The sequence below is a fragment of the Mycobacterium sp. NPDC050551 genome, from assembly GCF_040674075.1.
In the GTDB taxonomy this organism is placed as follows: domain Bacteria; phylum Actinomycetota; class Actinomycetes; order Mycobacteriales; family Mycobacteriaceae; genus Mycobacterium.
The window spans coordinates 282,378-340,048 of the sequence record NZ_JBFARC010000005.1 but is presented as its reverse complement, the minus strand read 5'-3'; the positions used below and the strand labels follow the sequence as shown (position 1 = coordinate 340,048).

49 protein-coding genes (2 of these 49 cut by a window edge) are annotated in these 57,671 nt (G+C 69.2%); 21 read left to right on the top strand and 28 right to left on the bottom strand.

The window, feature by feature from the left end; all coding sequences use genetic code 11:
- On the top strand, positions 1-3,885 hold the 3' end of the coding sequence (locus AB0K11_RS21485) for an amino acid adenylation domain-containing protein (RefSeq protein WP_364981885.1). It extends 5,202 nt beyond the left edge of the window; 3,885 of the gene's 9,087 nt are visible here — the last part of the coding sequence; its start codon lies off the left edge, out of view; the stop codon is at positions 3,883-3,885.
- A 36-nt stretch (positions 3,886-3,921) separates the two neighbouring features.
- Complete coding sequence (locus AB0K11_RS21480; protein WP_364981442.1) at positions 3,922-4,851, top strand: methyltransferase domain-containing protein; 930 nt, start codon at positions 3,922-3,924, stop codon at positions 4,849-4,851.
- Here AB0K11_RS21480 and AB0K11_RS21475 read toward each other — a convergent pair.
- Positions 4,845-6,209 carry a bifunctional o-acetylhomoserine/o-acetylserine sulfhydrylase gene (locus tag AB0K11_RS21475; protein ID WP_364981439.1) on the bottom strand — a complete coding sequence of 455 codons (1,365 nt, stop codon included), beginning with the start codon at positions 6,207-6,209 and terminating at the stop codon, positions 4,845-4,847. The genes AB0K11_RS21480 and AB0K11_RS21475 overlap by 7 nt on opposite strands.
- A gap of 19 nt (positions 6,210-6,228) precedes the next feature.
- Positions 6,229-7,512: an argininosuccinate synthase-related protein gene (locus AB0K11_RS21470; protein ID WP_364981436.1), complete on the bottom strand. Its 1,284-nt coding sequence runs from the start codon at positions 7,510-7,512 to the stop codon at positions 6,229-6,231.
- A gap of 733 nt (positions 7,513-8,245) precedes the next feature.
- Between AB0K11_RS21470 and AB0K11_RS21465 the strand changes: the two genes are divergently transcribed.
- Positions 8,246-9,013, top strand: coding sequence for a class I SAM-dependent methyltransferase (locus AB0K11_RS21465; RefSeq protein WP_364981882.1), 768 nt, complete (start codon positions 8,246-8,248; stop codon positions 9,011-9,013).
- 26 nt (positions 9,014-9,039) lie between these two features.
- Here AB0K11_RS21465 and AB0K11_RS21460 read toward each other — a convergent pair whose 3' ends face one another.
- The 5 genes from AB0K11_RS21460 to AB0K11_RS21440 all read right to left on the bottom strand — a co-directional run bounded on the left by AB0K11_RS21460 (position 9,040) and on the right by AB0K11_RS21440 (position 12,475).
- Positions 9,040-9,747 (bottom strand): Type 1 glutamine amidotransferase-like domain-containing protein, encoded by a 708-nt coding sequence (locus tag AB0K11_RS21460; RefSeq protein ID WP_364981433.1) that lies wholly within the window; start codon positions 9,745-9,747, stop codon positions 9,040-9,042.
- 3 nt (positions 9,748-9,750) lie between these two features.
- The gene (locus AB0K11_RS21455; protein ID WP_364981430.1) at positions 9,751-10,575 is read right to left on the bottom strand and encodes a universal stress protein; all 825 of its coding nucleotides are present in this window, start codon (positions 10,573-10,575) and stop codon (positions 9,751-9,753) included.
- Positions 10,576-10,594: 19 nt separating this feature from the next.
- Positions 10,595-11,839 carry an arginine deiminase gene (gene arcA / locus AB0K11_RS21450; protein WP_364981427.1) on the bottom strand — a complete coding sequence of 415 codons (1,245 nt, stop codon included), beginning with the start codon at positions 11,837-11,839 and terminating at the stop codon, positions 10,595-10,597.
- Positions 11,836-12,027, bottom strand: a complete 192-nt coding sequence (locus AB0K11_RS21445; RefSeq protein ID WP_364981424.1) for a hypothetical protein — start codon at positions 12,025-12,027, stop codon at positions 11,836-11,838. Before AB0K11_RS21445 ends, arcA begins: the two co-directional genes overlap by 4 nt.
- An 88-nt stretch (positions 12,028-12,115) precedes the next feature.
- Positions 12,116-12,475, bottom strand: coding sequence for a hypothetical protein (locus AB0K11_RS21440; protein ID WP_364981421.1), 360 nt, complete (start codon positions 12,473-12,475; stop codon positions 12,116-12,118).
- 76 nt (positions 12,476-12,551) lie between these two features.
- Here AB0K11_RS21440 and AB0K11_RS21435 point away from each other — a divergent pair, with 76 nt between their 5' ends.
- Both AB0K11_RS21435 and AB0K11_RS21430 read left to right on the top strand, forming a co-directional pair.
- Entirely contained in the window at positions 12,552-13,193 is a 642-nt protein-coding gene (locus tag AB0K11_RS21435) for a helix-turn-helix domain-containing protein (RefSeq protein WP_364981418.1), read from the top strand.
- Positions 13,187-13,885 carry an RES domain-containing protein gene (locus AB0K11_RS21430; RefSeq protein ID WP_364981415.1) on the top strand — a complete coding sequence of 233 codons (699 nt, stop codon included), beginning with the start codon at positions 13,187-13,189 and terminating at the stop codon, positions 13,883-13,885. Before AB0K11_RS21435 ends, AB0K11_RS21430 begins: the two co-directional genes overlap by 7 nt.
- Positions 13,886-13,901: 16 nt before the next feature.
- Here the strand turns inward: AB0K11_RS21430 and AB0K11_RS21425 are convergent, their stop codons facing one another.
- Entirely contained in the window at positions 13,902-16,742 is a 2,841-nt protein-coding gene (locus AB0K11_RS21425; protein WP_364981879.1) for an MMPL family transporter, read from the bottom strand.
- 183 nt (positions 16,743-16,925) lie between these two features.
- Positions 16,926-17,696 (bottom strand): GAF and ANTAR domain-containing protein, encoded by a 771-nt coding sequence (locus AB0K11_RS21420; protein WP_364981412.1) that lies wholly within the window; start codon positions 17,694-17,696, stop codon positions 16,926-16,928.
- A 246-nt stretch (positions 17,697-17,942) separates the two neighbouring features.
- On the opposite strand from AB0K11_RS21420, the gene AB0K11_RS21415 reads away from it, so the two are divergent.
- The 4 genes from AB0K11_RS21415 to AB0K11_RS21400 all read left to right on the top strand — a co-directional run bounded on the left by AB0K11_RS21415 (position 17,943) and on the right by AB0K11_RS21400 (position 24,568).
- The gene (locus AB0K11_RS21415) at positions 17,943-19,505 is read left to right on the top strand and encodes a protein kinase (protein ID WP_364981409.1); all 1,563 of its coding nucleotides are present in this window, start codon (positions 17,943-17,945) and stop codon (positions 19,503-19,505) included.
- Between the two features lie 153 nt (positions 19,506-19,658).
- Positions 19,659-21,386 (top strand): hypothetical protein, encoded by a 1,728-nt coding sequence (locus tag AB0K11_RS21410; RefSeq protein ID WP_364981406.1) that lies wholly within the window; start codon positions 19,659-19,661, stop codon positions 21,384-21,386.
- A 141-nt stretch (positions 21,387-21,527) separates the two neighbouring features.
- Positions 21,528-23,138 carry an alkaline phosphatase D family protein gene (locus tag AB0K11_RS21405; RefSeq protein ID WP_364981403.1) on the top strand — a complete coding sequence of 537 codons (1,611 nt, stop codon included), beginning with the start codon at positions 21,528-21,530 and terminating at the stop codon, positions 23,136-23,138.
- A 146-nt stretch (positions 23,139-23,284) separates the two neighbouring features.
- Positions 23,285-24,568, top strand: coding sequence for a DUF4185 domain-containing protein (locus tag AB0K11_RS21400; RefSeq protein WP_364981400.1), 1,284 nt, complete (start codon positions 23,285-23,287; stop codon positions 24,566-24,568).
- Here the strand turns inward: AB0K11_RS21400 and AB0K11_RS21395 are convergent.
- From AB0K11_RS21395 to AB0K11_RS21370, 6 genes are read right to left on the bottom strand one after another with little or no spacing between them, the layout of a single operon-like run.
- Entirely contained in the window at positions 24,565-24,993 is a 429-nt protein-coding gene (locus AB0K11_RS21395; RefSeq protein WP_364981397.1) for a hypothetical protein, read from the bottom strand. The genes AB0K11_RS21400 and AB0K11_RS21395 overlap by 4 nt on opposite strands.
- 18 nt (positions 24,994-25,011) lie before the next feature.
- A complete protein-coding gene (locus tag AB0K11_RS21390; RefSeq protein ID WP_364981394.1) occupies positions 25,012-25,752 on the bottom strand; it encodes an SDR family oxidoreductase in 741 nt (246 codons plus the stop codon).
- 13 nt (positions 25,753-25,765) lie between these two features.
- Positions 25,766-27,379 carry an ABC transporter ATP-binding protein gene (locus tag AB0K11_RS21385; RefSeq protein ID WP_364981391.1) on the bottom strand — a complete coding sequence of 538 codons (1,614 nt, stop codon included), beginning with the start codon at positions 27,377-27,379 and terminating at the stop codon, positions 25,766-25,768.
- Positions 27,376-28,266 carry an ABC transporter permease gene (locus AB0K11_RS21380; protein ID WP_364981387.1) on the bottom strand — a complete coding sequence of 297 codons (891 nt, stop codon included), beginning with the start codon at positions 28,264-28,266 and terminating at the stop codon, positions 27,376-27,378. Before AB0K11_RS21380 ends, AB0K11_RS21385 begins: the two co-directional genes overlap by 4 nt.
- Positions 28,263-29,231 (bottom strand): ABC transporter permease, encoded by a 969-nt coding sequence (locus AB0K11_RS21375; RefSeq protein ID WP_364981384.1) that lies wholly within the window; start codon positions 29,229-29,231, stop codon positions 28,263-28,265. Before AB0K11_RS21375 ends, AB0K11_RS21380 begins: the two co-directional genes overlap by 4 nt.
- Positions 29,228-30,751: an ABC transporter substrate-binding protein gene (locus tag AB0K11_RS21370; RefSeq protein WP_364981876.1), complete on the bottom strand. Its 1,524-nt coding sequence runs from the start codon at positions 30,749-30,751 to the stop codon at positions 29,228-29,230. Before AB0K11_RS21370 ends, AB0K11_RS21375 begins: the two co-directional genes overlap by 4 nt.
- Positions 30,752-30,903: 152 nt before the next feature.
- On the opposite strand from AB0K11_RS21370, the gene AB0K11_RS21365 reads away from it, so the two are divergent.
- A complete protein-coding gene (locus AB0K11_RS21365; protein WP_364981381.1) occupies positions 30,904-31,440 on the top strand; it encodes a hypothetical protein in 537 nt (178 codons plus the stop codon).
- 7 nt (positions 31,441-31,447) lie between these two features.
- On the opposite strand, the gene AB0K11_RS21360 is transcribed toward AB0K11_RS21365, so the two are convergent.
- Positions 31,448-32,203, bottom strand: coding sequence for a 3-oxoacyl-ACP reductase family protein (locus AB0K11_RS21360; RefSeq protein ID WP_264010523.1), 756 nt, complete (start codon positions 32,201-32,203; stop codon positions 31,448-31,450).
- Positions 32,204-32,309: 106 nt separating this feature from the next.
- On the opposite strand from AB0K11_RS21360, the gene AB0K11_RS21355 reads away from it, so the two are divergent.
- Positions 32,310-33,383 (top strand): dihydrodipicolinate reductase, encoded by a 1,074-nt coding sequence (locus AB0K11_RS21355; RefSeq protein WP_364981378.1) that lies wholly within the window; start codon positions 32,310-32,312, stop codon positions 33,381-33,383.
- 61 nt (positions 33,384-33,444) lie between these two features.
- Positions 33,445-35,193, top strand: a complete 1,749-nt coding sequence (locus AB0K11_RS21350; RefSeq protein ID WP_364981375.1) for an Hsp70 family protein — start codon at positions 33,445-33,447, stop codon at positions 35,191-35,193.
- 13 nt (positions 35,194-35,206) lie between these two features.
- Here AB0K11_RS21350 and AB0K11_RS21345 read toward each other — a convergent pair whose 3' ends face one another.
- On the bottom strand, positions 35,207-36,286 hold the full coding sequence (locus AB0K11_RS21345; protein ID WP_364981372.1) for an SAM-dependent methyltransferase: 1,080 nt from the start codon (positions 36,284-36,286) through the stop codon (positions 35,207-35,209).
- A 105-nt stretch (positions 36,287-36,391) separates the two neighbouring features.
- Between AB0K11_RS21345 and AB0K11_RS21340 the strand changes: the two genes are divergently transcribed.
- The gene (locus AB0K11_RS21340) at positions 36,392-37,129 is read left to right on the top strand and encodes an SHOCT domain-containing protein (protein WP_364981369.1); all 738 of its coding nucleotides are present in this window, start codon (positions 36,392-36,394) and stop codon (positions 37,127-37,129) included.
- Here AB0K11_RS21340 and AB0K11_RS21335 read toward each other — a convergent pair.
- Together AB0K11_RS21335 and AB0K11_RS21330 are read right to left on the bottom strand one after the other, a co-directional pair.
- Positions 37,126-37,749 (bottom strand): MBL fold metallo-hydrolase, encoded by a 624-nt coding sequence (locus AB0K11_RS21335; protein ID WP_364981367.1) that lies wholly within the window; start codon positions 37,747-37,749, stop codon positions 37,126-37,128. The two genes, AB0K11_RS21340 and AB0K11_RS21335, sit on opposite strands and share 4 nt — an antisense overlap.
- Positions 37,749-38,834: an S-(hydroxymethyl)mycothiol dehydrogenase gene (locus AB0K11_RS21330; RefSeq protein WP_364981364.1), complete on the bottom strand. Its 1,086-nt coding sequence runs from the start codon at positions 38,832-38,834 to the stop codon at positions 37,749-37,751. Before AB0K11_RS21330 ends, AB0K11_RS21335 begins: the two co-directional genes overlap by 1 nt.
- A gap of 139 nt (positions 38,835-38,973) precedes the next feature.
- Between AB0K11_RS21330 and AB0K11_RS21325 the strand changes: the two genes are divergently transcribed.
- From AB0K11_RS21325 to AB0K11_RS21305, 5 genes are all read left to right on the top strand, one after another.
- Positions 38,974-39,384: a VOC family protein gene (locus tag AB0K11_RS21325; RefSeq protein ID WP_364981361.1), complete on the top strand. Its 411-nt coding sequence runs from the start codon at positions 38,974-38,976 to the stop codon at positions 39,382-39,384.
- Positions 39,385-39,450: 66 nt separating this feature from the next.
- Entirely contained in the window at positions 39,451-40,527 is a 1,077-nt protein-coding gene (locus tag AB0K11_RS21320) for a class I SAM-dependent methyltransferase (RefSeq protein WP_364981358.1), read from the top strand.
- Positions 40,528-40,531: 4 nt separating this feature from the next.
- Positions 40,532-41,497 carry a homocysteine S-methyltransferase family protein gene (locus tag AB0K11_RS21315; protein WP_364981355.1) on the top strand — a complete coding sequence of 322 codons (966 nt, stop codon included), beginning with the start codon at positions 40,532-40,534 and terminating at the stop codon, positions 41,495-41,497.
- Positions 41,498-41,507: 10 nt separating this feature from the next.
- A complete protein-coding gene (locus AB0K11_RS21310) occupies positions 41,508-42,332 on the top strand; it encodes a serine hydrolase domain-containing protein (protein WP_364981352.1) in 825 nt (274 codons plus the stop codon).
- A 106-nt stretch (positions 42,333-42,438) separates the two neighbouring features.
- Positions 42,439-42,951: a DUF3145 domain-containing protein gene (locus tag AB0K11_RS21305; RefSeq protein ID WP_264010535.1), complete on the top strand. Its 513-nt coding sequence runs from the start codon at positions 42,439-42,441 to the stop codon at positions 42,949-42,951.
- On the opposite strand, the gene AB0K11_RS21300 is transcribed toward AB0K11_RS21305, so the two are convergent.
- Positions 42,948-43,856: a diacylglycerol kinase gene (locus AB0K11_RS21300; protein WP_364981348.1), complete on the bottom strand. Its 909-nt coding sequence runs from the start codon at positions 43,854-43,856 to the stop codon at positions 42,948-42,950. The two genes, AB0K11_RS21305 and AB0K11_RS21300, sit on opposite strands and share 4 nt — an antisense overlap.
- Positions 43,853-45,433 carry an FAD-binding oxidoreductase gene (locus AB0K11_RS21295; protein ID WP_364981873.1) on the bottom strand — a complete coding sequence of 527 codons (1,581 nt, stop codon included), beginning with the start codon at positions 45,431-45,433 and terminating at the stop codon, positions 43,853-43,855. Before AB0K11_RS21295 ends, AB0K11_RS21300 begins: the two co-directional genes overlap by 4 nt.
- Positions 45,434-45,474: 41 nt before the next feature.
- Here AB0K11_RS21295 and AB0K11_RS21290 point away from each other — a divergent pair, with 41 nt between their 5' ends.
- Together AB0K11_RS21290 and AB0K11_RS21285 are read left to right on the top strand one after the other, a co-directional pair.
- Complete coding sequence (locus AB0K11_RS21290) at positions 45,475-46,056, top strand: helix-turn-helix domain-containing protein (RefSeq protein WP_364981345.1); 582 nt, start codon at positions 45,475-45,477, stop codon at positions 46,054-46,056.
- Entirely contained in the window at positions 46,053-47,594 is a 1,542-nt protein-coding gene (locus AB0K11_RS21285) for a glycerol-3-phosphate dehydrogenase/oxidase (protein ID WP_364981342.1), read from the top strand. Before AB0K11_RS21290 ends, AB0K11_RS21285 begins: the two co-directional genes overlap by 4 nt.
- An 83-nt stretch (positions 47,595-47,677) precedes the next feature.
- Here the strand turns inward: AB0K11_RS21285 and AB0K11_RS21280 are convergent, their stop codons facing one another.
- The 7 genes from AB0K11_RS21280 to aceE all read right to left on the bottom strand — a co-directional run bounded on the left by AB0K11_RS21280 (position 47,678) and on the right by aceE (position 57,259).
- Positions 47,678-49,099 carry a carboxyl transferase domain-containing protein gene (locus AB0K11_RS21280; RefSeq protein WP_364981339.1) on the bottom strand — a complete coding sequence of 474 codons (1,422 nt, stop codon included), beginning with the start codon at positions 49,097-49,099 and terminating at the stop codon, positions 47,678-47,680.
- A 56-nt stretch (positions 49,100-49,155) separates the two neighbouring features.
- Complete coding sequence (gene kasB, locus AB0K11_RS21275) at positions 49,156-50,409, bottom strand: 3-oxoacyl-ACP synthase KasB (RefSeq protein WP_364981336.1); 1,254 nt, start codon at positions 50,407-50,409, stop codon at positions 49,156-49,158.
- Between the two features lie 38 nt (positions 50,410-50,447).
- Positions 50,448-51,698: a 3-oxoacyl-ACP synthase KasA gene (kasA, locus tag AB0K11_RS21270; RefSeq protein WP_364981333.1), complete on the bottom strand. Its 1,251-nt coding sequence runs from the start codon at positions 51,696-51,698 to the stop codon at positions 50,448-50,450.
- A complete protein-coding gene (gene acpM, locus AB0K11_RS21265; RefSeq protein WP_264010542.1) occupies positions 51,695-51,994 on the bottom strand; it encodes a meromycolate extension acyl carrier protein AcpM in 300 nt (99 codons plus the stop codon). The genes kasA and acpM overlap by 4 nt, the downstream gene beginning before the upstream one ends.
- Positions 51,995-52,092: 98 nt before the next feature.
- Positions 52,093-52,998, bottom strand: a complete 906-nt coding sequence (locus AB0K11_RS21260) for an ACP S-malonyltransferase (RefSeq protein WP_364981870.1) — start codon at positions 52,996-52,998, stop codon at positions 52,093-52,095.
- A 143-nt stretch (positions 52,999-53,141) separates the two neighbouring features.
- Positions 53,142-54,428: a helix-turn-helix domain-containing protein gene (locus AB0K11_RS21255; protein WP_364981328.1), complete on the bottom strand. Its 1,287-nt coding sequence runs from the start codon at positions 54,426-54,428 to the stop codon at positions 53,142-53,144.
- Positions 54,429-54,469: 41 nt separating this feature from the next.
- On the bottom strand, positions 54,470-57,259 hold the full coding sequence (gene aceE / locus AB0K11_RS21250; protein WP_364981325.1) for a pyruvate dehydrogenase (acetyl-transferring), homodimeric type: 2,790 nt from the start codon (positions 57,257-57,259) through the stop codon (positions 54,470-54,472).
- Positions 57,260-57,524: 265 nt separating this feature from the next.
- Between aceE and AB0K11_RS21245 the strand changes: the two genes are divergently transcribed.
- On the top strand, positions 57,525-57,671 hold the start of the coding sequence (locus AB0K11_RS21245; RefSeq protein WP_364981323.1) for a DUF3052 domain-containing protein. Its footprint extends 279 nt past the window's final position; 147 of the gene's 426 nt are visible here — the first part of the coding sequence; it begins with the start codon at positions 57,525-57,527; the stop codon falls past the right edge of the window.

Genomic DNA, 57,671 nt, shown 5'->3' with positions numbered 1-57,671 from the left:
ACATGGCTGGCCGATCGGGACATCGATGCCGCCGAGGAGGCATGGCGTGGGGTGTTGGCCGGATTCGACACCCCGACGCTCGTCGGGCCGGCGCAACCGCGGGGGCTCAGCGGCAGGGGGGTCGAGGCGTTCCGGGTGCCCGCGGAGACCACACGGGCGCTCGGCGAACTGGCACGCTCGTGCCACACCACCGTCAACACGGTGCTTCAAGCTGCGTGGGCGCAGCTTCTGACGTGGCTGACCGGTCAGAACGACGTCGCCTTCGGCACCGCGGTGTCGGGCAGGCCGGCCGACGTGGTGGGCGCCGACGCGATGGTGGGGCTGCTGATCAACACCGTGCCGGTGCGCGCGCACATCACGCCGACGACCACCACCGCAGACCTGCTCGGCCAGTTGCAGACCGCGTACAACGACACACTCGAGCACCAGCACCTGGCGCTCACCGAGATCCACCGGATCTCCGGCCAGGAACAACTCTTCGACACCCTCTTCGTGTACGAGAACTACCCGATCGACGCCGCCGCCCTGGCCGGCGACCACGAACTGACCGTCACGGACTTCTCCATCAGCGAGTTCAACCACTACCCGCTGACCGTGCAAGCGACGCCGGGACCCGAACTGGGTCTCCGCGTCGAATTCGACACCGACGTGTTCGACGCGGCAGGCGTCGCAGCCTTGGTGAAGCGGCTGCGGCGGGTGCTGGTGGCCATGACCGACGACGCGACCCGTCGGCTGTCGTCGGTGGACGTGCTCGACGAGGGCGAACATGCCCGGTTGGACGAGATCGGCCACCGCGCCGTCTTGACCCTGCCGGCGCCGCCTGCGATGTCGGTTCCGGCGTTGTTCGCCGCGCACGTGGCCCGCACGCCGGACGCGGTGGCGGTGACCTTCGAGGGCCGCTCGCTGACCTACCGGGAACTGGACGAGGCCGCCAACCGGCTCGCGCACCTGCTGGCCGGACTCGGCGCCGGCGCGGGTGAGTATGTGGCGCTGCTGCTCGAGCGTTCGGCAGAGGCGGTCGTGGCGATCTTGGCGGTGCTCAAGACCGGTGCGGCGTATCTGCCGATCGACCCAGCGCTGCCGGCGGCGCGGATCGGGTTCATGCTCGCCGACGCCACGCCGATCGCCGCGATCACCACTACCGATCTGGCCGAACGGCTGGACGAGTTCGACGTGGTGGTCGTCGACGTCGACGATCCTGACATCGACCGCCAGCCCAGCACCGGGCTGCCGGCGCCGGGCCCGGACGACATCGTCTTCCTCATCTACACCTCCGGCACCACCGGTGTCCCGAAGGGTGTCGCCCTCACCCACCACAATCTGACTCAGTTACTGGGATCGATCGACACTTGGCTGGAACCGGATCAGACTTGGGCGCAATGGCATTCGCTGGCCTTCGACGTCTCGGTGTGGGAGATGTGGGGTGCGCTGTTGCGCGGTGGGCGGCTGGCGGTGGTGCCCGAATCGGTGGGCCGCTCACCGGAAGACCTACGCGCCCTGCTGATCCGCGAACACGTCACCATGCTCATCCAAACCCCGTCGGCGGTCGGAATGCTGTCATCGGAGGGGCTGGACGGGGTGACGCTGGTGGCGGCAAGTGAGGTGTGCCCGGCCGAGGTGGTGGATCGGTGGGCGCCCGGGCGAGCGATGTGGCACGCCTACGGCCCCACCGAGACCACGGTGTACACGTCCATGAGCGGACCGCTGACGGTGGGGTCGGGGGTGCCGCCGGTCGGCGTTCCGGCAGCGGGGAACGCCTTCTTCGTGCTGGATGGATGGTTGCGGGCCGTGCCGGCGGGAGTGGTCGGTGAGTTGTACATCGCCGGTGCCGGGGTGGGCGTCGGGTATTGGCGCCGGGCGGGGCTGACCGGGTCGCGTTTCGTGGCATGCCCGTTCGGGGTGCCCGGAACGAGGATGTACCGCACCGGGGATCTGGTGCGCTGGCGCGCCGACGGGCAGCTGCAGTTCATGGGCCGCGCCGACGAGCAGGTCAAGATTCGCGGCTACCGCATCGAACTCGGCGAGATCCAGGCCGCCCTGATGCGGCTGGACGGTGTGGAGCAGGCGGTGGTCGTCGCCCGTGAGGACCGCCCCGGCGACAAGCGCCTGGTCGGTTACGTCACCGGCACCGCAGACCCGACCGAGCTCCGCGCCGCGTTGGCCGAGCGGCTCCCGCAGTACATGGTGCCTGCCGCGGTGGTCGTGCTGGAGCGGCTGCCGTTGGCGGTCAACGGCAAGCTCGACGCGCGCGCCCTCCCGGCACCCGACTACCAGGATGCCCACCCGTACCGCGCTCCGACCGGCCTCACCGAGGAGGTCGTGGCCGACATCTACGCCGAGGTGCTCGGTGTCGAGCGCGTCGGAGTCGACACCTCGTTCTTCGACCTGGGCGGGGATTCGCTGTCCGCGATGCGGGTGATCGGCAAGATCAACATGACCCTGGACATCGACCTGTCGGTGCGCGCCATCTTCGACGCGCCATCGGTGAGCGGACTGAGCCTGCGGGTGGACAGGCACGAGGACGAGGCGGAGGCCGGCCACGGGCCCCGCTTCTCGTCCGTGCACGGCCGCGACAGCTCGGAGGTGCACGCCCGCGACCTCACACTGGACAAGTTCATCGATGCTGCGACGCTGACCGCCGCCACGACCCTGCCCCGCCCGGGCGCCGAGGTGCGGACGGTTCTGCTGACCGGGGCTACCGGCTACCTCGGGCGTTACCTCGCCCTGGAATGGCTGAAGAGGATGGACCTGGTCGACGGCATGGTGATCTGCCTGGTGCGGGCCGAGTCCGACGAGGACGCGCGGGTCCGTCTGGACAAGACCTTCGACAGTGGCGACCCGGGGCTGCTGAGGCATTTCCGGGAACTCGCCGCCGATCATCTGGAGGTCATCGCGGGCGACAAGGGCGAGGCGAATCTCGGACTGGACGAGGAACTCTGGCAGTGTCTGGCCGAGACCGTCGATCTGATCGTCGATCCCGCGGCGATGGTCAACGGCGTCTTCCCCTACAGCGAGCTGTTCGGTCCCAACGTCGTGGGCACGGCCGAGCTGCTCCGGTTCGCGCTCACCGCGAAACTCAAGCCCTACGGTTACGTCTCGAGCGGCGACGTGCGGAACCAGATCGACCCGTCCGAGTTCACTGAGGATGCGGACATCCGGGTCATCAGCCCCACCCGCACGAACGACGGTGGCTTCGGCAATGGATACGCGAACAGCAAGTGGGCCGGCGAGGTGCTGCTGCGTGAGGCCCACGACCTGTGCGCGCTGCCCGTCGCGGTGTTCCGGTGCGACGTGATCCTGGCCGAGCCGACGTACGCGGGCCAGCTCAACGTGTCCGACATCGTCAGCCGGATGGTGCTGAGCATGGTGGCCACCGGCCTCGCGCCCGGCTCGTTCTTCGCGCGCGACGCCGCGGGCAACCGGCAACGCGCCCATTTCGACGGGCTGCCCGTCGATTTCGTCGCGGAGTCCATCGCCACCCTGTGTGCCCGGATGGGCGATGGGTTCGCGACCTATCACGTGATGAACCCGCACGACGACGGCATCGGGCCCGACGAGTACGTCGACTGGCTGGTGGATGCCGGTCTGCCGATCAAGCGCATCGACGACTTCGGCGAGTGGTTGCACCGGTTCGAGACGGCCCTCGGCGCTCTGCCGGAGAAGCAGCGTGAGCACTCGGTGCTGCAGATGTTGCAGTTGCGTCCTTCCGGGCAGTTCCAGCTTCCCGAGCCGACGCAGGGATCATTCGCGCCGACCGACAGATTCCGTGCTGCGTTCAAAGATGCGAAATTCGCCCTGGACCGTGACATCTCGGACATCCCGCACGTCACGGCGCCCGTCATCATGAAATACGTCACCGATCTGCGACGGTTCGGACTGCTCTGACCCGCGGCTCACACCGACAACTCCCGGAGGAACACCATGCGCCGAATCGCCCTCTCGATCTACTGGGGGTTCCTGACCGTTGTCCGCTCCTTCACTCTGGTGCGACAAAAGGATGCCGCGGCCTACTACACCACCCTCGGCGACGATGTCATCGACTTCCTGGACGAGGGCTTCGTCGACGATGACAAGCCGCTGTGGCTCAACCTCGGTTATTGGAAAGAGGCTCGCACCTACCCCGACGCCTGCGTCGCGATGGTGGAACTGCTGGGAACGCGGGCCGGACTGCAACCGGGCGACGAGGTCCTCGACGTCGGCGTGGGTTTCGCCGAGCAGGACTTCGTTCTCCTCGACCGCTTCAAGCTGTCCCGCGTCACGGGCATCGACATCACCCCCGTTCACATCGAGAAGGGCAGGGAACGGGTCGCCAAGCGCGGACTGCAGGATCACATCGATCTGCGGCTCGGTTCGGCGACCGCAATGGAATTCCCCGACGCGACGTTCGACAGAGTCCTGGCCCTGGAGTGCGCGTTCCACTTCGACACGCGTGAACAGTTCCTGCGCGAGGCATTTCGGGTCCTCAAACCCGGAGGGTCCATCGCGATCGCCGACATGCTCCCGGTTCCGGGCAAGAAGACGAGCCGCGCCACCGCCTTCGCACGCAAGTACGGCCACGTCCCGGAGGCCAACCTGTACGACCGCGACGAATACCCCCGGCGGCTGTCAGCCGCCGGATTCGGCGATGTCCGCGTGGAATCGATCAGGCAGGACGTCTTCCCCGGCATGGCCAAGTACAGCCGCCAACGCGTCGAGGGGAAGAAGATGGACGAGGTGGTCGTCGAGGTATCGGACGACGACCGCGCCCAGTGCCGCGGCGTCGAGATCTGGGAACGCGGGGTCGGCTTGACCGACTATGTGATCGCCTCGGCGCGGAAGCCAATGGAGACTGGGGCTTCCGGCGCTCAGTGAGCCGGTGTCCGCACGATCACCGCTGCTTCGGCCATCGCGGCGGGTTCGTGCCGCCGCGACGCGGCGAAGCCGATTTCGAGATCGGCCAGGATGTCGTCGATGCCCTCGATGCCGACGGACAATCGGACCAGCCCCGGGCTCACGCCGCAGGCCAGCTGTTCCTCGGGGCTCAACTGGCCATGTGTGGTCGACGCCGGGTGGATCACCAGCGATCGCACGTCGCCGATGTTGGCGACATGGCTGTGCAGTCTCAGCGCGTTGACGAAGGCCTTGCCCGCCTCGATGCCGCCGGCCAGTTCGAACGCGAGAACAGCACCGGTTCCCCTGGGTGCCAACCTCTTCGCCCGCTCGTACCACGGTGACGTCGGCAGCCCCGCATAGTTGACGGACAGCACGCCGTCGTGGCCCGCCAGGAATTCGGCGACCCGTTGCGCGTTGGCGACGTGGCGTTCGATGCGCAGACTCAGCGTCTCCAGGCCGAGCGCCACCAGGAACGCGTTGAACGGTGACGCCGACGCCCCGATGTCGCGCACCAATTGCAGCCGGGCCTTGGTCACGAACGGTGCGGGACCCATGTCGGCGTAGACGATGCCGTGGTAGCTCGGGTCCGGCGTCGTGAAGCCGGGGAAGCGGCCCTGCGTCCAGTCGAAGGTGCCGCCGTCGACGATAACGCCCGCGATCGCGGTGCCGTGCCCGCCGAGGTACTTGGTGGCCGAGTGCACCACGATGTCGGCGCCCTGGCTGATCGGCTGGATGAGGTAGGGGGTGGCGATGGTGTTGTCCACGATCAACGGCACGCCGTTCTCGTGTGCGACGCCGGCGACCCGCGGGGTGTCCAGCACGTCGCTCTTCGGGTTCGAGATGGTCTCGGCGAAGAGCGCCTTGGTGTTCGGCCGTATCGCCGCCTGCCACGAATCCGGATCGTCGGGATCGACGAAGGTGACCTCGATGCCGAGCCGGGAAAGCGTGTAGTGAAACAGGTTGTACGTGCTGCCGAACAGGCGCGGGCTCGACACGATGTGGTCGCCGGTACCGGCGAGGTTCAGGATGGCAAAGGTTCCGGCGGCCTGCCCGGAGGCCAGGAACAGCGCGGCCGTGCCACCCTCCAGCGCGGCAATGCGCTGCTCGACGACATCGGTGGTCGGGTTGCCGATGCGGGTGTAGATGTTGCCCGGCATCTCGAGGCCGAACAGCGCGGCGGCGTGTCCAGCGTCGTCGAAGGTGAAGGAGGCGGTCTGGTAGATCGGCAGCGCACGGGCGTGGGTGGCCGAGTCCGGCCGCTGTCCCGCGTGCACCTGTTTCGTTTCGAAGGACCATCGGGCGGTGGGATCGGGCTCGGTGTCGGCGACGTCGCTCATGACTGCCTTCTGCTGGACGCTAGGTCTTTTCGCCGTTGCTCAGGTGCTCCACGCCGGCGTCGACCCAATCGACAGGCCGACCGGCACCGTTGCCGTGCCTGTTGCGCGTCGGCACGGCGGCCTCCGCGAGCCGACTCGTCGTCACGGACCTGGCGGCGGCGGCCTTCCGGTACTCCCATTGCTCGCGGTCACGGATGTAAAGCGGTGATACCGCCTTCAAACCCTCGAGTTCGAACGCCCCGTTCCGGAGGGTGAATCGCACGGTGCCGCTGACGCGCTGAGAACTCTCTTCGAGGAAGGATTGCAGTGCCCTGCGGAGGCCGCGGAACCACCGGCCCTCGACAGCCTCCATGATCAGGGCGTCGCCGAGTGTGCGCATCCACCGCAGCGTCTCGACGTCGACCGTCGCCGATGCGAGCTGTGTGAATCCCTCGAGGATGAGAGCCGCGGCGGGGGCCTCGCGAACTTCGAGTACCTTCTCGCCGCCTTCCAGATGCTCGAGGCTGGAGAATCGTCCGATGCCGTAACGACCGACCTTCGCGTTGATGCTCGCGATCAGATCGACGAGGTCGGTGAGGGGCTCGGCGTCCACCGAGACGAGACGTCCCCCGTCGAAGCCGAGCTCGATCACCCGGCTCGCGGTTTCCGATGCCACCGACCATTGATAGAGGTCCTGGCCGATGTCGAACGCTTCGGGATCGTCGAGGCTTCCGCTTTCGAATTCTCGGCACCACAGGTTGGTGTCGGTGCTCAGTAGTCGATTCGCGAAACCGGAGATGCCGAAGTTCTCCTGGAGTTCCAGGCGCTTGAAGTCGCGGGACAGGGCGTCGAACTCGTAGGGTGATCCGAAGTAGCCCTCGAATCCGAGATCACTGATGGCGCCGTTGAGCCTTCGCAAACTGTTCTGCGACTGATTGGCCGTGTGGAGCAGGCACTTGGCGCCGACCGATCGCGCGAGCTCCACGCCCACGCGGGCGATCAACGGTCGTGACAGCGATGCGCTGATCGGGTGCTGTCCGAGATATCTGCCGCCGGCGAGAATCGATGCGTGCACGAACTCCTCGGCGAATTCCTTGCGGTAGTCGAGGCGGGTGATGTGGACATCGAACCTGTCCGCGATGTCGGCGAACTGATCGATGTCGAAGTCGTCGCCGAGGTCGACGGACAGCGCGATGACGCGCACGTCGAACTTCGCCAGCTGCGCCAGGAGATACGCGCTGTCCAAGCCGCCCCCACACAGCGTCACGATGGTGTCGTTGGGGCGGCACAGTTCTTCGATGTCCGAGAATGAGCGGATCTTCATCTGTTTCATGTGGCCGGATCCCATGTTTCAGACTCGCGCGGTCGGGTCAGGGGTCACTGGTGTCAACCTCCCGTTGCCCGTGGGGTGTCGATCGTTCGACCGGAGCGTCCGAACAGTGGCTGATCGCGCCGGCCAGGACTGGGAGGGTTCGAATGCGACCATGGATTCGCATCCTCCCAACTCGGTCAGGCTAACACCCGGTCGCGGCGGCAGCAAAGAAAACCGCAATCAATTGCCCTTTCGCGCGATAAAGGTCGTGGGGTCCGGGGGACGGTGCCGCGCAGCGCCGCAGCGCCTCGGCGGGGCGCCCGTATCCGAGCCGCGGCCGAGCAGGCGGTTCTCGCCACGCGGAGGACCGGGCCGCGGTGTCCGGCCGCCCGGGCCGCGCACCGTCCGATACCGTCCTTTTCAAGTATTGCAGCGGTATTCGGGTGCCCCACCGGGTCGCGGACATCCGCCCGCAGCAGCTGTGCGGACATCATTGTTCAACCCTCAAGCATCCGCTCGTGACTACTCTGCGCCGGGCGCACGGACCGGTGCAGCGATCCCTCCTGCGCGCCGAAGCCGCCGAATTGCGCACGGGACAGCCATTCTGGTCACAGGCGATCCAGGTTCGGTCGTGGCAAATAACGCCGGATCGCTCGCCAGGCGGTCGCCCACGCGGAATTCTGGCCGCGAACCGGCACTGCTATTGCCGTTGTTTTGTGTCGAAGGACGGCAGCGGCGATCCATGATGGAGCACATGGATGCGACACACCACGACATCGTGAGCATGCCGAGAGGCGGGCCGGACGCCTCGTGGCTGGACCGGCGGCTGCAGACCGACCGGTTGGAGTATCTGGATCGCGACGACGTCGACGATCGGAAACGCAAGGTCATCGAGTCGCTCGACCGCACCGGACGGCGCCGCTTCAAGGGCAACTACGAGATGTGTGCCCAGGCGGTCCTGACCGAGGTGGCCACGATCGAATCGCCGAAGATCCTCGAACTCGGGTGCGGTCTCGGTGGGCTGTCGCGCAAGCTGCTGGAGATGCACCCGTCCGCCCAGCTGACGGTCACCGACGTCGATCCTGAATTCGTCACCGCCGTCGCCGCCGGAGACCTCGGCAGTCACCCCCGCGCCACTGTGCGGCAGATGGACGCCACCGCGATCGACGCTCCCGACGGGTCCTACGACCTCGCGGTGTTCGCGCTGTCCCTGCACCACCTACCGCCCGAACGGGCCGCCCAGGTCATCGCCGAGGGCACCCGGGCAGCGGACAAGTTGCTGATCATCGACCTCCGCAGATGGCGGGCACCGTTCCAACTGGCGCTGTTGGGGTTCACCGTCCCGCTCACCGGGCTGGTCCCGCCGCTACACGATGCGGTCATCAGCTCGCTGCGTGCCTACAGCCCGTCCGCGCTGCGTGCGCTCGCCGGGCATGCCGACCCGGCGATCACCGTCGAATTCCGCACCCGACCGCGGGGTGCGACGGCGATGGTCGCCGCCCGCGCCCGGTAGACCGCCGCACGGACCCACGGGTGACGTCAGCCGTCCGTCTCGGGGTGCAAGACGGAGTGCGTGACGTGTCCGCCCTCGTAGCGGAATTCATGTGCGGGCCGGCGCAGCGGTTCGACGGTGGTATCCGGGTGCACGAGCACCCCGCCGCCGGAGGGGATTCCGAGTCCAGGAGCGGCTCCCTCCAGCGACCGGACCGCGCGCGACAGTCGACGCCACCCGGTGTGCTCGTCATGTGTGTCGACGACGGCGGGAACGAGCGCGAACACATCGAGCAGGTCACCGGCGAGAGGATCGGATGTCTCGAGGAGACCGTAGCGCCCCAGTTGGACCGCCCCGGCTGAGATACCCACCAGGACGGCGCCTTTCGCATACCGGTGCAGGATCACGTCCTTCATTCCGGTTTTCTCGAAGGTGTTCCAGCCGAGACGCACGTCGCCGCCTGCGAGGACGATCAACTGGGCGCGTTGCAGAAACGCCCGGTCGTCCGGGGGGAACGACGCACCGATCATGCGGCGATCGGTGATCCCGATCGCGTCCACTGCCGCTTCGAAGATCTCGTAGAACTCCACGAGATCCCCATTGGAGGCGCCGATGTATGCGGCGCCGACCGTTGCGCCACAGCCGGATACGTCGAGGGCGGTGTCGACGAGCAGCCGGCCCCGCCGCTTCCAGAAAAGCAGCTGACTGTCCGCCAGCAGGTAGAGCGGCTGCCGTCGTGACGCCGGATCGGCCACCTGCTAAGCGCTGGGTACCACGAGTACCGGGCGGTGCGACGCCTGCAGTGCCGCCCGCGCGACGCTGCCGAGCAGCACCTGCCGGAAACCCGACCGGCCGCGCGAGCCGACCACCAGCACCGCGGCGTGACGGCGCGCCGCGACGTCGACGAGGACCTCCGCCGTCGCTCTGGCCGAGCCACCGCCCGGCTCGATCACCACACCGTCGGCCGCCGCGGTCTCGGCGTGGCCGTCCCCGACTACGACCGGGACGACCTCGCGGTCGGCGAAGATCCGCTGCGCGGCAACGACAGCGCTCTGCGCGCCGGTCGAGCCGTCCGTTCCGACGATCACCGGTCCGGCGGCCAGCGCCTCGTATTCGTCGGACAGCATGGGCGCCTGCGCGACCAGAGTGGGTCGCGACGCGTACTGCACCGCGATGTCCGACACCGAACCGAGGAGAGCCTGTGCGCCGCCGAGCCCACGGGAGCCGACCAGCACCACGTCGGCCGACACCTGCTCGGCGAGTTGCGCGAGCACCAGACCCTCGCCGCCCCAGGACCGTTTCACCAACGGCTCGGCGTCCAGGCCCGCGGCTCTCGCCAGCGTGGTGCCTGTGGCGGCCACCCGCTGCGCTTCGCGCTCGCCCTCGACCTCGGTGAGCTCGACGAGTTCACTCGCACTGCGTGCGCTGGCCCGCAGCCGTCGCCTGAGCGCATCGCTGGTGAACGGGGGAGTCCACAGGTGCGCCACCCAGGCGTGCGCGCCCGGGAGCAGCAGCCTCCCCACGTCGATCGCCGCCGTCGCAGCGGGTGAACCGTCGAATCCGATGATCACGCTGATCGGCATGCCAACCCCTTCCTCTTCGTCAGTCGAGTGGATCGCGAATGATGGGGCATGTCATACAGTGTCCACTGCCCCGGCCGCGCCCGAGTTCGGCGCCGACGATCGTGATCACCTCGATACCCTCCTGGCGCAGCAGCGAATTCGTGCGGGTGTTGCGGTCGTAGGCCACCACCACACCCGGTTCCATCGCCACCAGGTTGTTGCCACTGTCCCATTGCTGGCGCTCGGATTCGTAAGCGTTGCCGCCCGTTTCGACGACCCGTAACGTGCCGACGCCGAGGGCGTTCGCGACCACCTCCACGAACGGTTTCGATTCCTGGGTGACTTCGACACCGGGCGCGCGATCGCTCGGCCGGAGGGTGAACGGGTTGATCGCGTCGACGATGTGGGGGTAGACGGTCACCACATCGCGGTCGGCGAAGGTGAACACGGTGTCGAGGTGCATGGCCGCGCGCAGTTTGGGCATCCCGGCGACGATCACCTCGGTCACCGCCTCGTTCTCGAACAACGTGATGGCCACCTGGGTGATGGCCTGGCGCGATGTCCGTTCACTCATACCGATGAGCACCACGCCGTTCCCGGCGATCAACACGTCACCGCCCTCGATGGTGGCTTGGCCCCATGACTTCTCGGGATCGCCCCACCAGACCTTCGAGCCGACGAAGTCGGGGTGGAACCGGTAGATGGCCTTCATCAGCAGGGTCTCGTCATGGCGTGCCGGCCAGTAGAGCGGGTTGAGTGTCAGGCCGCCATAAATCCAGCAGGTGGTGTCGCGGGTGTATAGCGTGTTGGGCAGCGGAGGCATGAGGTACTCGTTCACACCGAGCGAGTCCCGGGCCAGCGCAAGGTATCCGGGCCGGAAATCGCCCGGGAGGTCAGCGGTCGACATTCCGCCGATCAGCAGTTCGGCCAGTCGGCGCGGCGGCAACGAGTCCAGGAACGCTCGCGTGTCGGCGACCAGGCCCGGGCCCACCTCGTTGGCCACGATCTTGCGGTCCAGCAGCCATTCCTTGGCCTCGGGGATCTGCACGGTCTCGGTGAGCAGGTTGTGCAGTTCCACCACCTCGATTCCCCGCGCCCGCATCTTGGCGACGAAGTCGAAGTGATCGCGCTGGGCGTTCTGGACCCACATCACGTCGTCGAACAGCAGATCGTCGCTGTTGGTCGGTGTGAGACGCTCGTGCGCCAGGCCCGGCGCACACACCAGAACCTTTCGCAGCGTACCCACTTCGGAATGGACGCCATAGGCGGCCGACGGCTGGGTCATGGACACGTGCCCTTCGTGGTCACAGGGCGATCGCCCCTGTCGCAAGCCCGACCGACGTAGTTGCCGAAATCCGCTTTGGCGTAGGCGAAGACGCCCGCGCCGATCATCGAGCCGACCACCATCGCGGTGAGCGTCGGCAGACTCACCTTCTTCTCGGACTGCTCCGAGGCGACGTCCGCTGTGGTCATGCCGAGGAACCCCCTCGTGCCCGACCCTAATCCGCGCAGCGTGGTGTGTCGTCGAATTCACGTGATCGGCAACGCGCCGCGCGTGAGCCTATTCGCCGAGCAGGAGCCGGCGGTGGCGGCGCCGTCCGTCGGCGTACTCCGGGCGGTCGCGGTAGATGATCGTGAGGGTGCCGGGCGTCTCCCGGTTGGGCTCCGGGTAGACGGCGAACACGTCCTCGGGCTGCAGGCCGACGATGCCGATGTAGTCGGCCACGAACCGGTCGAGATCCGCCTTCCACGCCTTGGGGGGCACCACCTCGACGTACGGCTTGACCGCGCCCGGCGCGTAATCGCCGTGGTGGGCCTGCCGCTTCTCGTCCTCGAGCAGTTGTTGGAGCTCCTGGCGGGAAAGCTGCGGATTCTCCTGCTGAAGTTGTTTCAATCGGCGGACGTCGTCGAGGAACCCCATGATCGCGACCGTAACACCGCCGATGCGGCGACCAAGATGGTTTACTTGTTTATCTTGCTTTGAGTACACTGAGCAGATGACCGTGAGAACCACACCGATCGACACTGCGGCGGCGAAAGCCCGCCGCAGGCGAGAGACGTCGTCATCGGTGAAGGTGCGCAAGCGTGCGGCGCCGTCCGTCGACGACGTCACCTCGGCGGTGCACACCGCGCTGGAGTCGGCGCCCGCCTCGGTGCGCACCGACTTCGTCGACGCCGTCGCCGATCGTGACGACGCCGGCCTCGACGACGCGCTCTGGGGCGCCGCCCCGTCGACCGACGACGTGCGGGCAGCGGCGCTGCAGGGGTTGAAGAACGACTTCCTCGCCCGCCGGGAACTCCTGGGTGCGTCGCTGTCGCGGCCGGAGGTCGCCGAGCTGTTGGGGGTCACACCGCAGGCCGTCCTCGATCGGTTGGCCGACGGCGATCTGGTCGGACTGAAGGACGGCCGGGAATGGCGAATCCCGATGTGGCAGATCAACGCCGGCGCCGAGCGCGGCTTCCTGCCCGGCATCGCGGCGGTCCGTGCGGTGTTCCCCGGCGGGCTCGTCGCATTGAGCAGATGGGTCACCACCCCGAACGCCGACCTCGGCGGCGCCGCTCCGGCCGACGCCCTCGCTGCCGGTCGGGTGCCGCAGGTCATCGCCGCGGCGGCAGCGACCACCGCCGCGGCGTGGTAGCCGAACTCGGCGAACCGCGACGGCCGCTGCACGGCGGCCGGATCTGGACCTGGCGCTGGCCCACCGCGCTGCCCAGGGCCGGCTGGGGCTGGTGCCGCGTCTACCACCGATCGGCGCACACCCCGGACGGGGTCACCCACCGCGGGTACGGGCCGCTGGCGCGCCTCGACCATCACACCCCTGCGCCGGATGCGCCGACGACGTGCCCCGACGGCCGTACCGTCCTCTACGTCGCGGGCAACCTCGCCACCGCGCTCGGCGAGGTCTTCGGCGACCTCGGTGAGGCGGCGATCTGCCCGGGATACCGCGTCGCGCTCGTCCGCCCCCGCTCCGAGATCATCACGCTCGACCTGCGCTCCGAGGGCGCCGCCATGCGCATCGGCGCGCTGCCGTCACTGGCCACCGGCGCCTATCCGCGGGCCCGCACGCAACGCTGGGCGCGGGCGATCTACGAGGATCAGCCGGCGCGCCGACCGGTGGACGGCGTGTACTACCACGCCGCGCACAGCAACGGCCGGTCGCTGGCCCTCTGGAACACCGACGCCGACGTGGCGGTGGTCGCCTCGGCGGACGGTGCGGCGCAGGACTTCTCGCTCGGCGACCCGCGGATGTGGCGGCGGGTCGTCGTGGCCGCGGGTGGGCTCGGCATGACCGCCGCCCGGGTGGACACGTGCCCGCGTTGCGGAACGTGAACGCTCGCCCCGGGCGTCAGCGCCCCGCGGGCACCGACGGCCACTTCGCGGGCACCGGCCGGGGACGGACCATCTGCGGCCACCAGAACCAGCGACCCATCAGCGCGGCGATCGAGGGTGTCATGAACGCCCGGATCACCAGGGTGTCGAACAGCAGGCCCATGCCGATGGTCGACCCGATCTGGGCGACCACCGTCATCTCACTGACCGCCATGCCCATCATCGTGAACGCGAACACCAGGCCCGCGGCGGTGACCACCGATCCGGTACCGCCCATGGCCCGGATGATGCCCGTGTTGATCCCGGCATGGATCTCCTCTTTCAGGCGCGCCACCAGCAGCAGGTTGTAGTCCGCGCCGACGGCCAGCAGCACGATCACCACCATGGCCATCACCATGAAATGCAGTTCGATGCCCAGGATGTGCTGCCACACCAGCACCGAGAGACCGAACGACGCGCCGAGGGAGAGCACCACCGTGCCGACGATGACGGCCGACGCGACGACGCTGCGGGTGATCAGCAGCATGATCGTGAAGATCAGCGTGAGCGCCGCGATGCCTGCGATCAGCAGGTCCCAGTCGTTGCCCTCCTGCATGTCCTTGAAGGCGGCGGCGGTGCCGGCCACGTAGATCCGGGAGCCCTCGAGCGGGGTGCCCTTGATGGCCTCCTTGGCGGCCTGCTTGATGTCGTCGATGCGATGGATGCCTTCGGCGCTGAGCGGGTCGCCCTCGTGATTGATCATGAACCGGACGGCCTTGCCGTTCGGCGAGATGAAGCTCTCCATGCCCCGCTTGAAGTCCTCGTTCTCGAAGATCTCCGGCGGCACATAGAAGGTGTCGTCGTTCATCGCGTCGTTGAACGCGTCACCCATGGCGGACTGATTGGCCTCCATCGCGGCCTGCTGGTCGAGCTGACCCGCCTGGGTGGCGTGCATGGTCAGCATCATCGTCTTCATGTTCTTCATCGTCTGGACGGTCTGCGGCATCAGCGTGAGCATCTGCGGCATCAGCGAATTCAGCCGCTGCAGATCCGGCACCAGGCTCTGGAACTGGTCGGTCATCGTGTTTATGCCGTCAAGGGCGTTGAACAGTGACCGCAAGGTGTGGCAGACCGGGATGTTGTAGCAGTGCGGTTCCCAGTGGAAGTAGTTGCGGATCGGCCGGAAGAAGTCGTCGAAATTCGCGATGCCGTCCCGCAGTTCGGCGAGGTGTTCGGCCGTGATGACCGTCTTGCCGACCATGCTGTCGGTGGTGGCGCTCATCTCCTCCATCAGCGCGATCATCCGGTTCATCGTGGCGATCTGCCGGTCCATCGCGTCGGCCTGCAGCAGCATGTCGTCCATGCGGGCCTCGAGATACCCGCGGTTCATCGCGTTGAACGTGCTGCTCATGCTGAGCTGGGCCGGGATCGTGCTGTTCTCGATGGGCTTTCCGTCGGGCCGGGTGATCGCCTGGACGCGCCCGATCCCGGGAACCCGGTAGATCGCCTTGGCGATCTTGTCGATCACCAGGAAGTCCGCCGGGTTGCGCAGGTCGCGGTCGGTCTCGACCAACAGCAGTTCCGGGTTCATCCGCGCGGCGTCGAAATGCCGTTCCGCGGCGGCGAATCCCTCGTTGGCGGGCAGGTCGGCCGGCAGGTAGTTGCGGTCGTTGTAGTTGCTCTTGTAGCCCGGCAGGGTGAGCAGGCCGATCAGCGACAGCGCGATCGTGGCGAGCAGCACCGGTCCGGGCCACCGCACGATCACCGCGCCCAGCCGGCGCCAGCTGCGGATCCGCATGGCGCGCTTGGGTTCCAGCAACCCGAACCGACTGGCCACCGTCACCATCGCCGGCCCGAGTGTCAGCGCCACCAGAACGGCGATGGTCATGCCGACCGCCAGCGGGACACCGAGGGTCTGGAAGTACGGCAGCCGGGTGAACGACAGGCAGAACGTCGCGCCCGCGATCGTCATGCCCGAGCCGAGCACCACGTGAGCGGTGCCGTGGAACATCGTGTAGTAGGCCGACTCCCGGTCCTCGCCGTTGGTGCGCGCCTCCTGATAGCGGCCGATCAGGAAGATCGCGTAGTCGGTGGCGGCGGCGATGGCCAGGGCGACGAGCAGCTGGGTCGCGAACGTCGAGAGTCCGATGATGTCGTGGTAGCCGAGGAAGGCCACCACGCCGCGGGCCGCCGTCAGGCCCAGCATCACCATCACCAGTGTCAGCAGCACCGTGGCGACCGATCGGTACACCAGCACCAGCATCGAGATGATGATCGCGAAGGTGACCAGTTCGATGGTCCGGACGCTGCGGTCACCGGCGATCTGCTGATCGGCGGCGAGCGCCGAGCCACCGGTGACGTAGACCTTCACCCCCGGCGGAGGGGACAGGTCGCCCACGATGTTCTTGACGGCCAGCACCGATTCGTTGGCCAGCGACTCACCCATGTTGCCTGCGAGGTACACCTGCACGTAGGCGGCCCGGCCGTCGGTGCTCTGCGCGCCCGCCTCCGTCAGCGGGTCACCCCAGAAGTCCTGAACGTGTTCGACGTGGGTGGTGTCGGCCTCGAGCCGGTCGATCATCTCGTTGTAGAACCGATGCGCGTCGTCGCCCAGGCGTTCGTCGCCCTCGAGCACGATCATCGCCGAGCTGTCGGACGTGAACTCCTCGAACACCTCACCGATGCGGGTGGTGGCGATCACCGAGGGCGCGTCGTCGGGGCTCATGGACACCGACCGCATCTGGCCGACGACCTCGAGCTGCGGCACGGTGGCGTTGAGCACCGCGACCAGCAGGATCCAGCCGACGATGATGGGAATCGCCAGCCGGCGGATCGCCTTGGGCAGCGCGCCCCGCCGTTGCTGCTCGGGAGTGTGGATCGGCTGTGTTGTCGGTGTGCTCACCGGGACGTCATCCGGGCGGCGGAGGAACCGCAGCAGCGCCCGGCCTCAACGTGCGAGTTGGGCACCTTGGTCAAGCTCCTTCAAGACGGCGTTCTGTCCGCCCGTTCTTACCAGATGCGGCTGCCTGTCGGGGGTGCTCCTGCTACCGCCTGAGAGCGTTCACAGCGGCGGTTGTGCACGGTCGGACAGCGAGTCGAGGAGCTGGACGGCGACGGTGTGCAACCGCACGTTGTCACGCTGCGAGCGGGCCTTCAGGACCTCGAACGCCTCGTCCGCCGAACACCCCTGCAGAGCCCGGATCACCCCTTTGGCCTGATCGATCTCGGAACGCGAAATCAAAGCCCGCTCGAGCTGGCTGACCGACTCCCGGCAGCCCTGCCACCGGCGTGCGTTGGCGATGGCGGCGCCCGCGGCCACCGTGAACAGCTGCATGATCTTCTCGTCGAACGGGTCGAACGGGTCGAACGCCGATGCCGTGCGGCTGTAGATGTTCAGCGAGCCGACCAGCTCACCTTCGCCGCCCTCCTGGGTCGGCGCGATGATCAGCGGGACGGAAAGGGTGGCCAGCACCCCCTCTTGTCGCGCTGCGTCGGCGAACTCCGGCCACGACTCCTGGTCCAGGTCCAGCGTGGTGCGGACCGCGCTGCGGGAATGCGCCGCCGCCAGACAAGGCCCGCGGTCCGACCGGTACTGCGCGAGGTCGAGTTGCAGCACCCGGTCCTCGGTGCACGCCGCGGTGCGGGCCTTCGTGTCGGACAGCACAGTGATCGAGATCGCATCGGCGTCCGGGATCGCCCTGGCCGCGGTCTCGGCGACCCGCAGCAGCGCGTCGTCGAGCGGTTCCTCCGCGGCGAACAGGGAAAACAACGACTCGACCGCGTCGGTGGTCGACGCGATTCGGTCCAACTGGTCAGGACGGTCACTACCCATCGAGAATGCCCCTTGACTGCAAGCCTTTACGCTGAGACTACAAACGGTGATTCGGTGTCTGCACACATTTTGCGCGTCCCGGCCATCGGTCACCGAATCGCCACAGACTGGACTGAAACAGCCGATGCGGCCCACACGCGTCACGGGCGCGTTAATTCTCCGTGCAACCCGGGAACACACCTCGGGACCGCTCGTTGAGTTGGACGGTGGTGGGCTCTCGATCCAGATCAACGAAAGGACTGTGGAATGGCATCCCCGCACGGCGGCGCGCGTCTCGGTACCCGCTTCGGGCCCTACGAGCTGCGATCGCTGATCGGGGTGGGGGGTATGGGCGAGGTGTACCGCGCCTTCGACACCCACCGCGAGCGCATGGTGGCGGTCAAGCTGCTGCGCCCCGAGGTGGCCGCCGACCCGAACTTCCAGGAGCGGTTCCGGCGAGAGTCGCGGGTGGCCGCACGCCTGCAGGAGCCGCATGTCATCCCGGTGCACGACTTCGGTGCCATCGACGGCGTGCTCTACATCGACATGCGACTGGTGGACGGCGCGAGCCTCAAGGACGTGCTGCGCGCCGAGGGACCGCTCGAGCCGGGGCGGGCCGCGTCGATCATCGCGCAGGTCGGGGCGGCGCTCGACGCGGCGCACGCCGGCGGGCTGGTGCACCGCGACATCAAACCCGAGAACGTCCTGCTCACCGCCGACGATTTCGCCTACCTCGTGGACTTCGGCATCGCCCACGCCGATGAGGACGCGAGCGTGACGAGAACCGGGATGGTGATCGGGTCGTGTGCGTACATGGCCGCCGAGCGCTTCAGCGGCGGGCCGGTCGGGCCGCCGTCGGACGTCTACGCGTTGACATGCCTGCTCTACGAGTGCCTCACCGGCAGGCCCCCGTTCGAGGCCGGTGACCTGCGACAGCTGATGAGCGCACACATGTTCGCGCCGCCGCCACGGCCCAGCGCGGCGCGCGCCGGCGTGTCGCGGGCCTTCGACGACGTCATCGCCCGTGGCATGGCCAAGCAACCCGGCGCGCGGTACCCCTCGGCGGGCGAGCTGGCCAGGGCCGCCACCGCGGCCGCCGCGTCGTCGCAGGTGGCCCCCGCCGCCGACGTACGCCCTCCCACCGACACCCGCCAGTTCTCGGCGATGTACCCGAATCCGGCCGCCACCGGCTACACGCCGTATCCGCCGCCGGTGCAGCGTGCCGCGCCGCAGGCGGCCGGGCGTGCGCGATTCGGCAGGACGCAGGTGGCGCTGATCGCGGCGACCGTCGTGCTGCTCGGGGTCGCCGCGGTGCTGGGCGCACTGCTGGTGTCCGGCGGCGACGCAGGCAGCCCGGCGCGCACCCCACTGGCGGTGCCGCCGGCGACGACCACCGCCGAGGCCACGGAGCCCACCAGCACCGAGACGACGTCGAGCACGACCAGCGCGACGACCACCACCTCGACGACCCCGTCCAGCACGACGAGCACCACGGCGGGCGCCGTCAGCATGGCCGGCGCCGACACACAGGGCTTCATCGGTCATTCGGCGCGATGCGACAACGGCGACAAGGCCGCGGCGATGGTCCGGACGGCGAACTCGCTCGCGGTCGTCTGCGGCGATGGACCGAGCGGCTACTACTACCGCGGGGAGCGGCTGAGCGACGGCGCCGACCTCCAACTCGCCAACGCGGTGCCGGCGGGCGGCGGATTCGATGCCGTCAACCCCGCCGACGGCGCCCGTTACGAGGTGCGGCCCGACCGGCTGACCATCTACGGCAGCGGCGGTGTCGACTCCACGGAGCCGGCGCTGCAGTACGCCACGCAGTAGTCACGGGCGTGTAACGGTTCGCACCGGCGCGCGATGTACGAGATGAGATCGATTGATCACCACGTCGTGGCGGCTGCTGGTACCAGGCCAGTGTCGGGGGAGACGGCTGCGCCCTGACGTCAGAGGAGTCGACCCGTAATGGGTGGTGCACCGGTGAACCCGAGAACTGCTGCGGCGGCGTTGGCATCGGGGGTGGTGATCTCGCTGACCGCGCTGTCCGGCGGCGCCGCCCCGGCGCTGGCCAAACCCGACAAGGACCCGGTCGGGCCGACCGAGACGGTGCTGCCGTCGCCGCCCGAAGCCGGATCCGAGCCCGAGGTCCGGCAGCGGCCGGCGGAGCGCAAAGCCGCTGCGCCGGAGTCACTTCCGCCCGTGCAGGCGCCACCGGTCGTCGAGCCCGAGCCCGTCGTCGAGGCGCCGGTGAAGCGCGAGCCGGTCGTCGAGGCGCCGCCCGTCGTCGAGGCGCCCCCGGTCGTTCAGGCTCCGCCGGTCGTCGAGGCGCCACCGGTCGTGAAGGCCCCTCCGGTGAAGAAGGCGCCGCCGGTGGCCGAAGGGCCTGCGGTCGCCGAGCCGCCTCGCGCCGAGAAGCCGCTGCCCGCAGCAACTCCGGCACCCGTCGAGCGGCCGGCACCCGTACGGGAACCGGTGCAGGTCGCCGAGCCCACGCGGGTCGAAGCGCCCGAGTCCGCCGCAAAGCCCGAGCAGGCGCAGGAGCCTGCTGCCGGCGCGCCGAGGCCCACCCCGGCGCCGACGCCGGACGAGGCCACGCCGGAGGCTCCGGCGGACCCCGCCCAGTCGCCGAAGGCGGACCTCCCGGATACGGCGGAGTCGCGGAAGACGGCGGAGGCCCCGGACGCGAAGTCCCCCGACGCCGGGTCGCCGGCCGACGCGCCGGAGCCCGCGCAGGCGATCCGCGAGGTCCGGCCGCAGACCCTGCTCGCCCCCGCGGAGGACGTGCAGGTCGCCCGCCGTGCGGAACCCGTTGTGCAGAAGGTGGTCGAGGCTCCGAGGCAGGAGCTGGACACGCTGTCGAGGGCGATCTTCTCGTCCGATCGGCGGGACCGTGACCGCGACGACTGGAACAGGGACCAGTGGGACTGGGACAAGGACCGGTGGGACAAGGACCGGTGGGACAAGGACCGCTGGGTCAAGGACCGGTGGGACCGCGACCGGGACCGCGGCTGGGACCGCAAGGTGCGGCAGTGGAACCGCGACTGGGTGGAGTACGACCGCTACTACCGGCCCACCTTCTTCAACCCGTACCGCAACCCGGTGCGCATCGTCTACGTGTACCTCAACCGGCCGCGCATCGTGTACATCCCGCCGCTGGCGCGAATCGTGCTGGAGGCGGCAGAGTTCGCCGCGTACAGCTTCACCGCGGTGGTGCTCGGCGCTGCCGACACCGCGGTCGACGTCGCGGTCGGCACGTTCTTCGGCGGCGGGTACGTACCCCGGCCCGGCCTGCCGTTGCCGCAGCCCCCGCGACTGGTGCGCTACGACAACGTGCCCGTGCAGGTGCGCTACCCGCAGGCCGTCTATCAGCCGTTCCGCGTCAACCGCATCGTCGACATGGGTGAGGACGCCCGCTTCGGCGAGCGCAGGGTGCTGCTCGACGGGGCGACGCCGGCCTGGGGGGAGTGGGTCCAGAATCCCAACGGTGAGCGGCAGTTCGAGGTGCACCGCACCCAGCAGTTCCCCGGTCTGGACGAACCGCAGGCCGTGCCGCTGCCCGGCGACTATCCGCTGCGCCTGGCCGCCGACGAGTCCGCGGCGCCCGACCGCACCCAGATGGCGCTCTACGCGGCGGCCGGGGCGGTGGCGGCGCTGGGCTTCGGCGCCCTCGGGCTCGCGGTGTTCCTGGGCCGCCGCAGACCCGAGTGACGCGGGTGATCGGGCCGGGGCCCGGACGCCTCGGCGATCTTGAAGTCGTTGACGTTCGCGACCATTCGCGGTGACGACACCGCCGCCGTCGGGCATCATGGCGGGGTGCCCGAGGTTCGAGTAGGTCCGCTCCTGCGACATGTGGGGAAGACCGATGCCACGGTGTGGGTCGAGACCGACCAGGCCTGCCGGGTGGAGGTTCTCGGCAGCACCGCCGACACGTTCGAAGTCGAGGGTCACCACTTCGCGATCGTGTGCGTCACCGGCTTGGACCCCGAAGAGGAGCATCCGTACGAGGTGCATCTCGACGGCGTGCAGGCCTGGCCGCCGTTCGGCTACGAGCTGCCGCAGCCCCGCATCAGGCTGTTGCCGCCCGACGGCAACCTGCGGCTGCTGTTCGGGTCCTGCCGGGCGTCGGCGCCGCACCACCCGCCCTACACCCACCAACACATGTGGCACTCCAAGGGCCAGGGCATCGACGTGCTGCGCGCGTACGGCATGCGGATGCTGCGGCAACCGTCGGCGCTGTGGCCTGATGCGCTGATGATGCTGGGCGACCAGCTCTATGCCGACCAGGTCAACGACACCATCAAGGACATGGTCGCCGAACGCGAGGTGCACGCCAACGGTCCGGTCGAGGTGCTCGAGGATTTCGAGGAGTACTGCATCGGCTACTGGGACGCCTGGAGCGACCCGATCGTCCGGTGGATGCTGTCGACGATCCCGACGTCCATGATGTTCGACGATCACGAGATCAATGACAAGTGGAACACCTCGCTGGAATGGCTCCGGGAGAAGCGGCAGACCGACTGGTACGAGACACGCATCATCGGCGGACTGATGGCGTACTGGATCTATCAGCATCTGGGCAACATGTCACCGGACGAGCTGGCCAAGGACCACACCTTCCAGCGGGTGCTGGAGAGCCGGCAGGGCACCGAGCCGATCAAGGAACTCGCCAAGATGGCGGAGCAGGACGACGGGGTCTCGCACTTCAGCATGTGCCGCGACCTCGGCCCGGCCCGGCTGATCGTGGTGGACGCCCGCACCGGACGCCAGCTCACCCCGGGCCGGCGCCAGATCACCACCGACGAGGAGTGGGACTGGATCACGTCCAAGGTGGACGGCGACTACCGGCACCTGCTGTTCGCTAGCTCGCTGCCCATCCTGCTGCCCTACGGGATGCACCACATCGAGGCGTGGTCGGAGGCCGTCAGCGACGGCGCATGGGGCAGGCGGATGCGCGGGTTGGGGGAGAAGGTCCGCATCACCGCCAACCTCGACCACTGGGCATGCTTCCAGGACAGTTACCGCAAGTTGGAGGATCTCGTCGTCGACATCGCCGCGGGCAGGCGGGGCCGCGCACCGGACACGATGGTGATGTTCGGCGGCGACGTGCACCACTGCTGGGTCACCGAGGTCGAGGTGCCCGAGGAGGAAGCGCCGACGCCGGCCACCAAATTCTGGCAGGTGGTGTGCTCCGGTCTGCGCAAGGAGCCGTCGGCGAGCGAGCGGGTGGTGCTGCGGCTTGGACACACCAAACTGGCCGAGGTCGTGGGCAGGGCGCTGGTCAAGACGACCAAGGTGGGCATGCCGCGGCTGCGCTGGCGGCCGGTCACCATGCCGCACTTCCGCAACCAGATCGGCACCCTCGAGATCGCGGGCGGCGAGATGGGCGTACGCATCGAGCGGGTGGAGGGACGGTGGCGTAAACCCCGGCTGGCCACCGTGATCGAGCACAAGCTGCTCTGACTCACTCGAGGTTTCGGCCCGGTCACGGGACGGCTTCAGTCCGGCTCGCGGGCGGCGGGCAAACCACATCAGTCACTACAGTCTCTGTAGTAACCGATGAAAGGTGGGTCATGCCGGCCTCGCGACGACTGGCATCCCTTGCGGTCGTGTCGGCAACCGCCGCATCGCTCGTCCTCCCCGTCCTCACGAGCCCCACCGCGGCCGCGGACCCCTGCTCCGTCTTCGACTCCGGCGGCAGTTCTGTGCGCCGGGCCGCCCCGGAGTCTGCGACACCCCGGCTGCCGGTTCTGCACCTGCCCATCGGCCGCAAGCCCGCGCCGAAGACCACCCCTGCCGAAGCGGCGAAGGCGGACGCCGAAGTGGCGCCCAACACCGCGGCCCGCGCGGCGGCCGCGCCCGCCGCGGAGACGGCGACGGTGGTCGAGACGATCGTGGGGCCGGGCTCCGGCTCCTATCAGAAGTTCGGTATCTCCGGCGCCGACCTCGGCCTCCTCTGGGACAACGGCTATTCCGGCGCTCAGCGGCAGGTGCTCATCGCTTTCGGCGACACCTTCGGCAACTGCAACATGGCCGGCCAGGAATGGCGCAACAACACTCTTTTCCGCAGTGCGAGCCGCGATCTCGGCAACGGCCTCGACGTACCGGGGCCGCAGTACGGCAACCAGTTCGCCGGCTCACCCGTGCTGCAGAGCCGGCCGAACTTCTCCCGGCAGGTGATCGACAGCCTCCGGCTGGCCGCCACCGAGGTGACGATCATCCCGACGGCAGGCATCTCGGTCGGCACCCGGCAGTACGTCAACTTCATGTCCGTCAGCCAGTGGGGCGCACCCGGACAGTGGTCGACGAACTTCTCGGCCGTCGCGGTGTCCGACACCAACGGCGAGACGTGGACGGTGCCTGCCACCAGCATCCGGCCCAGCTGGTTCAACACCGTCCCCGGCGTGCCGTTCACCTGGGGTGACCAGAACTTCCAGATGCAGGCGTATCTGCGGCACGGCGGCTACGTCTACGCCTACGGCACCGGCGCGGGACGCGGCGGCATGCCGTTCCTGTCCCGTGTTCCCGAGAACGCGGTGGCCGACAAGTCGGCCTACGAGTACCACACGCCGTTCGGCTGGCTGCGCGGTTTCCCGTTCCTGGCGATCCAGGTGGTGTGGGCGCCGGGCAGCGAGATGTCGGTGGCGTGGAACGACCACCTGAAAAAATTCGTGATGCTCTACACCAACACGGTGAGCAACGTCGTGATGCGCACCGCCGACAAGCCCGAGGGGCCGTGGAGTTCGGCGAAGACCCTCGTCACGTCCGCCGCGGTGCCCGGCGGGATCTACGCGCCCTACATCCATCCGTGGTCGTCCGGCAGCGACCTCTACTTCACCCTGTCGCGGTGGTCGGACTACAGCACGATGCTGATGCACACGTCGCTGAGTTAGACGTGCACGTCGCGTTTCCCGACCGCGCCACGCAACCCTGAGCAGTTGTAACAACCAACGCAGCCAACGCAATCGGTGCACTGCACGCAGCCGAGGCAGGCCAGGCAGCGCTTGCAGAACGCGCACGCCACACAGCCGATGCAGCCGGCCATCGCGATCGACATCGCCACGACGATGCTTCCGGCGACGCCCGCACTGGCAGCGGTGGCGGCCGATCCGGCGACGCCCGCGCTGGCGACGGTGGCCGCCGAGCCGGCGACACCGGCACTGGCCGTCGTCGCCACCGAACCCGCGACGACGGCGCTGGACACGGTGGCCGCCGATCCGGCGACGATGCTGCTGCCGGCGGTGGCGGTGGAGCCGGCCACCACCGTGCTGTCCGACGTGGCCTGCGAGTCGACGGCGTCACCGGGGGAGGTCTTCACGGCGTCGATCCTGCCAGTTCAGCCCGCCGTTTTTCCGTTGTCGACGATGTACACCGCGCCGTGCACGGCAGCCGCGTCGTCACTGGACAGGAACGCGATCGTCTTGGCGACGTCGGTGACGTCCATGAATCCGCGCGGCGAGGCGATCCGCATGATGAGGTTCCAGTCCGCGTTCTCCGGCGCCGCGAACTCGGTGACCTGGGCGGTGCGCATACCGCCGGGGCAGATGGCGTTGACCCGCAACCGGTTCGAGGTGAACTCGATCGCCAGCGACCGGGTCAGCCCGACCAGACCGTGCTTGGCCGCGCAGTAGCCCGCCGAGTAGACCTCGCCTTCCACACCGGCGATCGAGGCCACGTTGACGATGCTGCCGCCTGCCTCCAGCAGGTGCGGCAGGGCGGCCCGGCACAGGAAGAACGGTCCGTTGAGGTTCACCGCGAGGTCGCGTTCCCAGTCCTCGTCGGTGACGTCCAGGGTGTGCCGCATCTGGTGGAACCCGGCGACGTTGACCAACGCGTCGAGCCGGCCGAACTCGGCGACGCACTGCGACACGGCATCCCGGCACGCCGCCGCGGTGGTGATGTCCACCGAGGCGAACCGGCCGCCGCGCACACCCGCGAACACCTCGGCCAGCCGGTCGGCGTCGCGGGCGATGCCGAAGACCGACGCACCGCGCTCGGCGAACAGCTTCGCCGTGGCCGCACCCAGACCCGCCGAGGCGCCGGTCACCAGCGCCACCTTCCCGTTCAGTTGGCTCATGGCCTAGACCTTCTCACGCCGAGGCACGAGGCCGTTCCGGCGGCACCGCGGCCAGCAGGGCGCGGGTGTATTCGTGCTCGGGCCCGGCGAACAGATCCGCGGCCGGCCGGTACTCGACCGCCTCGCCGGCCCGCAGCACCAGCACCTCGTGGCTCATCTGCTGGATGACCGCGAGGTCATGGCCGATGAACAGATACGTCAGTCCGAGTTCCCGTTGCAGGCCGCCCAGCAGATCGAGCACCAGGGCCTGCACCGACACGTCGAGCGCCGCGGTCGACTCGTCGAGGATCAGCAGGTCCGGCTCACCGGCCAGCGCCCGGGCGATGCTGATCCGCTGACGCTGACCGCCCGACAGTTCGTGCGGATATCTCGACGCGAAAGACGCAGGCAGGTCGACGAGTTCGAGTAGCTCGGCGACACGGGCCCGGCGGGCCCGGCGCCCGTCTGCGAGCTTGTGCACCCGCAGCGGTTCCTCGATCGCGGTGCCCACCCGGTTGCGTGCGTTCAGCGACGAGAACGGATCCTGGAACACCAGCCCGATCCGGCGCCGCAGCGCCTTCACAGCGGCGCCCCTGACGTCGAACACATCGGTGTCGCCGAGCGTCGCGGTGCCGGCATCGGGGGTGACCAGGCCGGTCAGCGCCGCGGCGACAGTCGACTTGCCGGAACCGGATTCACCGACGAGCCCCAGTGTGGTGCCGCGCCGGACGGTGAACGACAAATTCTTGACGGCGTGCACCGTCGAACGGCCCGTCGGCGTCGTCACGGGGAATCTCACGTCGAGTCCCTCGACGGTGAGCAGCGCAGCAGAATCCGCTGGTGCGGGTGCGGGTGCCCCGCCCCCGAGCAACGGCCGCGACGCCAGCAGTGTGCGGGTGTACTCGTGTCGCGGACTGGCGAACACGTCGGCGACCTGCGCCTGCTCCACGGCCTCGCCCTGCCGCAGCACCGTGACGTCGTCGGCGACCTGACCGATCACGCCGAGGTCGTGGCTGATCCACACCACCGCGGCGCCGAAGTCGCGCTGCAGGTCCCGGACGAGTTCGACGATCTGCGCCTGGGTGGTGACATCCAGTGAGGTGGTGGGCTCGTCGGCGATCAGCAGCTCGGGGTCACACGCCAGCGCGATCGCGATCATCACCCGCTGACGCTGCCCACCCGAGAGCTGGTGCGGATAGGAGTGCAGCCGCGACTCCGGATCGGGCAGCCCGACGGCGGTCAGCAGCTCGAGCGCGCGGCCGCGGGCCTGCCTGCGCGTCATGCTGCGGTGTGTCTCCAGCGACTCGGTGATCTGCCGCTCGAGCGTCAGCAGCGGATTGAGCGACGTCCCGGGATCTTGGAAGACGAACCCGATCCGGCCGCCGTGCACGGCACGAAGGGTCCGCGCCGACGCCCCGACCAGCTCGACGGGGTGTTGTCCGGCAAGCGAACTCGACCCGGTCACCATGGCGCCGGGGGCGTCGAGCAGGCCGGTGGCCGCGAGCACCGTCATCGACTTGCCCGACCCGGACTCGCCGACGATCCCCAGGGTCTGTTCGCGGGCCACGTCGAAGGAGATGCCGCGCACGATCTCCCGCCCGCCGATGCGCACGTGCAGGTCGCGCACGTCCAGGACGGGCCCGCTCATTGCTTCCTCCTGGCCTCGATCATGGTGCGCTGCTTCGGGTCCAGCACGTCGCGCAGCCCGTCGCCGAGCAGGTTGAACGCCAGCACGATCACGAAGATCGCCGCGCCGGGGAACACCGCCATCCACCACGCCAGCGTCACGAAACCCTGCGAGTCGAAGATCATCCGGCCCAGCGAGGGCTGCGGCGGCTGGATGCCCAGCCCCAGGAACGACAGCGCGGCCTCCGACAGGATCGCGAACGCCAGCGACAGCGACGTCTGGACGATGAGCGGTCCGGCGATGTTGGGCAGGATGTGCCTGCCGAGGATGTACAGATGGCCGGTGCCCATGGTCTTCGACACCGACACGAACGGTTCCACCCGCACGCTCAGGGTGCTCGCGCGCGAGACGCGCGCGAAGATCGGTGTGTAGACGATGCCGATCGCCAGGATCGTCGTCGTCACCCCGGGCCCCAGTACCGCGACCACGGCGAGTGCGAGGAGCAGCACCGGGAACGCGAACATCACGTCGACGATGCGCATGAACACCGTGTCGAGCCAGCCGCCGAGATAGCCGGCCAGCACACCGATCGTCACGCCGACCACGACGGCGAACACCACGCTGATCACCGCTACCCGCATCGACGCCTGCACGGCCGCCAGCACCCGTGACAACACGTCGCGGCCGAGTTCGTCGGTGCCGAACCAGTGTGCGCCACTGGGGGACTGCAACGCACTGGGCACGTCGATGTCGTTGACGCCGTAGGGCGCGAGCCACCCCGCGAACACCGCGACGACGACGACGGCCGTCAGCACCACCGCGGACACCAGTGTGACGGGATTGCCCAGCAGCAGCCGCCAGGACGCCACCCTGCCGCTGTCGCCTGCCGTCTGCGCGGGCTCGGTCATGACAGCCGGATCCGGGGGTCGGCCACTGCGTACAGCGCGTCCACGATCAGGTTGATCACCAGGAAGAGCGCCGCGATCAGCAGCACCGCGCCCTGGATGACGGGATAGTCGCGCGCGGCGACGGCGTTGAACACCAGCCGGCCCAGACCGGGCCACGCGAACACCACTTCGACGACGATCACGCCGCCGAGGATCGTGGCGAGCTGGATGCCGGTGATCGTCAGGATCGGGATCAGGGCGTTGCGCACGGTGTGCCGGAACGTCACGATGCGCGGCGGCAGTCCCTTGGAGCGGGCGGTACGGACATAACCCGCCGAGGCCACTTCGAGCACCGCCGAGCGGATGTAGCGCGTCATGATCGCCGCGGCGACCAGCCCGACGGTGAGGCCGGGCAGCACGATGTGCCGCAGCCACCCCGCCGGGTCGTCGAACAGCGGGCGGTATCCCGACGTGGGCAGCCAGCCCAGCGTGGTGGCGAACAGGGCGATGAGCAGGATGCCCAGCCAGAAGTCCGGCACCGACACCCCGAACTGGCTGGTGATCCGGACGACGGTGTCGCTGATCCGGCCTTCGCGCAGCGCGGAGTAGATGCCCGCCGGCACCGCGATCATCAGCGCGATCAGGACGCCGACCACCCCGAGTGACAGTGTCGCGGGCAGTCGGTCCAGCAGCGTCACCGTCACCGGGTCACCGTTGCGGAAGCTCACCCCCAGGTCGCCGGTGAACGCGTTGCCCAGGTAACTGAAGAACTGCACGACGATCGGGCGGTCCAGCCCGCTGGCCGAGCGCAACGCCTCGTAGGCCTGCGGGGTGTAGCGGGTGCCCAGCGCGATGCGTACCGGGTCGCCGGGCACCAGGTGCACCAGGGCGAACACCACCACCAGCACCCCGAGCAGAACCACCAGCGAGTACAGCACCCGCCGCACGAGGAATCGCAACACGGGATGAGACAGGAAGTCGCTCATGTCGATTCGCCTCCGGCCAGCTCCGCGGCGCGGAAGCGCACGGCGCCGTCGCGGCGGGCCTCGACCCCCGACAGGTCGTTGGACCAGGCCTGGATCACCGACGGGTTGTACAGATAGAGGTAGCTGACCTGGTCGGCGATGATGGTGGCGGCACGGGCGTAGACGTCGCGGCGGGCGGCGCGGTCGGTCTCGACGCGGCCGCGATCGAGCAGGCGGTCCACCTCGGGGTTCGAGAACTTCTGGGCATTGCTCGTCCCGTCGGTGTGGTGCTGGGCGTAGTAGAAGTCGTCGGGGTCGATGTTGCCCAGCCAGCCCATCATCAGCATGTCGAAGTTGCCGTTGTTCTGCTCGTCGAGCCAGGTCGCGAAGTCGACGGTGCGGATGTCGACGGTGATGCCGAGCGGGGCGAGGTTGTCGGCGATGATCTGGGCGGCGGTGACGGTCTCCGGGTATTCACTGGTGACCAGCATGTCCATCCGCTCCGGGGCGGCATTCGCCTGTGTTAGAAGCTCTTTGGCCTTCTCGATGTCGTAGCGGTAGGTGTCGTAGGGCGTGTACCAGGGGTTGCCCTCGGGAATCGCGAGCTGGTTGCGCGCCGCGGTGCCGTAGCTCGTGGCCTGCACGATCGCGTCGCGGTCGATGCCGTAGGCGATGGCCTGACGCACCCGCGGGTCTCGCCACGGATCGCGGGCCTCGTTCATGGCGAGGTACCAGTAGTCGTTGCTCGGCGTGACCGCCAGCCGCTGGGAGTCGTCGTCGCGCAGCTGGTCGACCCGCTGGGGCGGGATCGAGTCGGTCCAGTCCACCTCGCCGGCCTGCAGCGCCGCCAGCGCGGTGGACGGCTCCGAGATGAAGCGGAACGTCACGCCCGACACCTTGGGCGGTCCCGCCCAGTACGCAGGGTTGGCCTTCAGCGTGATCGAGTCGCCACTGCGCTGACCGGCGAACGAGAACGGTCCGGTGCCGACGGGATGGGTGGCGATGCGCCCGCTCTCGACGTTCGCCCGGGACACGATCGCCATCCCCTTGAAGCCGCCGATGTTGGTCAGCAGGTTCGGGGTGGGCGCCTTCACCGCGATCCGCACCGTCGCGGGGTCCAGTGCGCGCACGTCGGTCACCGCGCTGAACTTGTCGGCGTTGGTGAGCTGTTCGTCGATGATGCGCCGGTAGGAGTACACGACGTCGTCCGCGGTGAACGGGCTGCCGTCGTGGAACGTCACCCCCCGGCGCAGGTGGAACGTCCACACCCGCTGATCGGGACTGACGTCCCACGACTCGGCCAGCGCCGGGCGCATCTCCAGGGCGGCGTCGGGTTCGACCAGGGTGTCGTAGACGTTCTCCAGCACCTCGAAGGAGAAGTAGGCGCTGGTCTTGTGGGGGTCGAGCTGGTCGGGTTCCCCGGCGATCGCCGCGATCAGGTTCCCGGACGCCTCGTCACCCAGGTCGACCCGCTCGCCCGTTGAACAGGACGTCGTGCCGAGCACCAGGGCCACCACAGCCGCGATCAGACCGCCGAGCACGATCGGTCTACGGGTCACGCCATCTCCAGGGCTCATGCGGATGATCCAAGATCACTTACCCGCTGATCGTCCGCCACGAAACGCCCGGTTCCCGGATGCGGCGACCGACAAACCGGTGACGGGCCACGGCGCTGCTGCGATACTCAACCCTCATGAGACTCCGTCGCGTGCTCGCCGCCGCCGTCATCCTCGCCGGCTCGGCGGTCGGCTGGGCTCCCATCGCGCAGGCGCAGCCGCCCGACGCCCCGCCGGAGATCCTGCAGGGCGTCTACACCTACAACGAGGGCGGCCAGACCGGCGCCGACTGGACCATCTTCCCGACCTGCGTGCCGACGGTCGGCGACCTCCGCGAACCGCTGTGGTTGCCGGTCGCATGCCGGCTGCACGTGACACCCGAGCGCCAATCCGGCTCGGACGCGGTGATGACCAACGGGCTGTGGACGACCACCCGCAAGGTCAGCGACGGGCTCAAGTGCCCCGACGGGTCCACCGCAGCGGTCGAGCAGATCTTCTCGTGGAGCGGGACCACGCTGGCGGGCACCCGCAAGTCCATCCACGGCGCGGTGTGCGGTCTGCAACCCGCCATGACGTCGACACCGTTCACGCTGGCCTTCAAGGCGCCGCTGCCGATCCCGGTGGACCGCTACCCGCTGATCTGCGAGCCGGGCGGCCTGCGCCGCTGCTTCTAGGGCGTGCTCAGGCGGTGAATCCGCCGTCGACGTTCCAGTTCGCTCCGGTCACGTAGCCGGCGTCCGGTCCGGCCAGGTAGGCCACCACCCCGGCGACGTCACGGGTGTGCCCGTAGTGCCCGACGGCGATCGTCTGCCGCGCGAGGTCGGCGAATTCGCCCTCCTCGGGGTTCATGTCGGTGGCGATCGGACCCGGCTGCACGTTGTTCACGGTGATCCCGCGGGGGCCGAGGTCGCGGGCCAGTCCGCGGGTGAGGCCGGCGACCGCCGCCTTCGTCATCGAGTATACCGCCAGACCCGGGCCCGGCACCCGTTCGGCGTTGATGCTGCCGATGTTGATGATGCGGCCGCCCTCGCCCAGATGGGGCACCGTCTGCTGGATGGCGGCGAACACTCCGCGGACGTTGACCGCGACGAGGCGGTCGAACTCCTCGAGCGGGAAGGTCTCGATGTCGCCGAAGGCGGCCACGCCCGCGTTGTTGACCAGGATGTCGAGCCCGCCGAGACGGGTCACGGCCTCCTGCACGGCCGAGGCGATCTGTCCGACGTCGGTGCTGTCGGCACGGATCGGCAGCACCCGGGCGCCCGCCCTGGACATCTCCACGACGACGTTGTCGGCGTCGCGGGCCGACGCGCCGTAGGTGAACGCCACCGCCGCCCCGTCGAGCGCCAGCTTGCGCACGATCTCCGCGCCGATACCCCGCGATCCGCCGGTCACCAGCGCGCGCCGTCCGCTCAGCGGACCTTCGATTGCAGCCGTCATCGGGTGAACTCCTCGCTCGGGGTGTCTCATCGACAAGCGCCGACGCAGATGAATCATTCCCGCCTAGGGTGAGGACGGCTAGCCGACGAGACAGAAGAGGTGATCGATGGCCAAGCGGGTCGTGGTCTGGGGCACGGGGTTCGTCGGCACGATGGTGATCGCCGAGATCGTCCGGCATCCGCTCTTCGATCTGGTGGGCGTCGGGGTGAGCAGTCCGGAGAAGGTCGGCCGCGATGTCGGCGAGCTCTGCGGGCTGGGTGAGCCGGTCGGGGTGATCGCCACCGACGACGTCGACGCGCTGATCGCGCTGGCTCCCGACGCGCTGGTGCACTACGGCCCGACCGCCGCCCACGCCGGCGACAACATCGCGCTGATCACCCGCTTCCTGCGGGCCGGGATCGACGTCTGCTCCACGGCGATGACACCGTGGGTGTGGCCGACGATGCACCTCAACCCGCCGGACTGGATCGTGCCGGTGACCGAGGCCTGCGAACTGGGCGAGTCGTCGTGCCTGACGACGGGGATCGATCCGGGCTTCGCCAATGACCTCTTCCCCCTGACCTTGATGGGGCTGTGTTCGGAGGTCCGCACCGTGCGTGCCTCTGAGCTGCTCGACTACACCAACTACACCGGCGACTACGAGTTCGAGATGGGCATCGGCCGCCCGCCGGAGAAGCGCGCACTGCTCGAGACGCAGGACATCCTGGTGATGGCATGGGGCGCAACGGTCCCGATGATCGCGCACGCCGCGGGCATCATGCTCGACGAGATCACCACGACCTACGACAAGTGGGTCACACCCACCGAGCGCCCGACGGCCAAGGGCGTGATCGCGGCGGGCCATGTTGCGGCCGTGCGATTCACCATCAACGGGGTGTACCGGGGTGAGACCCGGATCCAGCTGGAACACGTGAACCGCATCGGCGGCGATGCCGCGCCGGACTGGCCGACGGGCAACCAGGATGACGTCTACCGGGTGGACATCGAGGGGACCCCGAGCATCTCCCAGGAGACGGCGTTCCGCTTCACCGACGGGTCCGGGCGGGATGCCGCGGCGGCGGGTTGCCTGGCCACCGGGATGCGGGCGCTCAACGCGGTGCCCGCCGTCAACGATCTCTCGCCGGGCTGGGTGACCGCCCTGGATTTACCACTCATCCCCGGTGCAGGCACAATTCGCTGAGTAACGCCGACCCCGCCGCGCGAGATGGATAACTGAACGGGGTCCATCTCGAGGGAGTGACATGGCAGACGGGCTGGGGTTGTCGGTCGGGGCGACCAGGCTGACCGCGGTCGTCGTCGGACGGGCCGCGCTGACGCGCTCGCCGGTGTTGACGCAGTACCCGCACCGTCCATCCGAGGTCGGCGTGCCCAGCGAGAACCCCGAGCTGACCGAACGCGGGCTGATCCTCACCGACTTCGTCGACCGGGTCGGCGACCCGGTGGGGATCGTCGCCGCCGACGGCACGTCGCATCGCGGCGAGGTGGTGCTCGCCGACGCGCTGCGGGCGCTGTTGCACGCTGTGACCCGCGGACAGCCGCCCGCCGACCCGATCGCGGTCAGCCACCCCGCGCACTGGCGGCCGGCCGCCGTCGATTCGCTGCGGGGCGCGCTGGCCGCGGTGCCGCAGTTCGGCGCGGCGCCGGTGGTGGTGTCCGACGCCGCCGCCGCGCTCACCGCCCTGCACGACGATCCCGGCCTGCCCACCAGCGGCGTCGTCGCGCTGTGCGACTTCGGCGGCACCGGTACCAGCATCACGCTGGCCGACGCGGGCAACGGTTACGCACCCATCGGCCCCACCGTGCGGCATCCCGATCTCTCGGGCGCGGCGATCGACCAGGCGCTGCTGACCCATGTCATCAACGACCTGTCGGCGGCCGGAGCCGTCGACCTGACCGGCACCTCGGCGATCGGATCACTGACCCGGCTGCGCGGGCAGTGTCGCGCGGCGAAGGAGCGGCTGTCCTCGGCGACCGTCACGTCGCTCGCGGCCGACCTGCCCGGCCGGCAGAGCGAGGTCCGGCTCACCCGCGCCGAACTCGACGACGCCGTCCGCCAGCCGCTGGCCGACTTCGTCGCCGTGGTGCACGAGACACTCGAACGGGCGGGCGTCCGCGCAGGCGACCTGTCCGCCGTGGCGACGACCGGGGGAGGCGCCAGGATCCCTGTGGTCACCGCGACCCTGTCCGAGAGCTTCCGGGTGCCGGTGGTCACCAACCCGCAACCCGAACTGGCCGCGGCGATCGGCGCTGGGCTGGCCGCCGTGCGCGGCGGGGCCGACAACACGATGACGGCGATGGCCGCCGCGCCGGCCGCGGCGGCGTTGGCCGGTGCGGCGGCCGCCGACGACATGTCGCAGTCGAGCACGTTCCGGGCGCTGGCGTGGTCGGACGCCGACGACATCCCGGACGTCGCGGCGACCGACCACTACGAGTACGACGCACCGGCCGACTCGCCGACCGACGCCGACCGGCCCGCCGGCGCGACGACCGCGCGCCCCGTCGTGGCGTTCGGCGCCCGCGACGACGACGACACCGCGGTGCCACCGGTCCCGTGGTACCGACGCCCGCCGGTGATCGTCGCAGCGGGAGCGCTGTTGGTTCTCGTGCTGGTCGCACTTGCGGCGGCCTACGCGCTGCGCGGCGACGACGAGCCGGCGTCCACGCCGACCACCACCCCGACCACCACCGCGGCGCCCGCGCCGCCACCGGCTGCGCCGGGGGAGACGCCTGCGCCGCAGACCCAGGCCCCGCCACCGGAGACCGTCTACGAGACGGCGCCGCCGCCGGCGGCCCCCGAGTCGCCCGCCCCGCCGCCACCCTCCGAGGCGCCGCCACCGCCACCGCCGACCACCACGGCTCCGCCACCGCCGCCGGAGACCACGCAACCACCGGCCTCGACGACCCGTCCGCCGATCATCCCGACGCTGCCGTACACCACGATCCCGGGACTTCCGTTCGTCCCTGCGCCGCCGCCCATCGGCGGCAACTAGGCGTACGGCGGAGTCACTGGCTCTTGGGCCGCTTGAACAGCACCAGGTGCGCGAGCGGGATCTGCATCTGTTCCGGTGCGGCCGCCAGCCGTTGTGCGACCTCGCGCTCCAATCGGTCGGCGAAGGCAGTCACGTCGCGACCGGGGTCGAGCGCGGTGGCGATGGTCGGGAACACCGATGCCCGCAGGAACTCTGCCCACCGCGAGCCGAACGCGGTCGTGTCCTTGTCGACGAGGTACTGATCCCAGTACCGGTCCTCGGCGTCGAACACCTCGAGATGCTCTATCTCCAGTCGTTCGAACCGCCCCGACGGCGCGAACGGCGCCATGAAGTCCGCCGCCTGTCTGCCGACCGTGGGAATCACCATGCGGGCCAGTTCCTCTGCGCCGATCACGCCGCTCGCGACGAGTTCGGACAGCCCGTCGGTCAACGCCGCCAGCAGCGGCCGGTACCCGAACTCACCGTGCTCGTCGACGGCCATCGTCATGACGACGAGCCGACCGCCCGGGCTCAACTCGCGGCCGCGGAAGGCGATGAATTCGTGCCAGTCGTTGGCGGCCTGCCTGCCGTAGGCGGCGCGCACGGCCTCGTCGGCGCTGTAGGCGACCTGGATGTGGTCGGGGATGGCGGACGGCACCCGGCTCAGCCACTGCACCGCCCAGGCCGACCAACCCAGGTGCACGCTGTTCGACGGCAGGATCTGGGTGTAGAACGACCGGCCGACCGCCGAGGCGTACGTGGCGGCGTCCCTGCTGAGGTAGGAGTCCGGATCCTCGGCCAGCGTGCGGAACATCGCGGTGAAGTCGTTGTCCGGCAGATCGGTGTGAGCCACCAGGATGGAGTGCTCGGGCCGGGTACGGCCGCGCAACGCCTTGACCGCCGCGCACACCGGCAGCAGCGAGTTGTGCCCGGTCGACGCGCCGTAGTCGGCGAGCACGATGGGATACGGGGCGGCCGGTAGTGGCACCGTCTTCGCGGCCTGCTCGAAAAGCTCCATGGCGCCGCGTAATCCGGCAGCCTGCAGGCGTGAGTTGGCGGAGTAGGACCCGCTGCCGACGGGCTCGGGCCGCACGACGACGCTCGACTCGGGCACGGCCAACTCCGACCCCCTCTCGACGCGGTTGGGTTCGGTTCCCACGGTAACCGCCGCAGCCCGATGCCACCGCGGATCAGCAGCCGCCGTGACACACTTCGGCCCATGCGCAACGGTCGGCTCGCTGCCCGGGTCGTCATCGGCGTCGCGGTGGTGACGATGATCTCGGCGATCGTCGGCTTCGTCGTGACGATCGTGATGAACGTCTTCGTGTTCGACGATTTCGACGCCTACGGCGAGGTGCCGGTTCCCGGCCGGGGTAGCCTCCACCTGCCTGCCGGTGAGGTGACGGTCAGCTTTCACACCTTCACCGGCGGTTCCGACGGCGGCTTCCCGGTGCCGCCGCTGCGGCTGCGGTTGGACCCGCCCGAAGGGGTCGCCGAGCCGGACATCACCGAAACCGGGGGAAGCGTCACCACCGTCAACAGCGACACCCGGGTGCGTGTCTGGGTGGCGCAGATCCCCGCCGAGGGCGTGTACGGCATCGAGACCGACGGTGAGATCAACGGTTACATCAATCCGCAGTTGGCGTTCGGGAAGGGCAGCGAGTACGGCTGGCTGCCATGGGTGTTCGCCGGACTGTTCGCGGTGAGCGTCGTGGAGCTGACAGCCGGGATCATGTGGTCCCACCGGGCGGGTAAGCGGGCGAGGCCGGTCACGCCGCTGTACGACTTCGGCGCGACGGCGTCGGACGCAGACGGGTCGACCGCGGCTCACGACTACTCGCCGACAGAGCAGGGTATTCGGCTCGAACAGCTCAACACCCTTGCGGCGCTGCGAGATTCGGGTGCTCTCACGCAGGCCGAGTTCGAGGCGGAGAAGCGCCGCATCCTCGACGGCTAGTGCCCGCGGGCGACCCATTCGTCGTAGTTCACGATCTCGTCGCCCACGGTGGTGGTGTCGCCGTGCCCGGTGTAGACCACGGTGTCGGCGGGCAGGTCGCCGAGCCGCCCGGAGATCGACGCCAAAATGGTCGGGAAGTCGGAGAACGACCGGCCCGTCGCCCCAGGACCGCCCTGGAACAGCGTGTCGCCGGAGAACACCGCGCCGAGTTCGGGTGCGTACCAGCACACCGAACCGGGGGAGTGCCCCGGGGTGTGCAGCGCCTGCAGCTCCACGCCGCCCGCGCGCAGCGTGTCGCCGTCGGCGACGGTGCGAAATTCCTTGTCCGGGTGCGTCATCCGCCACAGCATGTCGTCCGCCGGGTGCAGCAGCACCGGTGCGTCGAGTGCCTCGCCGAGCTCGGGGGCGACGGTGATGTGGTCGTTGTGGCCGTGGGTGCAGACCACCGCCACCACGTTGCGGCCGCCGACGGCCATCACGATCGGCGCTGCGTCGTGTGCGGCGTCGAACACCACCACGTCGGAGTCGTCGCCGACCACCCAGATGTTGTTGTCGACATCCCAGCTGCCGCCGTCGAGTTCGAATTTTCCGCTGGTGACGATCCGCTCGATGTTGCCCATCAGAGCATCACCACCGACCGCAGGACCTCGCCGGCGTGCATCTTGTGAAACGCGTCCTCGATGCCGTCCAGGCCGATGCGTTCGGACACGAATTTCTCCAGCGGTAACCGGCCCTGCAGGTAGAGGCTGATCAGGGTGGGGAAGTCCCGCTCGGGCAGGCAGTCGCCGTACCAGGAGGACTTCAACGACCCACCGCGGGAGAAGAAGTCGACCAGCGGCATCTCCAGGGTCATGTCGGGGGTCGGCACACCGACCAGAACCACCGTGCCGGCGAGGTCGCGGGCGTAGAACGCCTGCTTCCAGGTCTCCGGCCGGCCGACCGCGTCGATGACGACGTCGGCGCCGAAGCCACCGGTGAGATCCTGGATGGTCTCGACGACGTCGAGGTCGCGGGCGTTGATGGTGTGGGTGGCGCCGAACTCGCGCGCCCAGTGCAGTTTCTTGTCGTCGGTGTCGACGGCGATGATCCGCCGGGCGCCGACCAGCGCCGCACCGGCGATCGCCGCGTCGCCCACACCGCCGCAACCGATCACGGCCACGGTGTCGTCCCGGTTGACGGCGCCGGTGTTGATCGCCGCCCCGATGCCTGCCATCACGCCGCAGCCCAGCAGTCCGGCGACGGCGGGGTCTGCGTCGGGATCGACCTTGGTGCACTGACCCTCGTGCACCAGGGTCTTGTCGGCGAATGCACCGATGCCCAGCGCCGGGGTGAGTTCGGTGCCGTCGGTGAGCGTCATCTTCTGGGCGGCGTTGTGGGTGTCGAAGCACAGGTGCGGCCTGCCCCGCTTGCAGGCGCGGCACTGACCGCACACCGCGCGCCAGTTCAGGATGACGAAGTCGCCGGGCTCGACGTTGGTGACGCCCTCGCCGACCGCCTCCACCGTGCCCGAGGCCTCGTGGCCGAGCAGGAACGGGTATTCGTCGTTGATGCCGCCCTCGCGGTAGGTCAGGTCGGTGTGGCAGACGCCGCAGGCCACGATGTCGACCACCACCTCGCCGGGACCCGGGTCGGGGACCACGATGTCCACCACCTCGACCGGCTCACCTTTCCGTCGGGACACCACACCACGCACCGTCTGGCTCATGGCATACAACCTAACAACTGCTTGGTTCTGCCCGCAGACTCGATCGGCCTCCAGCGGAGCGTTTTCACAGAACTGGTCGATGCGGCCTCAACGGTGATCGTCGGGGCTACCGTTCATGCTGGCGCCGAGAGGAGATCTGATGACGGACTTCGCCCCACTGGCCCACGTCGCCCTGACCGTGCGTGACCTGTCGGTCAGCGTGCCCTGGTACCGGGCGCTGATCGGCGCCGACCCGGTCCTCGACGAGGACACCGACGGCGGCTTCCGCCACGTGGTGTTCCCGATCGGCGGCGGCATGCTGCTGGGACTGCACCAGCACACCCGGCCGGCGCCCGAGGAGCCCTTCACCGAGTACCGGATCGGGCTAGACCACGTGGGGTTCGGCTGCGCGGGCCGCGGCGACCTGGAGGAGTGGGTCCGCAGGCTGGACGCCGCGGGTGTGGCGCACGGCGGAATCGTCGACGCCGGTTACGGATCCGGTCTGAGCTTCCGGGATCCCGACGGCATCGCGCTCGAGTTCTTCGCGCCGCCCGGCGAACCGGCGAATTGAACCCGGCGGCGGCTTCGGCCGTCGTCAGGAAGAGACCCACCAGAACCGACCGCGCGGAAGTGAGCCATGACCACTGTCGACCACGAGAAACCCTCCGAGGCCACCGAGGACTTCGCCGCGCGGATGGCGGGTGCGATCGACGCGGCCAGCCTGGCACTCCTGCTGAGCATCGGACACCAGACCCGGTTGTTCGACGCGATGGCCGCGCTGCCACCCGCGACCAGCTCGCAGATCGCCGACGCCGCCGGGCTCGACGAACGGTACGTCCGCGAATGGTTGGGCGGCGTGGTCACCGGTCGCGTCGTCGACTTCGACGCCGCGGCAGGCACGTATTCCCTTCCGGCGGAACGCGCCGCCGTGCTCACCCGGGCCGCCGGGCCGGACAACCTCTCGCGGGTGGCGCAGTTCATCCCGCTGCTCGGCGAGGTCGAGCAGAAGATCCTCGGCTGCTTCCGCACCGGTGGCGGCCTGTCCTACGGCGACTACCCGCGCTTCCACACGCTGATGGCCGAGCAGAGCGGCGAGGTGTTCGACGCCGCGCTGGTCGATCTGGTGCTGCCCCTGGTGACGGGGCTGCCCGAGCGGCTGCGTGCCGGTGCCGACGTGGCCGACATCGGTTGCGGCAGCGGGCATGCGGTCAACGTGATGGCCGAGGCGTTCCCCGCCAGCCGGTTCACCGGCATCGACTTCTCCGACGAGGGCCTCGGCGTCGGCCGGGGGGAGGCGGCCCGGTCCGGACTGACGAACGCCCGGTTCGTCGCCGCGGACGTGGCCGAGCTCGACATGGCTCAGACCTTCGATCTCATCACCGTTTTCGACGCGATCCACGACCAGGCCCGGCCGTCGCGGGTGCTGGAGAACATCCACCGTGCGTTGCGGCCCGGCGGGGTGCTGCTGATGGTCGACATCAAGTCGTCGAGCCGGCTCGAGGAGAACGTCGGCGCGCCGTTGGCGACCTATCTGTACACGGTGTCGACGATGCACTGCATGAGCGTGTCGCTGGGACTCGACGGCGCGGGCCTCGGCACCTGCTGGGGTCGTCAGCTCGCCACGTCGATGCTCGCGGACGCCGGCTTCGACGACGTCGAGGTCAGGGAGATCGAGTCGGACGTGCTGAACAACTACTACATCGCCTGGAGATGACCTGATGACGACCATCGATGCGCAGCCGTCGGGCACCAGAGCGCCGCTCCCGCAGCTCGGGGGCACCGGATTGTTCGTCACCGACGGTGGTCTGGAGACGGAGCTGGTCTTCCACGACGGGATGGACCTGCCGAGCTTCGCCGCGTTCCCTCTGCTCGACGTCCCCGAGCAGCGGGCGCGGCTCCGGCGTTACTACGACGGTTATGTCGACATCGCCCGCAGATTGGGCGCCGGTTTCGTGGTGGAGACGCCCACCTGGCGGGCGAACCCGGACTGGGCCGCGCTGCTGGGCTATTCGCCCGAGCAACTCGACGCGGCCAATCGCTCGGCCGTCGCGCTCGCCGAGGAGATCAGGTCGGCGGCCGCGACGGAGGGCATCACCGTGGTGGTGAGTGGGTGCGTGGGCCCGCGCGGCGACGGCTACGACCCCGGGACCGCCATGACGCCCGAGGACGCCGAGCGCTACCACGCGGTGCAGATCGGGACGTTCGCCGACACCTCGGCCGATCAGGTGACCGCGATCACGATGACCAACGCCGAAGAGGCGATCGGCATCGTGCGCGCCGCGGCGGCGGCAGGCATCCCGGCGGCGATCTCGTTCACCGTCGAGACGGACGGCCGGCTTCCGACCGGCCAGCCGCTGGCCGAGGCGATCGAACAGGTGGACGCGGCGACCGCCGCCGGGGCCGCCTACTTCATGGTGAACTGCGCACACCCCACCCATTTCGCCGGCGCGCTGCAGCAGGACGGCCCGTGGGGGCGACTGCTTGGTCTGCGGGTGAACGCATCCACCAAGAGTCACGCCGAGCTGGACGAGGCCACCGAACTCGACGACGGTGATCCCGCCGATCTCGCTGCCCAGCACCTGTTGCTGCGCGACCGGCTGCCCGCGGTGGCCGTGCTCGGCGGGTGCTGCGGCACGGACGCCCGCCACGTGGCGGCGATCTGCACCGCGTGGAGCACCACTTAGGCTGCAGTACGTGGCAGCACTCGATGCGATCGCCGACTGGCCGGTCGACAACGTCGCCGCGGCGGTCGTCGGGCCCAAGGGTCCGCTGGCCTCCCACGGCGACCAGGAGCGCCGGTTCGCGCTGGCATCGGTGACGAAACTGCTCGTCGCGCGGGCCGCCCACGTCGCCGTGGAAGAGGGCGCCGTCGAATTGGACACGCCCGCCGGGCCACCGGGGTCGACGGTGCGCCACCTGCTGGCGCACACCGCCGGCTACGCGATGCGGTCCGACGAGGTGATGGCCGAGCCCGGAGCGCGGCGCGTGTATTCGAATCACGGGTTCGCGGTGCTGGCGCAGACCCTCGAGTCGGCCACCGAGATCGACTTCGCGCGATACCTGTCCGAGGCGGTGTTCGAGCCGCTCGGCATGTCCGACTCGTCGCTCGAGGGCGGCGCGGGGGCCGCGGGCTACGGCGCGACGTCGACGGCGTCCGATCTGGTGGCCTTCGCACTGGACCTGCTGCGGCCCGCCACGGTCTCGGCGCAGATGCACGAGGAGGCCGTCACCGTGCAGTTCCCCGGGCTCGACGGCGTGTTGCCCGGCTACGGTCGCCAGCGTCCCAACGACTGGGGGCTGGGCTTCGAGATCCGCGACGGCAAGTCGCCGCACTGGACGGGCTCGGCGAACAGCGGGTCGACGTACGGGCATTTCGGTCAGACCGGCACGTTTCTGTGGGTCGACCCGGACGCCGACCTTGCCCTGGTGGTGCTGGGTGACCGGGATTTCGGCGACTGGGCGCACGAGCCGTGGACGGCGATCTCTGACGGTGTCCTGAGAGAATTCGGCGCAGACTAGCGCAACAGGTGCCTCACGAGGCACAATAGACACGCACGACACAGCTACAACTCGGAATCACCAGGTCGTTGGGGAAGACGTCCCTCGTGGATCCGAAGGAGCAGCTATGCGTGCGTTGAACCAGTTCGCCGACGCGTCGACTGGCGTGGTGTACGTCCATGCCTCTCCCGCGGCGGTATGCCCGCATGTCGAGTGGGCGTTGTCGTCGACCCTCCAGGCGAGGGCGAATCTGAAGTGGACGCCGCAGCCGGCCATGCCCGGACAGCTGCGCGCGGTCACCAACTGGGTCGGGCCGGTGGGCACCGGCGGCCAGTTGGCCAACGCCCTGCGCTCCTGGTCGGTGCTGCGCTTCGAGGTCACCGAGGACCCGAGCCCAGGCGTCGACGGCCACCGCTGGTGCCACACCCCGCAGTTGGGGTTGTGGAGCGGGGCGATGAGCGCGAACGGCGACGTGATGGTCGGCGAGATGCGGTTGCGGACGCTGATGGCCTCCGGTGCCGACATGCTGGCCGCCGAACTGGACTCCGTGCTCGGCACCGCGTGGGACGAGGCGCTGGAGCCCTACCGGGACGGCGGCGCAGGCGCCGAGGTCAGCTGGCTGAGCCGGGGAGTCGGCTAGGCGCCGGTCCGCAGTACGCGCAGCGCCCGCGGCACCGCTGACACGGTGACCGGGAGTGCGCACGCGTAGTCGCCGTCGGCGTAGGCGTTGATCCCTGGCGAGTCGACGTGCACCCGGTGGGCACGTGCCGTGGTCACCTCGTCGAGGCCGACATGGGTGCCCTTGAACACCGTGGGGAACAGCCGGATCAGCTTGCTGCGTGACGCCGAGTGCACCATCGTGACGTCGAGCAGGCCGTCGGTGTGGTCGGCGTCCGGGCAGATCAGCATGCCGCCGCCGTAACTCCGGGTGTTGCCGAACGCGGCGAGCGTCAGGTCGGTGACCGTCTCCTCGCCGTCGTCGAAGGTCAGCCGGAACGGCAGCAGTCGCAGCCGGGACAGTTCGGCCACCATCGCGACGTTGTACCGCATCCGGCCGTGCGGCCAGCGCATGCGGTTGGTGCGGTCACTGACCAGTGAGTCGAAGCCGGCGGCCATCACGGTGCCGAACCACGTCACCGCGCCGCCGGCGTCCTCTATCCGGCCGAGGTCGATGGTCTCGGTACGGCCGTCGACGACGATGTCCGCCGCGGCCTCCGGGTTCCCGGTGGGCACTCCGAAGGCGCGCGCGTGGTCGTTGCCGGTGCCCGCGGGCACGATGCCCAGCGGCACGTCGCCGAGCGCGAGCGCCTGCAGCGCCAGCGAGATCACCCCGTCGCCGCCTGCCACCACCAGCGCGTCGGTCCCCGCGGCGAGGGCCTCGTCGACGAGTCGGCGGGCGTGTGCGGCGTCGGTGCCGACGATCTCGCACACGTCGACCCCGCGCTGCTGGAAGCGCGCGACGGCCCGCTGCGCGGCGTGGGGCGCGTTACCGTGGCCCGACAGCGGGTTGGTCAGCAGCGTGATGCGGCCGAGCTGCCCCGTCACGGAATCAGCTTGCCCGGGTTCAGGATTCCGGTGGGGTCGAGGGTGGCCTTGACGGCGCGCAGCACCGCGACCCCGAGATCGCCGATCTCGTCGGCCATCCACGGCCGGTGGTCGGCGCCGACGGCGTGATGATGGGTGATGGTGCCGCCGGTGCGGACCATCGCCTCCGACGCCGCCGCCTTGGCCGTGCGCCACTGTTCGATCGGGTTGCCGCGCTGTCCGGCCACCACCGTGAAGTACAGCGATGCGCCGGTGGGATACACGTGCGAAATGTGGCACAGCACCAGCGCCGGCGTACCGGAATTGGCCAACGCCGCAGTCAACGCCTCCGTGACCGCGTCCTTCAGCGCGGGCACATTCGACCAGTTGGTCGCGGTCTCCAGCGTCTCGCACAGCGCCCCGGCCGAGAGCAGCGCGTCACGCAGGTACGGCGCATTGAACCGCCCGTGCTCCCACGCCCGCGCGGGATCCTCGCCCAGCGACGTCCCGCCGTGCGCCTCGAGCACCGCGCGCGTCTCGTCGTGGCGGCTCTGCGCATGGGCTGCGGTGCCCTCGAAGGTGGTGATCGCCAGGCACCCGCCGGTGATCGACTGCTCGCCGATGCTCTCCGACGTCGCCAGGTTGACACCCGTCTCGGCCTCGTCGGACAACCGCAGCACGGTGGGCCCGGCGCCGTTCTGCACGACGGCGCGCAATGCCGCTGCGCCGGTGGTGAAGTCGGGGAACGACCAGGCCTCGTAGCGGGTCACCTCGGGCACCGGGTGCACGCGCACCCGCACCCGGGTGATCACGCCGAACACCCCCTCGGAGCCGACGAGGAGCTGGCGGAGATCAGGTCCGGCCGCCGATGCCGGCGCGCGGCCCAGATCGAGCACACCGGCCGGGGTGACCGCGCGCACGCCGCGGACCATGTCGTCGAAGCGGCCGTAGCCGGCCGAGCCCTGGCCCGACGAGCGGGTGGCCGCGAACCCGCCGATGGTGGCGAACTGGAAGCTCTGCGGGAAGTGACCGAGTGAGAATCCCTGCGCCGCAAGCAGCGTCTCGGCCTGCGGGCCGGTGACGCCCGCGCCGAGTTCGGCCTCGCCGGAGATCGGATCGAGGTGGTGCAGCTGGTCGAGCCGGCGCAGGTCAAGGGACACGACGGCGGTGAAGTCGGCGCGGACCGGGTCGACGCCGCCCACGACACTCGTGCCGCCGCCGAACGGCACCACCGCGATGCGTTGCCGGGCGCAGTGCGCCAGCACGTCGGCCACCTCGGTCTCGTCACCGGGCAGCACCACCGCATCGGGGGCGTCCTGCTCGCCGTGGTCCCGCCGGCGGAGCAGGTCCAGCGTCGACTTGCCGCCCGCGCGCAGCAGCCGGCCCCGGTCGTCGGTGATCACGTGGGGGTCGCCGACGATGGCGCACAACGCGTCACGCTCGCCCGCCGGCAGCGCCGACGGACGCAGCCGCACCTCGTCGATGTCCAGCTCGGGCCGCGGCTGGGCGTCCACCCCGAGCGCCTGCTCGAGCAGCCGGCGGATCCCGTCCGACAGCGGCTTCGCCGCGTCCGGGTCGCCCCAGGCATTCCACTTCATCGGCGGTGCATCGGCTCGACTCATGCGTTACAGTGTTACACATGCTGTCAAGCAGTAAAGTCATGGAGGAGTCGGTCGAGGCGCGCATCCTCGACGCGGCGGCCGGATGCGTGCTCGCGTTCGGCGTGGCCAGGGTGACGCTGGCAGAGATCGCCCGGCGCGCCGGCGTGAGCAGGCCGACCGTGTACCGGCGTTTCCCCGACACCCGGTCGATCCTCGCGGCGGTGCTGACGCAGCGGATCACCCGCGCGCTCGACGACGCGCCCAGCGGCGGCGTCGGCCGCAGGTGGGTGGTCGAGCGCATCCTCGCGGTGGCCGGGCGGCTCCGCCGCGACGACGTGATCATGGCGGTCCTGCACGAGGCCCCGGACCTCGCGATGCTGTACCTCTCGGAGCGCCTCGGAACGAGTCAGCAGATCCTGCTCGACACCGTCACCGGCGAATTGAAGGCAGCCCAGGACGAGGGCAGCGTCCGTGCGGGCGACGCGCGTCAGCTCGCGGCGATGTGCCTGCTGATCACCCAGTCGACCATCCTCTCGGCCCAGACCATCGCGCCCATCCTCGACACCGCTGCACTGGCGACCGAACTCGAACACTCGCTGAACGGATACCTCGCGCCATGACCGGCACCACGACCGCACTGAACGCCGCCCGCCGCACGGCGGAACTCAACGCACTGGGCGACGGCGAAGCCGTCGACGTCGTCGTCATCGGTGGCGGGATCACCGGTGCGGGAATCGCACTCGACGCGGTCACCCGCGGACTGTCCGTGGTGCTGGTCGAAAAGCACGACTTGGCGTTCGGCACCAGCCGGTGGAGCTCCAAGCTGGTGCACGGCGGGCTGCGCTACCTCGCGTCGGGCCATGTGGGCATCGCCCGGCGCAGTGCCGTCGAGCGCGGAATCCTGATGTCGCGCAACGCACCTCATCTGGTTACCGCGATGCCGCAGCTGGTGCCGCTGCTGCCGTCGATGAACCGGGTGTCCCGGGCGCTGGTGCGGACCGGATTCCTGGCCGGAGACGGGTTGCGCAGGCTGGCGGGCACGCCTGCCTCGACGCTGCCGCGGTCACGCCGCGTCGACGCCGCCCGCGCCGTCGCGCTGGCGCCGACGGTCCGCCGCGCCGGACTGGACGGCGGGTTCCTCGCCTACGACGGTCAGCTCATCGACGACGCGCGGCTCGTCACCGCGGTCGCCCGCACCGCCGCCCAGCACGGCGCGCGGATCCTGACCAGGGTGGCGGCCTCGCGGGCCACCGGGACGTCGGTGACACTCACCGACCAGCTGACGGGGGAGTCCACCACGGTCTCCGCTCGTGTGGTGATCAACGCAGCCGGAGTCTGGGCGGGCGACGTCGACACGTCGATCCGGCTGCGGCCCAGCCGCGGCACCCACCTGGTGTTCGACGCCGGCGCTCTCGGCAATCCCACTGCGGCGCTGACCATCCCGATCCCCGGGGAACTGAACCGGTTCGTGTTCGCCATGCCCGAACAGCTGGGCCGGGTCTATCTCGGACTCACCGACGAGGACGCGCCCGGTCCGGTGCCCGACGTCCCGCAGCCCACCACGCAGGAGATCGATTTCTTACTGGACACCGTGAACACCGCACTCGACGTGACCCTCGGGCATCGCGACGTCGTCGGTGCCTACGCCGGGCTGCGGCCACTGATCGACAGGGGCGACGGCGACACCGCGGACCTCTCCCGCGAACACGCGGTCGTCGAATCCCGCGACGGCGTGCTCAGTGTCGTCGGAGGAAAGCTCACCGAGTACCGGTACATGGCCGAGGACGTGCTCGATCGCGCCGTGGCGCTGCGCGGGCTGGCTGCGACGCCCTGCCGCACCCGCAATCTGCCGCTGGTCGGGGCGCCGTCGAATCCGGTGGCGACACTGCGCTCGCCGGTCGAGCTGCCGTCCTCGCTCGTCGCGCGCTACGGCGCCGAGGCGCCCAACGTCGTCGCCCGCGCCGCCTGTGACCGGCCGACCCAACCGGTCGCCGACGGAATCGACGTCACCCGAGCGGAATTCGAGTACGCGGTGACCCACGAGGGGGCACTGACCGTCGACGACATCCTGGACCGGCGCACCCGGATCGGCCTCGTCGAGTCCGACCGGGCGCGCGCGATGTCGGCCGCGGAGGAGTTCATCGCACTGCGCCGCTGAGCCGAAAATGGCGAATGGCCACTCATGGCACGTATTCGAAGTGAATGCGCGTCACAAGTGGCCACTCGGCCGGAGTCGAAGCCTTACAGCGGGATGTTCTTGTGCCGGCCACGGCGCGCAGGCGCCTCGGCCAGGGCCTGGGTCACCTTGCTGCGGGTGTGCGACGGGTCGATCTTCTCGTCGACCACGCCGATCTCGATGGCGGAGTCGACGCCACCGGCGATCCGCTCGTGCTCGGCGGCCAGCTCCTCGTGCAGAGCCTCGCGGTCCTCGGGGGCGGCGGCGGCCAGCTTCTTCTTGTGCAGGATGCCGACCGCGGCCTTGGCGCCCATCACGGCGACCTCGGCGTCGGGCCACGCGAACACCTTGGTGGCACCCAGCGAGCGGGAGTTCATCGCGATGTACGCGCCGCCGTAGATCTTGCGGGTGACCAAAGTGACCCGGGGAACGGAGGCCTCGCCGAAGGCGTGCAGCAGCTTGGCGCCGCGGCGGACCACACCACCCCACTCCTGGTCGACGCCCGGCAGGTAGCCGGGCACGTCGACGACGACCACGATCGGGACACCGAACGCGTCGCACAGCCGCACGAACCGCGCTGCCTTCTCGGCACTCTCGGAGTTCAGGCAGCCGCCGAGGCGCAACGGGTTGTTGGCCAGCACGCCGACGGTGCGCCCGGCCAGCCGGCCGAGGCCCACCACCATCGACGGCGCCCACTTGCCCTGGAACTCCTCGAACGGGGTGCCCTCGTCGAGCAGTGCGTTCACCAGCGGGTGCACGTCGTAGGCGCGGCGCGCGGAGTCGGGGAGCAGCGCGGTCAGGTCGGTGTCGCCGGCCTCGGCCTTGCTGCGGTCGAAATGCCCCTGCTGGCAGAACAATCCGACCAGCCGGCGACCGCGTTCGTAGGCGTCGAGTTCGTCGTCCGCGACGATGTGGCACACGCCGGACTTCTTGTGGTGGGCCTCGGGACCACCGAGGGACACCATGTCGACGTCCTCACCGGTCACGCTGCGCACCACGTCGGGCCCGGTGACGAAGACCTTGCTGTCGGGCGCCATCACGATCACGTCGGTCAGCGCGGGACCGTATGCGGCGCCACCGGCCGCGAATCCGACGACCACCGAGATCTGCGGGACGTACCCCGACGCCCGGATCATGGCCTCGAAGACCAGCCCGACGGCGTGCAGCGCCTTGACGCCCTCGGCCAGTCGCGCACCGCCCGAGTGCCAGATGCCGACGATGGGGCTCTGCTCCTCGATCGCGGTGTCGTAGGCATTGACGATGTGCCTGCAGCCCTCCACGCCCATCGCGCCGCCCATGACGGTGCCGTCGGTGCAGAACGCGATGGTGCGCACGCCGTTCACGCTGCCGCCGGCGGCCAGCACACCCGAGCGGTCCCGCTCGTGCAGCAGTTCGACCGTGCCGTCATCGAAGAACGAGCTCAGACGCAGCAGCGGGTCGCGCGGGTCGAGTGATTCGCCGACAGTCTCCGGTGCCATGATCGTCATGTTTCCTCCTGTGCCCGTTCCGATGTCGGCTTTCGCCTCCGGAAGGTCGTTTTGTGTCAGTACTTTCCGAAGGCGACCGCGACGTTGTGCCCGCCGAATCCGAACGAATTGTTGATCGCGTAGTGGAAATTGCCTGGTCGTGGTGAGCCGGCGACGACGTCGAGGTCGATGTCCGGATCCAGGTTCTTCAGGTTCAGGGTCGGCGGGATGACACCGTTGCGCAGTGCGAGCACCGTCAGGATCGACTCGACGGCCCCGACGGCGCCGACGGAGTGCCCCAGCGCCGCCTTGGGTGCGTAGACCGCCGGCTTGTGGCCGCCCATCGCGTTGTTGATGGCCTTGCCCTCGGCGACGTCGCCGACGCTGGTGCCGGTGGCGTGCGCGTTGACGTGGTCGATGTCGGTGGGCTTCAGTCCAGCGAGCTGGATGGCCCGCGCCATCGCGTGCCCGGCCTGCTCGCCGTTCGGGTCGGGCGCCACGATGTGGTACCCGTCCGAGGTGACGCTCGCGCCCATGATGCGGGCCAGGATGGTGGCGCCGCGGGCCTTGGCGTGCTCCTCGGTCTCGATCACCATCAGCGCGCCGCCCTCGCCGAAGACGAACCCGTTGCGGTCCTTGTCGAACGGGCGGCAGGCGCCCGCGGGATCGTCGTTGGTGGTCGACAGCACGATGCGCATCTGGGCGAAGGCGGCGATCGGCACCGCCTCGATCTTGGTCTCGACGCCGCCGCAGATGGCGACGTCCGCCTCGCCGAGCACGATGTTGCGCCAGGCCTGGGCGATGCCCTCCGAGCCGGAGGCGCAGGCCGAGACCGGGGTGATGACCCCGGCCCTGGCCTTGTGCTCCAGGCCGACCGCCGCGGCGGCGGCGTTCGGCATGTACATCTGCACCGCAAGCGGGGACACGGCGCGCAGGCCCTTGGACCGCATGTCCTCGTAGGCGTAGAGGAGGTGTTCGGTGGAGCCCATACCGGTGCCGATCGACACCATCAGCCGCTTGGGATCCACATCCGGCGAGCCGGCGTTCTCCCACACCCGGCGGCTGAGCACCGTCGACATCTTCTGCAGATACGACAACCGGCGCAGCTCCACGCGCGTCAGCTCACCGTCGAAGTCCTCCAGCAGATGTCCGCCGATGCGGACCGGTAGGTCGTACTCCTCGACGAAGGGATCCTCGAGCTTGCGGATCCCGCTCTGCCCGTCCAACAGTCGTTGCCAGGTGGTTTCGGCGTCCGTTGCCAGCGCGGTCGTCATCGCCATGCCGGTGACGACCACATTGGGGAAGCCGTTACCCGTTGCTAACCCTGCCATTACTGCTCCGTTGATCCCTTCCTACGCGCGGGCGCTACTCAGTAGCGGCCGAACGCCAGAGCCACATTGTGGCCACCGAACCCGAACGAGTTGTTGATGGCGTACTTGTATTCGCCATAACGAGGCTCACCTGCAACGACATCGAGATCGATCTCGGGGTCGGGGGTTTCGTAGTTCAGCGTGGGAGGGATGACGCCGTCGCGCAGTGCGAGCACCGTGAGGATCGACTCCAGGGCGCCCACCGCACCGATCGAGTGGCCCAGCGCCGACTTCGGCGCGTAGACCGCGGCGTGCTCCACGCCGGCGACCCGGATGGCGCTTGCCTCGGCCGTGTCACCGATCGGCGTGGCGGTGGCGTGTGCGTTGACGTGCTCGATGTCCTTGGGCGACAGGCCCGCGGTCTCCATCGCACGCTTCATCGCCTGCCCGGCCCGAAGGCCGTTCGGATCCGGCGCGACCATGTGGTACGCGTCCGACGTGATGCCGGCGCCCATCAGCCTGGCCAACGGCTTGGCGCCGCGGGCCTTGGCATGCTCTTCGGTCTCGATGATCATCATCGCGCCGGCCTCACCGAAGACGAACCCGTCCCGGTTCTTGTCGAACGGCCGTGAGGCGCCCGCCGGGTTGTCGTTGTTCGTCGACATCGCGCGCATCATCGAGAACGCCGCGATCGGCAGCGCCTCGATACCGCCTTCGACGCCGCCGACGACGGCGAAGTCCGCATCTCCCATGACGATCTGACGCCAGCCGTGGGCGATGGCCTCCGACCCGGAGGAGCACGCCGACACCGGGGTGATGACCCCGGCGCGGGCGCCCAACTCCAGGCCGGCGACGGCCGCCGCGCCGTTCGGCATGATCATCTGAACGGCGAGCGGGGACACCTTGCGGGGCCCGCCCTCGTTCATCGCGTCGTAGGTCTCGACGATCTTCTCGCCGCCACCCAGTCCGGTGCCGATGATCACCGCGAACCGGTCAGGGTCGACCTCGGGCGTGCCCGCGTTCTCCCACAGACGACGGCTCAGCAGCTTCGACATGCGCTGCACGTAGGACATGCGACGCATGTCGATGCGGGTCATGTGGTCGTCGACGTTGTCGACCAGGTGACCGCCGATGCGGACCTGGAGGTCCCACTTGTCGACGAACTCGTCTTCGAGGATGCGGATGCCGCTCTCGCCGGCCAGCAGGCCCTTCCACGTGCTCTCGACGTCTGCCGCGAGCGACGTGGTGGCCTCGACTGCGGTCACGACGACGTTCGGGAAACCGCCGTTAGCAGTGGAAGGCCTGGTCACGATTCCGCCGAGAACTTCTCGCGCAGCGCTGCGGCGGCTTCGGGGTTCTCTTCCTCGAGCTTCTGGATGTAGGCGACGACGTCACCGACGGTGCGCAGGCCCGCGAGGTCCTCGTCGGGGATCTTCACGCCGTACTTGTCCTCGGTCTGCACCGCGATCTCCACCATCGACAGCGAGTCGATGTCGAGGTCGTCGACGAAGCTCTTCTCGGGGGTGACCTCGGAGGGCTCGATACCGGTGACCTCTTCGATGATCTCGGCGAGACCGGCGATGATTTCTGTCTGGCTGGCAGCCACAGTGGCTCCTTCTATCTGAGTTGTTACTTGGTGGACGTTCTCTTTGGTTGGACGTTTTTCAGGTGTCTGTCCCGGACGGCGCTGGCCGGGTCAGACGGTCAGAGCTCGTTCAGCCCGTCCAGATCGGCCGGGGTTTTGACGGCACGCGTCGGTACCCCCTTGAGCTCACGTTTTGCGATGCCGGCCAATGCGCCGGCGGGCGGGAACTCGACGATCGCGACGGGTGCGAGCTCGCGGATCGTCGCGGTGCACAGGTCCCAGCGCACCGGCCGGGTCAGCTGTGCGACCAGCTTGCCCATGGCATCGGCGGCCGAGACTACCGGTTGCCCGTCGGCGTTGGACAGCAGCCGGGTGGTCGGCTCGGCGGGGCTGACGGCGTCGGCGGCGGCCGAGTAGCCGTCGGTGGCGGGCGCCATGAAGTGCGTGTGGAAGGCGCCTGCGGTGGCCAGTGGCCGGACGCGGGCCTTCTCCGGCGGATCCTCGGCGAGCTTGTCCAGCGCCGAGCGGGCGCCGGCGGCGACGATCTGGCCTGCGGCGTTGCGGTTGGCGGGGATCAGGTCGAGTGCCTCGAGGCGGGCCAGCACGTCGGCCTCGTCGCCGCCGAGCACCGCCGACATGCCGGTGGGCTCCAGTGCGCACGCCTTGGCCATCTCGGCGCCACGGGTGGCGGCGAGCCGGACGGCGTCGTCGGCGGAGATGACCCCGGCGATCGCATAGGCCGCGATCTCACCGACCGAATGGCCCGCGACGACCGTCTCGGCGCCGGCGAGCAGCCCGCGGCGGTTCAGCTCCTCGTGCGCGAGCAGGGTGGCGGCGACCACCAGCGGTTGCGTCACCGCGGTGTCGGTGATCTCCTCGGCGGTGGCGGTGGTGCCCAGCCGGGCCAGATCCAGGCCGGCGATCTCGGACCACGCGGCGATGCGCTCACCGGCGCCGGGAAGTTCCAGCCACGGCGTCAGCATCCCGGGGGTCTGCGAGCCCTGTCCGGGAGCGAGCAGCGCGATAGGTCCTTGAGGCACGTCTCTAAGAGAACACTGTGAAGACGACTTCGCGCCGTGTAAGAGATTATGAACCTTGTCTTATGTTTTTGTGGACAGTCCACAAAAGTGCATGTGAAGCGACGTCATCGACACCTTGCCGCAATGTGTTACCTGCGCCGCTGCGGTGCGTCGGCGGCCGGCCGCGCCGCCGGAACCTGCACATTTCCCTGGTTGGCCGCAGTCGGCTGGTATGCCTTGTTGTTCAGCCGGCCCACCGTCACCGCCACCCGCAGCACGTAGGCGTCGCGGGGCAGTGTGGGATCCCGACCGGTGAAGTCGGCGATCCGTTTGAGGCGGTATCGGACGGTGTTTGGATGAACGAACAATTTGCGTGCGCAGGCTTCGATCGCACCGCCGGAGTCCAGGTACGCGTCCAGCGTCTCGGTCAGCGCCGGCCCGGCGTCGGCCAGCGGCCTCATCACCTCCGACGCGAGGGCGGTGATCGCGGTCGCGTCCCCGAGCAGTGCCCGCTCGGGGAGCAGCTCCCTGGCCGACACCGGCCGCGGCGCCAGCGTCCAGCCCGCCACCGCGTTCATCCCGGAGATCGCCTCGGTGGCACTGCGGTGCGCACCCGCCAGCGTCGGCGCCGTCGGCCCGACCACCACCGGACCGTCGGCGAACGCCTTCATCAGGTCGGTGACGAACCGGTCGGTCACCGAGAGCGGTCCGGACACGATCGCGACCAGCCAGTTGCCGTGCACATCGGTCAGGGCCGCCCGGTTGTTGCGGGTGACCACGTCGCGGACGTCGTCGGAAGCCAGGTCCTTGCGGTCGGGGTGCGGCAGTCCGACGATCACGGTCGCGGGCGCGGTGGCGTCCCAGTTCAGTGCCGCGGCCTGGGACTGCAGATCCGGTCCGATGTCGCCGCGCACCACCGCGTCGACCAGGTTGGCCTCCATCCTGGTGTCCCAGGCGCCGCGGGCCTCGGCCTGATCGGCGTATGCCGTGGCCGCGGCGAACGCCAGGTCGCGGGAGTAACGCAGGATGCCCGCGGTCAGCGCCGTGAGCTGTTCTTCGTTGCGTGCCAGCAGCGGCACCACCTCTTCGAAGAACTCCATCGTGATCCGCACCATCTCGACCGACTGGCGCAGCGCGATGCGACGCCGCAGATCCTGGGGCACCACCTCGAAGGCCTGCGCCGTGTAGCTCACGTCGCTCTGCGGGTCACGCATCCACTCGACGAAGTTCACCACCGCGGCCTGCACGACGAGTTGCACGCTCGCCCGCTGCGAGGCCTCCAGGCCCGCGAAGAACGGCAGCCGCTCCTCCATGACGTGCACGGCCTGGGTGGCCAGCTGCCCGGAGAACTGCTTCAACCGGCGCAGCACCGGGTCCGGCACCGTCTGCAGCACCTCGAGGGTGGATGCAGGCGGAACGTACCGATTGTCGGCCATCCCTAAAATCTACGCCAGTATTTGGCGGCTTCCTCCAACCGTCAGGCCACGCCGGGATCGGAGGTCTGCTCGGGGGCGGCCATCACGTCGTCGATCTCGTAACGCCGGGCCGCCTCGACGGCCACCGAGGCGTCGATGTTGCCGTCGCGGGCGAGCCCCTCGAGCACCGCGACCGCGACCGATTCGCCGTCGGTATTGAAGTAGCGCCGCGCCGCGGGCCGGGTGTCGGAGAAGCCGAAGCCGTCGGTGCCCAGCGTGATGTACGTGCCGGGCACCCACGGCCGGATCAGTTCGGGCACGCCGCGCATCCAGTCCGACACCGCCACGACCGGTCCGGCCGCGTCCTCGAGCACCTTGGTGATGTACGGGGTGCCTGCCGGCCGCTCCGGATGGCGCAGCAGGTCCTTCTCGACCTGCACGCCGTCGCGATTCAGTTCGCCCCAGCTGGTGACCGACCAGACGTCGGCCGAGACGTCCCAGTCCTCGGCGAGCAGCTCGGCCGCCCGCAACGCCGAGGGCATGCCGACGCCCGACACCAGGATCTGGGCGGTGTTCGTCTTGCCCTGCGGCCCGCGCCGGTAGCGGTAGATGCCGCGCAGCAGTCCCTCGACGTCGAGGTCCTCGGGCTCTGCGGGCTGCTGATAGGGCTCGTTGTAGATGGTGATGTGGAAGAACACGTTCTCCGGGTTCTCGCCGTACATCCGCTCCAGGCCGCTCTCCACGATGTAGGCGATCTCGTAGGCGAAGGCCGGGTCATAAGCCACCACAGCGGGATTCGTCGAGGCCAATAGCAGCGAGTGGCCGTCGGCGTGCTGCAGGCCCTCGCCGACCAGCGTGGTGCGCCCGGCCGTGGCGCCCAGCACGAAGCCGCGCGCCATCTGGTCGGCCGCGGCCCAGAAGCTGTCGCCCGTGCGCTGGAAACCGAACATCGAATAGAAGATGTAGAGCGGGATCATCGGCTCGTTGTGCGTGGAGTAGGCGCTGCCCGCGGCGATGAACGTGCCCACCGAGCCGGCCTCGTTGATCCCCTCGTGCAGGATCTGGCCGACTTCGCTCTCCTTGTACGCCAGCATCAATTCGGCGTCCACGGAGGTGTACAGCTGGCCGTTGCGGTTGTAGATCTTGAGGTTCGGGAACCACGAGTCCATCCCGAAGGTGCGGGCCTCGTCGGGGATGATCGGCACGATGCGGTGCCCGATGTTCTTGTCCCGCAACAGTTCTTTGAACGTGCGCACCGTCGCCATGGTGGTGGCGACCTCCTGCTTGCCCGAGCCCTTCTTCAGCGCCTTGTAGGCGTCGCGGCCGGGCAGCGTGAGCACCTTGGACTTCGTCCGCCGCTCGGGCACGAACCCGCCGAGTGCGCGACGCCGGTCGAGCAGGTAGCGGATCTCCGAAGACTCCGGACCGGGGTGGTAGTACGGCGGCAGGTACGGGTTGTCCTCGAGCTGCTCGTCGCTGATCGGGATGCGCTGCGCGTCGCGGAAGTCCTTGAGGTCTTGGAGCGCAAGCTTCTTCATCTGGTGGGTGGCGTTGCGGCCCTCGAAGTGCTTGCCCAGCGTGTAGCCCTTGATGGTCTTGGCCAGGATCACCGTCGGCTGACCCTTGTGCTCCGTCGCCGCGCGGTAGGCGGCGTAGACCTTGCGGTAGTCGTGCCCGCCGCGCTTGAGATTCCAGATGTCGGTGTCGGACAGGTTCTCCACCAACTGCTTGGTGCGAGGGTCGCGGCCGAAGAAGTGGTCGCGGACGTATCCGCCGTCGTTGGCCTTGTAGGTCTGGTAGTCCCCGTCGGGGGTGGTGTTCATCAGGTTCACCAGCGCACCGTCGCGGTCGGCGTGCAGCAGAGCGTCCCACTCGCGGCCCCACACCACCTTGATGACGTTCCAGCCGGCGCCACGGAAGAACGACTCGAGTTCCTGGATGATCTTGCCGTTGCCGCGCACCGGACCGTCGAGACGCTGCAGGTTGCAGTTGATGACGAACGTCAGGTTGTCCAGCGCCTCGAGTGCGGCGACGTGTGCCAGGCCGCGGCTCTCCGGCTCGTCCATCTCGCCGTCGCCGAGGAACGCCCACACGTGCTGATCGGAGGTGTCCTTGATGCCGCGGTCGTTCAGGTAGTGGTTGAACCGCGCCTGGTAGATCGCGTTCATCGGGCCCAGGCCCATCGACACCGTGGGGAACTCCCAGAAGTCCGGCATCAGCCGCGGATGCGGGTAGGACGGCAACCCGCCACCGGGGTGGCTGTGCTCCTGCCGGAACCCGTCGAGCTGGTCGGCGGTCAGCCGGCCCTCGAGGAACGCGCGGGCGTAGATGCCGGGGGAGGCGTGACCCTGGATGAACACCTGGTCGCCACCGCCGGGATGGCTCTTGCCGCGGAAGAAGTGGTTGAACCCGACCTCGTAGAGCGCCGCCGAGGACGCATACGTCGAAATATGGCCGCCCACACCGACTCCCGGTCGCTGCGCGCGGTGCACCATGATGGCGGCGTTCCACCGGATCCAGGCCCGGAACCGGCGCTCCACGTCCTCGTCGCCGGGGAACCAGGGTTCCAGTTCGGTGGGAATGGTGTTGACGTAGTCGGTGGAGGTCAGCGCCGGGATGGCGACGCGCTGCTCACCGGAACGTTCGAGCAGACGCAGCATCAGGTAGCGCGCCCGCGCGGGGCCGGAGCGCTCCAGGAGTGCGTCGAACGATTCCAACCATTCGGAGGTCTCTTCGGGGTCGATGTCGGGCAGGTACGACGCGACACCGTCACGGATCACCCGGACCCGGTCGGGCTCGGGTGAATTCGATGAGTTTTGAGCCAGGTCCTGGCGCGCGAACTCGGTGGTCAACTTCCGCTCCTTGGTAGTGCGGTACGGGGGTGCGGGCGCGATCGGCGCCAACGACCTCCATCGTCCTCCCATCGTGCCCGAACCGCACCGGTGGGGTGAGGAGCCGAACTATCCGACGGTGGGGGGTGGCACGCGGTAACGTCTGCAGACCGTGCCGACCGGTGTGGCGCCTCATATTGACAAACCGGGCCGCCAGTCATCCGCATCAGCAGGGCGGCGTGCGACGATAGGGCCGGTGCACTCACAGACACAAGGAGGACCGACGGTGGTCGCGGCGGCGGACGCCCCGAACTTCGCCCAGGGGCTGGGCATTGAAAAAGGACAGGTTGTCCAGGAGTTGGGCTGGGACGAGGACGTCGACGACGACATCCGGGCCGACATCGAGGACGCGTGCGGCGGCGAGCTGCTCGAC

Bases quoted from the DNA above. Each gene is read 5' to 3' on its own strand.
- AB0K11_RS21280 (WP_364981339.1), bottom strand. From the start codon at position 49,099: ATGACGATCATGGCACCGGAGACTGTCGGCGAATCACTCGACCCGCGC.
- AB0K11_RS21440 (WP_364981421.1), bottom strand. From the start codon at position 12,475: ATGGGGTTCCTCGACGACGTCCGCCGATTGAAACAACTTCAGCAGGAG.
- AB0K11_RS21305 (WP_264010535.1), top strand. From the start codon at position 42,439: ATGCGTGCGTTGAACCAGTTCGCCGACGCGTCGACTGGCGTGGTGTAC.
- AB0K11_RS21320 (WP_364981358.1), top strand. From the start codon at position 39,451: ATGACCACTGTCGACCACGAGAAACCCTCCGAGGCCACCGAGGACTTC.
- AB0K11_RS21455 (WP_364981430.1), bottom strand. From the start codon at position 10,575: ATGCCGATCAGCGTGATCATCGGATTCGACGGTTCACCCGCTGCGACG.
- AB0K11_RS21470 (WP_364981436.1), bottom strand. From the start codon at position 7,512: ATGAAGATCCGCTCATTCTCGGACATCGAAGAACTGTGCCGCCCCAAC.
- AB0K11_RS21350 (WP_364981375.1), top strand. From the start codon at position 33,445: ATGGCAGACGGGCTGGGGTTGTCGGTCGGGGCGACCAGGCTGACCGCG.
- AB0K11_RS21390 (WP_364981394.1), bottom strand. From the start codon at position 25,752: ATGAGCCAACTGAACGGGAAGGTGGCGCTGGTGACCGGCGCCTCGGCG.
- AB0K11_RS21385 (WP_364981391.1), bottom strand. From the start codon at position 27,379: ATGAGCGGGCCCGTCCTGGACGTGCGCGACCTGCACGTGCGCATCGGC.
- AB0K11_RS21465 (WP_364981882.1), top strand. From the start codon at position 8,246: ATGGAGCACATGGATGCGACACACCACGACATCGTGAGCATGCCGAGA.
- AB0K11_RS21315 (WP_364981355.1), top strand. From the start codon at position 40,532: ATGACGACCATCGATGCGCAGCCGTCGGGCACCAGAGCGCCGCTCCCG.
- AB0K11_RS21355 (WP_364981378.1), top strand. From the start codon at position 32,310: ATGGCCAAGCGGGTCGTGGTCTGGGGCACGGGGTTCGTCGGCACGATG.
- AB0K11_RS21365 (WP_364981381.1), top strand. From the start codon at position 30,904: ATGAGACTCCGTCGCGTGCTCGCCGCCGCCGTCATCCTCGCCGGCTCG.
- AB0K11_RS21475 (WP_364981439.1), bottom strand. From the start codon at position 6,209: ATGAGCGACGTCGCCGACACCGAGCCCGATCCCACCGCCCGATGGTCC.
- AB0K11_RS21480 (WP_364981442.1), top strand. From the start codon at position 3,922: ATGCGCCGAATCGCCCTCTCGATCTACTGGGGGTTCCTGACCGTTGTC.
- AB0K11_RS21325 (WP_364981361.1), top strand. From the start codon at position 38,974: ATGACGGACTTCGCCCCACTGGCCCACGTCGCCCTGACCGTGCGTGAC.
- AB0K11_RS21375 (WP_364981384.1), bottom strand. From the start codon at position 29,231: ATGAGCGACTTCCTGTCTCATCCCGTGTTGCGATTCCTCGTGCGGCGG.
- AB0K11_RS21255 (WP_364981328.1), bottom strand. From the start codon at position 54,428: ATGGCCGACAATCGGTACGTTCCGCCTGCATCCACCCTCGAGGTGCTG.
- arcA (WP_364981427.1), bottom strand. From the start codon at position 11,839: ATGACCCAGCCGTCGGCCGCCTATGGCGTCCATTCCGAAGTGGGTACG.
- AB0K11_RS21415 (WP_364981409.1), top strand. From the start codon at position 17,943: ATGGCATCCCCGCACGGCGGCGCGCGTCTCGGTACCCGCTTCGGGCCC.
- AB0K11_RS21360 (WP_264010523.1), bottom strand. From the start codon at position 32,203: ATGACGGCTGCAATCGAAGGTCCGCTGAGCGGACGGCGCGCGCTGGTG.
- kasB (WP_364981336.1), bottom strand. From the start codon at position 50,409: ATGGCAGGGTTAGCAACGGGTAACGGCTTCCCCAATGTGGTCGTCACC.
- AB0K11_RS21335 (WP_364981367.1), bottom strand. From the start codon at position 37,749: ATGGGCAACATCGAGCGGATCGTCACCAGCGGAAAATTCGAACTCGAC.
- AB0K11_RS21380 (WP_364981387.1), bottom strand. From the start codon at position 28,266: ATGACCGAGCCCGCGCAGACGGCAGGCGACAGCGGCAGGGTGGCGTCC.
- AB0K11_RS21435 (WP_364981418.1), top strand. From the start codon at position 12,552: ATGACCGTGAGAACCACACCGATCGACACTGCGGCGGCGAAAGCCCGC.
- AB0K11_RS21290 (WP_364981345.1), top strand. From the start codon at position 45,475: ATGCTGTCAAGCAGTAAAGTCATGGAGGAGTCGGTCGAGGCGCGCATC.
- AB0K11_RS21285 (WP_364981342.1), top strand. From the start codon at position 46,053: ATGACCGGCACCACGACCGCACTGAACGCCGCCCGCCGCACGGCGGAA.
- AB0K11_RS21445 (WP_364981424.1), bottom strand. From the start codon at position 12,027: ATGACCACAGCGGACGTCGCCTCGGAGCAGTCCGAGAAGAAGGTGAGT.
- AB0K11_RS21340 (WP_364981369.1), top strand. From the start codon at position 36,392: ATGCGCAACGGTCGGCTCGCTGCCCGGGTCGTCATCGGCGTCGCGGTG.
- AB0K11_RS21420 (WP_364981412.1), bottom strand. From the start codon at position 17,696: ATGGGTAGTGACCGTCCTGACCAGTTGGACCGAATCGCGTCGACCACC.
- AB0K11_RS21330 (WP_364981364.1), bottom strand. From the start codon at position 38,834: ATGAGCCAGACGGTGCGTGGTGTGGTGTCCCGACGGAAAGGTGAGCCG.
- AB0K11_RS21295 (WP_364981873.1), bottom strand. From the start codon at position 45,433: ATGAAGTGGAATGCCTGGGGCGACCCGGACGCGGCGAAGCCGCTGTCG.